The organism is Enterobacter sp. UCD-UG_FMILLET (assembly GCF_000762975.1).
GTDB classification, from domain to species: Bacteria; Pseudomonadota; Gammaproteobacteria; order Enterobacterales; family Enterobacteriaceae; genus Enterobacter; species Enterobacter dykesii.
Genome location: NZ_JRJC01000050.1, coordinates 1 through 49,235, shown reverse-complemented (window position 1 = coordinate 49,235; position 49,235 = coordinate 1). Strand labels below are relative to the sequence as shown.

General features: G+C 52.7%; 43 protein-coding genes, 3 tRNA genes, 1 rRNA gene and 1 pseudogene. 14 read left to right on the top strand and 34 right to left on the bottom strand.

The window, feature by feature from the left end; translation table 11 throughout:
- The coding region (locus LA04_RS22585; protein ID WP_047653283.1) for an IS3 family transposase at positions 1-213 on the top strand (213 nt) is incomplete at its 5' end.
- Positions 214-365: 152 nt separating this feature from the next.
- Here the strand turns inward: LA04_RS22585 and LA04_RS22580 are convergent.
- Positions 366-923 (bottom strand): recombinase family protein, encoded by a 558-nt coding sequence (locus tag LA04_RS22580; protein ID WP_047653282.1) that lies wholly within the window; start codon positions 921-923, stop codon positions 366-368.
- Between the two features lie 236 nt (positions 924-1,159).
- Between LA04_RS22580 and LA04_RS22575 the strand changes: the two genes are divergently transcribed.
- The 4 genes from LA04_RS22575 to LA04_RS22560 all read left to right on the top strand — a co-directional run bounded on the left by LA04_RS22575 (position 1,160) and on the right by LA04_RS22560 (position 7,866).
- On the top strand, positions 1,160-3,424 hold the full coding sequence (locus LA04_RS22575) for an AAA family ATPase (RefSeq protein WP_047653281.1): 2,265 nt from the start codon (positions 1,160-1,162) through the stop codon (positions 3,422-3,424).
- Positions 3,421-5,259: a UvrD-helicase domain-containing protein gene (locus LA04_RS22570; RefSeq protein ID WP_047653280.1), complete on the top strand. Its 1,839-nt coding sequence runs from the start codon at positions 3,421-3,423 to the stop codon at positions 5,257-5,259. Before LA04_RS22575 ends, LA04_RS22570 begins: the two co-directional genes overlap by 4 nt.
- Before the next feature lie 163 nt (positions 5,260-5,422).
- Positions 5,423-5,755, top strand: coding sequence for an NIPSNAP family protein (locus LA04_RS22565; protein WP_001261100.1), 333 nt, complete (start codon positions 5,423-5,425; stop codon positions 5,753-5,755).
- A gap of 269 nt (positions 5,756-6,024) precedes the next feature.
- Positions 6,025-7,866: a TIGR04141 family sporadically distributed protein gene (locus tag LA04_RS22560; RefSeq protein ID WP_047653279.1), complete on the top strand. Its 1,842-nt coding sequence runs from the start codon at positions 6,025-6,027 to the stop codon at positions 7,864-7,866.
- A 94-nt stretch (positions 7,867-7,960) separates the two neighbouring features.
- Here LA04_RS22560 and LA04_RS22555 read toward each other — a convergent pair whose 3' ends face one another.
- From LA04_RS22555 to proB, 4 genes are all read right to left on the bottom strand, one after another.
- Entirely contained in the window at positions 7,961-9,892 is a 1,932-nt protein-coding gene (locus tag LA04_RS22555) for a site-specific integrase (protein WP_047653278.1), read from the bottom strand.
- Positions 9,893-9,979: 87 nt separating this feature from the next.
- A tRNA-Thr gene (locus tag LA04_RS22550) sits at positions 9,980-10,055 on the bottom strand.
- Between the two features lie 111 nt (positions 10,056-10,166).
- On the bottom strand, positions 10,167-11,420 hold the full coding sequence (gene proA / locus LA04_RS22545; protein WP_047653277.1) for a glutamate-5-semialdehyde dehydrogenase: 1,254 nt from the start codon (positions 11,418-11,420) through the stop codon (positions 10,167-10,169).
- An 11-nt stretch (positions 11,421-11,431) separates the two neighbouring features.
- Entirely contained in the window at positions 11,432-12,535 is a 1,104-nt protein-coding gene (proB, locus tag LA04_RS22540) for a glutamate 5-kinase (RefSeq protein WP_047653276.1), read from the bottom strand.
- A 305-nt stretch (positions 12,536-12,840) separates the two neighbouring features.
- Here proB and phoE point away from each other — a divergent pair, with 305 nt between their 5' ends.
- Positions 12,841-13,893, top strand: coding sequence for a phosphoporin PhoE (gene phoE / locus LA04_RS22535; RefSeq protein ID WP_047653275.1), 1,053 nt, complete (start codon positions 12,841-12,843; stop codon positions 13,891-13,893).
- 98 nt (positions 13,894-13,991) lie between these two features.
- Here phoE and crl read toward each other — a convergent pair whose 3' ends face one another.
- The 3 genes from crl to gpt all read right to left on the bottom strand — a co-directional run bounded on the left by crl (position 13,992) and on the right by gpt (position 16,258).
- A complete protein-coding gene (crl, locus tag LA04_RS22530) occupies positions 13,992-14,393 on the bottom strand; it encodes a sigma factor-binding protein Crl (RefSeq protein ID WP_023310506.1) in 402 nt (133 codons plus the stop codon).
- A 57-nt stretch (positions 14,394-14,450) separates the two neighbouring features.
- Positions 14,451-15,695, bottom strand: a complete 1,245-nt coding sequence (frsA, locus tag LA04_RS22525; protein WP_047653274.1) for an esterase FrsA — start codon at positions 15,693-15,695, stop codon at positions 14,451-14,453.
- A gap of 104 nt (positions 15,696-15,799) precedes the next feature.
- Positions 15,800-16,258, bottom strand: coding sequence for a xanthine phosphoribosyltransferase (gpt, locus tag LA04_RS22520; RefSeq protein ID WP_010427903.1), 459 nt, complete (start codon positions 16,256-16,258; stop codon positions 15,800-15,802).
- 260 nt (positions 16,259-16,518) lie between these two features.
- On the opposite strand from gpt, the gene pepD reads away from it, so the two are divergent.
- Positions 16,519-17,976, top strand: coding sequence for a cytosol nonspecific dipeptidase (pepD, locus tag LA04_RS22515; RefSeq protein ID WP_047653273.1), 1,458 nt, complete (start codon positions 16,519-16,521; stop codon positions 17,974-17,976).
- 74 nt (positions 17,977-18,050) lie between these two features.
- Here the strand turns inward: pepD and dinB are convergent, their stop codons facing one another.
- The 8 genes from dinB to LA04_RS22475 form a co-directional block, all read right to left on the bottom strand.
- On the bottom strand, positions 18,051-19,109 hold the full coding sequence (dinB, locus tag LA04_RS22510; RefSeq protein WP_047653272.1) for a DNA polymerase IV: 1,059 nt from the start codon (positions 19,107-19,109) through the stop codon (positions 18,051-18,053).
- A gap of 108 nt (positions 19,110-19,217) precedes the next feature.
- Positions 19,218-19,421 carry a (Na+)-NQR maturation NqrM gene (nqrM, locus tag LA04_RS22505; RefSeq protein ID WP_023615899.1) on the bottom strand — a complete coding sequence of 68 codons (204 nt, stop codon included), beginning with the start codon at positions 19,419-19,421 and terminating at the stop codon, positions 19,218-19,220.
- Positions 19,421-20,644, bottom strand: coding sequence for an NADH:ubiquinone reductase (Na(+)-transporting) subunit F (gene nqrF, locus LA04_RS22500; protein ID WP_047653271.1), 1,224 nt, complete (start codon positions 20,642-20,644; stop codon positions 19,421-19,423). The genes nqrM and nqrF overlap by 1 nt, the downstream gene beginning before the upstream one ends.
- A 10-nt stretch (positions 20,645-20,654) precedes the next feature.
- On the bottom strand, positions 20,655-21,251 hold the full coding sequence (nqrE, locus tag LA04_RS22495) for an NADH:ubiquinone reductase (Na(+)-transporting) subunit E (RefSeq protein ID WP_008500255.1): 597 nt from the start codon (positions 21,249-21,251) through the stop codon (positions 20,655-20,657).
- Between the two features lie 6 nt (positions 21,252-21,257).
- Complete coding sequence (locus LA04_RS22490) at positions 21,258-21,896, bottom strand: NADH:ubiquinone reductase (Na(+)-transporting) subunit D (RefSeq protein ID WP_014882676.1); 639 nt, start codon at positions 21,894-21,896, stop codon at positions 21,258-21,260.
- Positions 21,889-22,683, bottom strand: coding sequence for a Na(+)-translocating NADH-quinone reductase subunit C (locus LA04_RS22485; RefSeq protein WP_047653270.1), 795 nt, complete (start codon positions 22,681-22,683; stop codon positions 21,889-21,891). The genes LA04_RS22490 and LA04_RS22485 overlap by 8 nt, the downstream gene beginning before the upstream one ends.
- A complete protein-coding gene (locus tag LA04_RS22480) occupies positions 22,676-23,911 on the bottom strand; it encodes an NADH:ubiquinone reductase (Na(+)-transporting) subunit B (RefSeq protein WP_047653269.1) in 1,236 nt (411 codons plus the stop codon). The genes LA04_RS22485 and LA04_RS22480 overlap by 8 nt, the downstream gene beginning before the upstream one ends.
- A gap of 3 nt (positions 23,912-23,914) precedes the next feature.
- Positions 23,915-25,258: a Na(+)-translocating NADH-quinone reductase subunit A gene (locus tag LA04_RS22475; protein WP_047653268.1), complete on the bottom strand. Its 1,344-nt coding sequence runs from the start codon at positions 25,256-25,258 to the stop codon at positions 23,915-23,917.
- Between the two features lie 298 nt (positions 25,259-25,556).
- Here LA04_RS22475 and dpaA point away from each other — a divergent pair, with 298 nt between their 5' ends.
- Entirely contained in the window at positions 25,557-26,297 is a 741-nt protein-coding gene (gene dpaA / locus LA04_RS22470) for a peptidoglycan meso-diaminopimelic acid protein amidase (protein ID WP_047653267.1), read from the top strand.
- On the opposite strand, the gene LA04_RS22465 is transcribed toward dpaA, so the two are convergent.
- Together LA04_RS22465 and lpcA are read right to left on the bottom strand one after the other, a co-directional pair.
- The gene (locus tag LA04_RS22465) at positions 26,268-27,035 is read right to left on the bottom strand and encodes a class II glutamine amidotransferase (protein ID WP_023310496.1); all 768 of its coding nucleotides are present in this window, start codon (positions 27,033-27,035) and stop codon (positions 26,268-26,270) included. The genes dpaA and LA04_RS22465 overlap by 30 nt on opposite strands.
- A gap of 48 nt (positions 27,036-27,083) precedes the next feature.
- The gene (gene lpcA, locus LA04_RS22460; RefSeq protein ID WP_010427884.1) at positions 27,084-27,662 is read right to left on the bottom strand and encodes a D-sedoheptulose 7-phosphate isomerase; all 579 of its coding nucleotides are present in this window, start codon (positions 27,660-27,662) and stop codon (positions 27,084-27,086) included.
- 239 nt (positions 27,663-27,901) lie between these two features.
- Between lpcA and fadE the strand changes: the two genes are divergently transcribed.
- Positions 27,902-30,346, top strand: a complete 2,445-nt coding sequence (gene fadE / locus LA04_RS22455; RefSeq protein ID WP_047653266.1) for an acyl-CoA dehydrogenase FadE — start codon at positions 27,902-27,904, stop codon at positions 30,344-30,346.
- Between the two features lie 108 nt (positions 30,347-30,454).
- On the top strand, positions 30,455-31,225 hold the full coding sequence (locus tag LA04_RS22450; protein ID WP_047653265.1) for an amidohydrolase: 771 nt from the start codon (positions 30,455-30,457) through the stop codon (positions 31,223-31,225).
- A gap of 51 nt (positions 31,226-31,276) precedes the next feature.
- Here LA04_RS22450 and LA04_RS22445 read toward each other — a convergent pair whose 3' ends face one another.
- From LA04_RS22445 to dnaQ, 9 genes are all read right to left on the bottom strand, one after another.
- Positions 31,277-32,878 (bottom strand): gamma-glutamyltransferase family protein, encoded by a 1,602-nt coding sequence (locus tag LA04_RS22445; RefSeq protein ID WP_047653264.1) that lies wholly within the window; start codon positions 32,876-32,878, stop codon positions 31,277-31,279.
- Between the two features lie 9 nt (positions 32,879-32,887).
- A complete protein-coding gene (locus LA04_RS22440; protein WP_047653263.1) occupies positions 32,888-33,763 on the bottom strand; it encodes an ABC transporter permease in 876 nt (291 codons plus the stop codon).
- Positions 33,764-33,765: 2 nt separating this feature from the next.
- Positions 33,766-34,707: an ABC transporter permease gene (locus LA04_RS22435; protein WP_047653262.1), complete on the bottom strand. Its 942-nt coding sequence runs from the start codon at positions 34,705-34,707 to the stop codon at positions 33,766-33,768.
- Positions 34,708-34,725: 18 nt separating this feature from the next.
- Entirely contained in the window at positions 34,726-36,240 is a 1,515-nt protein-coding gene (locus LA04_RS22430) for an ABC transporter substrate-binding protein (RefSeq protein WP_200882541.1), read from the bottom strand.
- Between the two features lie 2 nt (positions 36,241-36,242).
- Positions 36,243-37,325 (bottom strand): ABC transporter ATP-binding protein, encoded by a 1,083-nt coding sequence (locus LA04_RS22425; protein ID WP_047653260.1) that lies wholly within the window; start codon positions 37,323-37,325, stop codon positions 36,243-36,245.
- Positions 37,322-38,335: an ABC transporter ATP-binding protein gene (locus LA04_RS22420; protein ID WP_047653259.1), complete on the bottom strand. Its 1,014-nt coding sequence runs from the start codon at positions 38,333-38,335 to the stop codon at positions 37,322-37,324. The genes LA04_RS22425 and LA04_RS22420 overlap by 4 nt, the downstream gene beginning before the upstream one ends.
- Positions 38,332-39,051 carry a FadR/GntR family transcriptional regulator gene (locus tag LA04_RS22415; protein ID WP_047653258.1) on the bottom strand — a complete coding sequence of 240 codons (720 nt, stop codon included), beginning with the start codon at positions 39,049-39,051 and terminating at the stop codon, positions 38,332-38,334. The genes LA04_RS22420 and LA04_RS22415 overlap by 4 nt, the downstream gene beginning before the upstream one ends.
- Before the next feature lie 379 nt (positions 39,052-39,430).
- Positions 39,431-39,507 (bottom strand) — tRNA-Asp (locus LA04_RS22405).
- Positions 39,508-39,638: 131 nt separating this feature from the next.
- Complete coding sequence (gene dnaQ / locus LA04_RS22400) at positions 39,639-40,370, bottom strand: DNA polymerase III subunit epsilon (RefSeq protein ID WP_200882540.1); 732 nt, start codon at positions 40,368-40,370, stop codon at positions 39,639-39,641.
- 64 nt (positions 40,371-40,434) lie between these two features.
- Here dnaQ and rnhA point away from each other — a divergent pair, with 64 nt between their 5' ends.
- Positions 40,435-40,902, top strand: a complete 468-nt coding sequence (rnhA, locus tag LA04_RS22395; RefSeq protein ID WP_023334599.1) for a ribonuclease HI — start codon at positions 40,435-40,437, stop codon at positions 40,900-40,902.
- Here the strand turns inward: rnhA and LA04_RS22390 are convergent.
- Positions 40,899-41,618, bottom strand: coding sequence for a class I SAM-dependent methyltransferase (locus LA04_RS22390; RefSeq protein ID WP_023310484.1), 720 nt, complete (start codon positions 41,616-41,618; stop codon positions 40,899-40,901). The two genes, rnhA and LA04_RS22390, sit on opposite strands and share 4 nt — an antisense overlap.
- A gap of 32 nt (positions 41,619-41,650) precedes the next feature.
- Between LA04_RS22390 and gloB the strand changes: the two genes are divergently transcribed.
- Together gloB and mltD are read left to right on the top strand one after the other, a co-directional pair.
- Positions 41,651-42,409 carry a hydroxyacylglutathione hydrolase gene (gene gloB / locus LA04_RS22385; RefSeq protein ID WP_047653255.1) on the top strand — a complete coding sequence of 253 codons (759 nt, stop codon included), beginning with the start codon at positions 41,651-41,653 and terminating at the stop codon, positions 42,407-42,409.
- Between the two features lie 68 nt (positions 42,410-42,477).
- The gene (mltD, locus tag LA04_RS22380) at positions 42,478-43,842 is read left to right on the top strand and encodes a murein transglycosylase D (RefSeq protein WP_032661729.1); all 1,365 of its coding nucleotides are present in this window, start codon (positions 42,478-42,480) and stop codon (positions 43,840-43,842) included.
- A 52-nt stretch (positions 43,843-43,894) separates the two neighbouring features.
- On the opposite strand, the gene LA04_RS22375 is transcribed toward mltD, so the two are convergent.
- The 3 genes from LA04_RS22375 to LA04_RS22365 all read right to left on the bottom strand — a co-directional run bounded on the left by LA04_RS22375 (position 43,895) and on the right by LA04_RS22365 (position 46,856).
- A complete protein-coding gene (locus tag LA04_RS22375; RefSeq protein WP_047653254.1) occupies positions 43,895-44,668 on the bottom strand; it encodes a class I SAM-dependent methyltransferase in 774 nt (257 codons plus the stop codon).
- 75 nt (positions 44,669-44,743) lie between these two features.
- The gene (locus tag LA04_RS22370; protein WP_047653284.1) at positions 44,744-45,544 is read right to left on the bottom strand and encodes an endonuclease/exonuclease/phosphatase family protein; all 801 of its coding nucleotides are present in this window, start codon (positions 45,542-45,544) and stop codon (positions 44,744-44,746) included.
- Between the two features lie 136 nt (positions 45,545-45,680).
- Positions 45,681-46,856, bottom strand: coding sequence for an MFS transporter (locus LA04_RS22365; protein ID WP_047653253.1), 1,176 nt, complete (start codon positions 46,854-46,856; stop codon positions 45,681-45,683).
- A 104-nt stretch (positions 46,857-46,960) separates the two neighbouring features.
- On the opposite strand from LA04_RS22365, the gene yafC reads away from it, so the two are divergent.
- On the top strand, positions 46,961-47,866 hold the full coding sequence (gene yafC / locus LA04_RS22360) for a DNA-binding transcriptional regulator YafC (RefSeq protein WP_033144685.1): 906 nt from the start codon (positions 46,961-46,963) through the stop codon (positions 47,864-47,866).
- 29 nt (positions 47,867-47,895) lie between these two features.
- On the opposite strand, the pseudogene dkgB reads toward yafC, so the two are convergent.
- The 3 genes and pseudogenes from dkgB to rrf all read right to left on the bottom strand — a co-directional run bounded on the left by dkgB (position 47,896) and on the right by rrf (position 49,108).
- Positions 47,896-48,700, bottom strand: a pseudogene (gene dkgB, locus LA04_RS22355) (2,5-didehydrogluconate reductase DkgB).
- 160 nt (positions 48,701-48,860) lie between these two features.
- Positions 48,861-48,937, bottom strand: a tRNA-Asp gene (locus LA04_RS22350).
- A 55-nt stretch (positions 48,938-48,992) separates the two neighbouring features.
- Positions 48,993-49,108 (bottom strand): 5S ribosomal RNA (gene rrf, locus LA04_RS22345).
- Between the last annotated feature and the right edge of the window lie 127 nt (positions 49,109-49,235).

The window sequence follows — 49,235 nt, the reverse complement described above, 5'->3', positions numbered from 1 at the left end:
ATGAGCAGGCGTGGCAACTGCTGGGATAATGCGGTGGCCGAATCGTTCTTCAGTTCGCTGAAAAAAGAGCGGATCAGAAAACGCATCTATAAAACCCGGGATCTGGCCCGGGCCGATATCTTCGATTACATTGAAGTGTTCTACAACCGGGCCCGGCGCCACAGTCACCTCGGCGGCCTCAGTCCGGAGGCCTTCGAACAGGCCTCATCGTGAGGACAGAATTTGTCTACGGGCGTGGGGTCAGTCCACCTCGTCGATCTTCTTTGCTGCTCTAACCGGAAACGGTGTCACAATCTTTCTTTCGTTTTGAATCTCTCACGCTAACCAACCCAAAACTCGGGGTTGGAATGAAAGTTTAGAAGCATTTAAAGCAGCGCGGCTATAGTCGCTCTGGAAACACCGTATTCACGCGCTAACGCACTGATACTGGTCCCGCTATTTTTTTTCTCTATAATCGCCCTACGGGCTTCTGGTGCGATTTTCGATGGTCTGCCCAGCTTCTTTCCTTCAGCTTTTGCTCGTGACAGCCCCGCCTGAGTGCGTTCAATAAGTAGGTCACGCTCCATTTCCGCAACGGCTGCCAGCATAGACAACAGAAGCTTACCGGCAGCAGAAGTGAGGTCAGTAGTTCCAAGCTGGTGGACGATCACCTTGATATTACGCTCTGCCAGTGCCCTGACCGTCTGGAGAACATCAATCGCATCACGTCCCAGACGGTCTAGTTTTGCAACTACCAACGTTTCACCATCGCGAATTTTGCTAAGCATTTCAGAAAACGCTTTACGTTGCATAGCCGGAACCTTCCCACTGACAATATCGGCAAACCAATAGTCAATTTGCCACTCAGCTTGCTCAAGCTCCAGTCGCTGGTTCTCAGTATCCTGCTGCGTTGTTGAAACACGCCCGTAGCCAAAAGTAGCCATTGTTATCTCCCCATCTGACCCCTGCCAGAAAACGAGGCCAACATTAGGATGGCCTGTCAGAAAAGCCAAGGCTATTTTTCCAACAGTGTGAAGGCGTGCGATTGGGAGGTGCCAGAAAACGGTCGATTTCTTACATCATGGTTTCTATTGACTACACAATCAAAGTGGTTATGTTCTAATCGAAACGTAAAAATTTCTTTAGCACAGCAAAATAATTTCATAAGGATATTATTAATATGAAAATAAATTTCATTGAAATTAAGAATTTCAGAAAGTTGAAGTCTGTCCGCATAGATATTGCAGAAAAAACCACTCTCTTTGTTGGTGCTAACAATAGCGGTAAAACGGCTGCAATGGAGGCCTTAGGACATTTCCTCGTTGATGCCTCGCGGTTTAGCGTAAATGATTTGACACTTTGCAATTGGGCAAAAATAAAAGATATCACTGAACAATGGTTAACTGAGGAAAATATAGACCTTGCTAAATCACAGGAAGCTTTCTCAGATCTTTTTCCTTGCATGGATATTTGGATCGAAGCGAAAGAAAATGAGCTCCAATATGTCAATCATATACTACCAACGTTAGAGTGGAATGGAGGTTTAATTGGAGTAAGACTGAGATATGAACCCAAGAAATTTGATGTTTTCTTTGAGGACTTCATATCTTCCCGCCAAAATTCATTAGATATACACGACCGAATTTCTGAGCGGATTGATAAAGAAAATTACACAATAGCATTGTGGCCTAAAGATATTTATGAATATCTTTCAAGAAAGTTGAACTCAATGTTTACAATCAAGTGTTATAGCTTAGATCCTTCGAAATTAGAATCATCTGATAATGGTATAGCCAACCCCCAAAGAATAGACAGTCAGCAAACATTACTTGATGGCATACCTCTCAAAGATCTAATAAGAATTGATGAGATCAATGCACAACGTGGCTTTGGAAGCCCCTCTGCTGCCGACAAAGAGAATAGCAAATTAAACACACAGTTGAGAGATTATTATTCGAAACATCTTAATCCAATAGAAAGCCCTGAACTATCAGATATCGAAGCTCTACAAGCCATTCGTGATGCTCAGGATACATTTGATGAAAGATTAAAAAACTGTTTCTCTCAAGCCATAAAAGAAGTTGAAGGCCTCAACTATCCAGGAGTAACTGATCCTAAACTAAAAATCTCTACAAAAATAGAACCAATTGATGGCTTAAATCACGACTCAGCAGTTCAATATGAGTTAACTAATGCTCTAAGCAATGTATCTTTAGACTATTTAAGATTGCCAGAGAGTTACAATGGACTAGGTTATCAAAACTTAATCTCAATTGCATTTAGACTAATGGGGTTCAGAGATAGTTGGATGAAAGTTGGCAAAGCTACAAATAAAAAATTAGCAGACGACAATCAAGAGGATTTTCCAGCCCCCCTGCATTTGGTTTTGATTGAAGAACCTGAAGCTCACTTGCATGCACAAGTGCAACAAATCTTCATTAGGAAAGCATATGATATATTGAGGAATCATAATAATTTAGGCGATAAAGAAGAGCTTCATACACAACTCATTATAAGCACACATTCGAGCCATATTGCCCACGAGTGTAAATTTTCTTCTTTACGATACTTTAGAAGAATTCCTGCTTGTAAAGAACATGAGATCCCTGTATCAACAGTAATCAATCTTTCCAATGTTTTTGGTGTAAATGATGATACGGAAAAATTTGTAATAAGATACCTAAAGGCAACACATTGTGATTTATTCTTTGCAGATGCAGTAATTCTTGTTGAAGGCCCAGTCGAGAGGATTTTAGTTCCTCACTTAATTAGAAGACACTACCCTTTCTTAAATCAAAGCTACATTACCTTATTAGAGATTGGTGGTAGCCATGCCCATCGACTAAAGAATCTGATTGTTAGTTTGAATCTTTTAACTCTAATTATTACGGATTTAGACCCTAAGGATTCACAAGATGGCAAGGTTAAGCCCTCTAAAAAAGGCAGCGGTTTCGTTACAAGTAATACAACGCTTGCAAGTTGGGTTCCAGAAGTTACCGGTGTCGATGAATTGTATAAACTCACGGAAGATAAGAAAGAAAAGAAATATAATGATTTCTTTTATGTTTACTCAGCTTTTCAGATTCCTGTTTTGGCTGCATTCAAAGGTGTTAACCAAGAATTTTTACCAAACACGTTCGAAGACTCATTAGTCTACAATAATCTAGATTTTTTCAGTAATCTTACTGGTAATGGTTTAGTGAAGAAATTCAAAGCATCAATTACTAATTGCAAAAATGCAGAGGAATTTGGAGAGGAATCATTTTTACACTTATCTAAAGGTAATAAAGCTGAATTTGCATTAGATATACTTTACCATGACGAAAGCGATAAATTAAACACACCTAATTATATAAGTAATGGTCTAAAGTGGCTCGAAGAAAAGATAAAAATAAAACAATTAGAGCTTGTTTCTGATTTAGCCAGTGATGGAGAAAACAAATGACTATCAAACAAACTGAGGAAATATTAGATTCTAATATACATAATTACTTAACGGGCACTCAAAAGCATAGTTTCCTTCTTTATGCTGGAGCTGGCTCTGGTAAAACCAGGACTTTAGTTAATGTTCTGGAAATGATTTTGAAGAGTCACTCAGAAGAGTTCAGGCTAAGAGGGAAAAGAATAGCCGTGATAACATACACCAATGCGGCTTGTGATGAAATAAAAAGAAGAGTTAAATTCAACAAATTAATAGATGTGTCTACAATTCATAGTTTCCTATGGGAGCTAATTAGGCATCACTCCAGTGATATAAAATCTTGGTTAATGGAAAACATTGCTGCGGAGATAGCTGATTTAAGGGACAAACAAAGCAGAACAACTAGAGTTTCACAAGCTTCTTTAGAAAGAGAAAGAAAGATAGTTTCCAAAGAAAAACGTCTGCAAAACTTATCAGATGTATATAAATTCACATACAACCCTACCGGGGATAATAGGACTAAAGACTCTCTAAATCATTCAGAAGTCATTAAACTCGGTTCTTATTTTCTAGATAGAAAATATACTATGCAGAAAATATTGGTTTATCGCCATCCAATTCTTTTAATTGATGAAAGCCAAGATACTAACAAACTGCTAATGAATGCATTACTCGAAGTTGAGAAAAATAACAGAGATACATTCTCGGTGGGTCTGTTAGGGGACATGATGCAAAGGATATACTCTGATGGTAAAAGTGATTTAGAGGCATGCCTTGACGAACACTGGAAAAAACCTGAAAAAAGCATTAACTATCGTTCTCCAAAAAGAGTGGTTGCTTTAATTAATTTAATTAGAAGTCAAGTGGATAATCATAAACAAAAGGCCAGAGAAGATGCCGAGGAAGGATATGTAAGAATTTTTATAAAAGAATGTCATTCTGATAATAAAGATAGAGATGAATCGTTTGTAAAAAAAAGAATGAGAGAAATTACTTTAGATGATGATTGGGAAAACCATGATTCATTAGTAAACACCCTAATATTAGAACATCATATGGCCGCAACACGTATGGGCTTTATAGACATGTTCACTCCTCTCTATCAAATTGAGCGATTAAAAACTGGGCTTTTAGAGGGCTCTCTGGGTAATATAAATTTCATTTGTGGAATTGTTTCACCATTAATATCCGCCTGTATTAAAAATGATACTTTTACTATCACTAACATTTTACGAACAAATGCACCCTTATTAAAAAGAGAACATCTTTTAAAAAACACAAATAATACCTCGCCACTTACACAGATCAGAAACTCTCTTGATATGTTAAAGAGTTTTATTTCTACAAACCCCGAGCTTATCACAATTAATTTACTACATAAGATAAATGAAATAAAATTACTTGACGTCCCAGATTCTATACAAGAAATCCTAGAAAGTAACGATAACTCACAAGATGATATCATTGAAGCTTGGCAGAAAGCGTTTAGCTCTCCATTATGTCAATTTGATAAATATTATAATTATGTCAAGGGGAAGACAAACATCGATACTCATCAGGGAGTTAAAGGTCTAGAATTTCCTCGTGTTCTAGTTTTAATTGATGATTCTGAGGCTAAAGGTTTTATGTTTAGTTATGACAAACTTTTCGGTGTTAAAGAAAAAACCAAAACTGATTTAGATAATGAGAAAGAAGGTAAAGATACCAGTGAAGACAGAACTAGAAGACTATTTTACGTCACATGTAGTCGAGCACAAAAAAGCCTCGCCATTCTTGCTTATACAGATAATACAGAAATGCTAAGAAAAAACCTATTACATAAAGGATGGTTTGATTCGAGTGAAATAGAAATAATTTAATTAAAAGCAGTAATAGGATATTTTAAAGTGAACTGACATCATAAAAATGTTGGTTCACTTAATACGAACCATCGGTAAGAAACAAAAGTTGGTGTTGAATAATATGTCCACTTATACATCTTGTTATTTTATGCACATAGCCGAGCATTAATGGAGAATAAAATTGAGAACCGTCGAAATACTGCAATACACCTTACGCAAAGGCAGCGGTGCCGCTTTGCATGCCATCATGCAGGAAATCAGCGTTCCCCTACACCGACGCCACGGGATCGACGTTGTTTCGTTTGGCAACTCGCTTCATGACCCGGATTGCTACTACCTGATTCGCGCCTTTGACAGTGCTGAAAGCATGACTACGATTCTTGAAACTTTTTACGCAAGCGATGACTGGCGCAGCGGCCCACGCGAAGAGATTATTCGCAGCATCGAAACCAGCATTAAAACAGTGATGAATCTACCATCAGAAAGCGTGGAAGGTCTGCGGTTGCAATCATAGGTTACATAGCTTCACCAGACGCGTTTTGAGCGTCTCCAAATTTGGCACTATTAAATACACTACTTTTAAAGAAAAAACGCGCAGAGAGCATCCTGGTGCTCTTGAAACAATACTTCAGCTAGTGACCGCCTCTATGACTCGGTGGGTTAGCATAGTCACCAGTAGGCGGTATGTTTGACCTATATCACGATTAGTATGAGTAAAAATGTAAACTTTTCTCAAATACAAGTAACTTCATAACTGCTTACCTCTCAAAGGGCTGAAATGATATGAAAACAAGGTCTTTTTCTATTTTTTTGCTTAAAGCAGGCTACAACGCACAGAACTCCCTCAAGCCAGATCATCAACTTCTCGATGACTTTCAGGCTCAAAACCTCCCACAGGGTGCAAGTTTATTTATTTCTGACAGATTTAAAACAACTCCTTGGTGGGTGAATTACTTCTCAATTGGCGGGAATTTAGAACAAGAAAGTAAGGGAGCGTTAATTTTTCTTCCAGTAAGAGATCGATGTTTCGCACTAACTTTTGGGCACATTTATCACAATCTACGCGATGTTTCCTATGAGTATGACTTTGGTCTTAAAGTAACATTAAACAGCCTTGAACCTAAAGAGTTAAAAAGTGCTGACATAGTGGATCCTGGTGCATCAAGAAGAAAAAGAATGCAAGTTCCTGTCATGTCTGACTTAACCTATTTGGATTTTGACAGTAATAGCGAGATTTTAAAAAGCTTAACAGGAAAAGTTAAGCCACAGTATATAGAACTATTTAAAAATGCCACTGGCTCTACAAATTTAAAAGTAGGTCTAAAATTAGAACCGGATGAGCTTATAGTTTTATGTGAACAGCTACTGGATTTATATGCAAGCAATGAATATTTAGAGTCTTTCCCTAACATACAAAAAATAGTCCCGGAAAAAGACCCTCTAAAAATAGAAAAGTTAGACACTTCACTTTTAGAGGCATTTATAAATAAAAGTGATGAATTATCCTTATCAATTCCTGACATTGTTGATTATAGTGACAATATATATTGTGTATTCAAAGGAAGAAAAGGAATCTCCCCAATATATACTGATATTAGTCTTGATGAATTTTATGACTATCTTGGAGAGATTGATTTAAATACATTTGATATAGAAAAAATAAAAAGCTTTTCATTAAACCTCTGTAATGAAGAAGGGATTACAACTAAAGCATATAATATTTACAGAAGCTTTATTTATGACATTCCCTTTGACGATGAGGGAGTTGTTTATCATCTTTGCGAAGGAGAATGGTATAAAGTTGATCAAGATTATTTAGCAACTTTGAAAGATTATATCGATCAAAGATGCGAGAACACCTCTCTTCCACCATACAATCACGATAACATAGCAGCAAACAAAAGAAGTTATAGTGAAGAAAACTACAATGAAGATGTTGCCCGTAACTCACTGACACATATCTGTCTTGATCAAACAGATATAAGCCCTGATGGATATACGCAAATAGAGCCTTGTGACATAATTAGTTATAATGGAAATACGTGCATTTTCCACCATATAAAAATATCCTCACGCTCATCTCAGCTTAGTCATCTTTTTAATCAGGGTGTCAACTCTATGGAGTTGTTAATTCTGGAAGGACACAGTAGAGATAAATTAAAAAATCTCATTGAACAAAAAATACAACATCGTGACTTAGATAGTTTCAAGCGAGTAATCGATGGAAATGACTATAAAGTTGAGTTCGGCATAATTACAAAAAAACCTGCAATTTCTAAATCTGATAACCTTCCACTTTTTTCAAAAATAAGCTTAATGAGAAGTTTAAGAGCACTTTCTCTTTGCCGCACGGAAGGTGTGGTAAGTTTTATACAAGATATAAGTCCTCCTAAAGAAAGCTATAGTAAATATCCTCGTATTACAGTAGTCGTATCTCTTGATGCAAATGGTAAGAATGAGGTTGTTGTAGATAACAACCAAATTTTCCCACAAGGGAAAAAAGTAATGAGATGCTCTCAAGAAATAACTAATAGCGCTATCGGTTCAAAATATATGATTTATGTCAAAGCAAGCGAAAATGGGGATCTTAGCACCAGTCACGCTTGGGAAAGTGAACCGATTTAGATAACTCTATTTATCTAAAAAGAAACACACACCATAGCCCCATAAGTTCGACGGAGCTATGGTGTATTTTAAAATGAATAACTAAATGTTACCTTTATCTACGTTGTTTATTAATTTGTTTGATTCTAAGAGCATCAGCTACCGCATCTACACCATCTTCGCAAACAAATGGAACAACTTCCGGTAGCCCTAACGTAACGCTCTCAAGCACAGCATAGAGGGCTGCTGGTGAATGATCTTTGCTATAACGATTCTCTGTTTCGCCAGAGCCGCGGATATGTCCAACAAACTGAGCACGAGTCTCGCTGTCGATTCCTGCTTGTTTGAGCCTTGTAGAAAACGTGTGACGGAATGAATGGAACGATTTCTTGCTGTCTTTTTCATAGCCTAATCGCTCTTTCAGCAACGAGCGGTTAAACCAGTCTGAAGCCTTATCACCATATCCTTTTACAGAGTGGTAAGGAAGCTCTGGAAATAAACGCTCATGGCCTGCTTTCTTCAATGCTTCGCAATAGTTGATTAATCCAAGTTTGATCAATGTCGGATGCAACGGTATTTTCCGTCGTGAATTAATCGTTTTCAGTGACTGATCAGCACGTTCGCTGTTGATTTCAAAGAAATAAAATCCGGCATCATCCTGCTTAATATCATCCAGATAAAGCTGGCATAACTCATTAATCCTTGCTCCGGTAAAGAATCCGATGAGTGGCAACCAGTAATGAAATGCACGGTAATGATGGAAGCGTCCCTCGCTATTTCTATCCACAGTTCCACGTTTAAACCAAGGACGGTTAAAAATAGCGTGCAAATCCTCATCAGTGAAATCAGCTTTGAATTCCTGATCCATCTTTTCATTTGCTACAGGTGCGAAGAATTGATTCGCTGGGGACTTAATAAAAATACCTTCTCCATCAGCCCACCTGAAAGCTTCGAATATAACCCTCATATACTTACGAACGGTATTATCGCTCATTAGAGGATCGCCATTCTCTTTTGCTTTAACCATCAGCTCATGAATGTCATTGATTTTGTATCGGATTTTAGCCAAATCACGCCGTGCAGGTATCGACCTTAGCAAGCTCTCATACTCACGGAGATAGTCACGATCTACTTTTACAAGCTTTGAATCCCCCATGACTTCAACCAGTAGGCTAAAACCTTCCCGAACTCGAGTTTCTGCCTTTCCCGTGAATTTTCCCCCGCGCTTGTAGCGAATATATTTTTCACATAACTCGCTCATTTTCACCGAGTAGTATTTGAGATTTACATACTCATTCTCCGGCAATGATGGGGATAATATTGCAGTGGATATTGCTTTTGGCTTCTCAGGAGTTGCAGGAGATAGTGAGGGGCTATATGACAGCCAAAACAATCGTAAGCGCTCGGCTTGCACACGATGAATCATTAGTGAACCTGGCGAGATTTCGACACCGGGAAAGTCAACGAACCATGCGGCTTTGGAGGAAGCCTCTGAGGATTTAAATGCGGTTTCTGCGTCTAGCGGCTCGCCAGCGATCATCTGACGTAATATACGTGATGAAACCAAGGGCTGAACATAACCGCTCAGAGAACCTCTGATACCGATGTTAATGGCACTATCGATGATAAATCCAGAAGCCTCAGGATCATCCTTATCAACGAGTGAAAGATCTTCTACATAGTAGGCAGGACGCCCATCAGCAAGCCAAAAAAGTGGGATATTCGTATCAAGTAGTCGCTGCGCCACTTGTTGCAGGGAAGCGCTCGTTAAACCGCAAAATTCAGCGAGGCTGATCATTCCTTCGCCAGCCAAAGCAGGCGCACTGCTTACCAACTTTTCTCTATCCAATTTTTGATACTCACCCAGACATCGCTGCCAGACAACCAATAAACCTGCGGCAATCGCTCGCGCTTTTCTGATGTCGTTTGTTTCTGTTGAAGCGTGAATCTCACGCTGTCCCGTGTAGAGACGGTATCGGGCGGGAACTGCAATACGGACAACATAAATACCGCTGCTACGGCGATACAGATTATCACGTTGAGCCATCGGCTGTATGACCTCTATGTAGTAGAGGCTACGCGATTTCACTCTGAATGAATTTAATTTTAACTAAATCAATAAGATAAGAGTGACTGGTGCCGATAATAGGAGTCGAACCTACGACCTTCGCATTACGAATGCGCTGCTCTACCAACTGAGCTATATCGGCCCTGAGAGGCCGGTTACGAGCGTAACCACGGGGCAAAAGGTTAGATCTATCCGGGTGATGCGTCAATGCCCTTTTGAATCAAACGGCTATTTTTGCATCACCCGTGATTATTTACGCACGAATCGTATCGTCACCGAAGCCGATCCACTTGTACGTGGTCAGCGCCTCCAGCCCCATCGGGCCGCGCGCGTGCAGTTTCTGCGTGCTGACCGCCACCTCTGCGCCGAGGCCGAACTGGCCGCCGTCGGTGAAGCGGGTGGAGGCATTCACATACACCGCAGATGAATCCACTTCGTTCACGAAGCGATCCGCATTGCGCAGGGTGCGCGTCAGAATCGCGTCAGAATGCTGCGTCCCGTGTTCACGAATGTGCGCAATGGCGTCGTCGAGATCGGTAACGATTTTCACGTTCAGATCCAGTGACAGGAACTCGTCGTCGTACTGCTCCGCTTTTACGGGAACAACGTTAGCCGGGCCTTCCTGAAGCAGTGCGAGCGCACTAGCGTCAGCATGCAGCGTCACGCCGCTTTCTGCCATCTGTTTGCTCAGAGCCGGCAGGAAGGTGTTCGCAATACCCTGATGAACCAGCAGCGTTTCCACGGTGTTACAAGTGCTTGGACGCTGGGTTTTCGCATTCACGATAATCTTCAGCGCCGGTTCAATCTCAGCGCTGTCGTCGACAACGATATGGCACACGCCGATACCGCCAGTGATCACCGGAATCGTCGACTGCTCGCGGCACAGCTTGTGCAGGCCCGCGCCACCGCGTGGGATCAGCATGTCGATGTATTTGTCCATGCGCAGCATTTCGTTGACCAGCGCGCGGTCTGGGCTCTCGATCGCCTGTACGGCACCCGCCGGTAATCCACACTCTTCCAGCGCCTGCTGAATGACTTTCACCGTCGCGGCGTTGGTGCGCCATGTCTCTTTCCCACCGCGCAGGATGGCGGCGTTACCGGTTTTCAGGCACAGGGAGGCGACATCCACCGTCACGTTTGGACGGGCTTCATAAATCACACCGATAACGCCGAGCGGCACGCGGCGGCGCTCCAGGCGTAAACCGCTGTCGAGCAGCCCGCCGTCGATCACCTGCCCTACCGGGTCGGCCAGATTGCAGACCTGACGCACATCGTCGGCGATGCCTTTCAGGCGTGCTGGCGTCAGCGCCAGACGGTCGAGCATCGCTTCGCTCAAACCGTTACGACGCGCTTCCAGCAGATCCTGCTCGTTGGCGAGCAAAATCTCCTGTGACTGTGATTCCAGATAATCAGCGATTTTTTCCAGCACGCGGTTTTTCTCGCGGCTGGAAAGGAGCGCCAGTTTGTAAGAGGCAGCCTTCGCGGCAGCGCCCATTTGTTCCAGCATGTTCAGGCTCCTTAACGAATAATCATGTCATCGCGATGCACGGCAACCGGACCATATTCATAGCCCAGAATGGCGTCGATCTGCTGCGAGTGGTGACCCGCGATGCGGCGCAGGGCATCGCTGTTATAACGGCTTACGCCGTGGGCGATGTCGCGGCCTTCGAGGTTACGGATACGGATCACTTCACCACGGGAGAAGTTGCCTGTCACGCTTTTAATTCCTTTAGGAAGTAATGAACTTCCTCGTTCCAGAATCGCGGCGGTTGCCCCTGCATCGACGACGAGTTCGCCAGCAGGAGGCGCGCCAAATATCCAGCGCTTGCGGTTTTCGAGCGGGGATTCCTGGGCGTGGAAGCGGGTGCCGACGGAGATGCCTTCCATCACGTCGCCAATCACGCCGGGGCGGCTGCCCGCTGCAATGATGGTGTCGATACCGGCGCGGCACGCTACGTCAGCGGCCTGCAGCTTGGTCCCCATACCGCCCGTTCCGAGGCCTGAAACGCTGTCACCGGCGATGGCGCGCAGCGCATCGTCGATACCGTGAACGTCGCTAATCAGCTCGGCTTCCGGGTTGGAGCGCGGATCGGCGGTGAAAAGCCCCTGCTGATCGGTCAGAAGCAGTAATTTATCGGCACCCGCCAGAATCGCGGCCAGCGCAGAGAGGTTATCGTTATCACCCACTTTGATTTCAGCGGTAGCAACGGCATCGTTCTCGTTAATGACCGGAACAATATTGTTGTCCAGCAGCGCGCGCAGGGTATCGCGGGCGTTCAAGAAGCGCTCTCTGTCTTCCATATCCGCACGCGTCAGCAGCATTTGCCCGACGTGAATACCATAGATGGAGAATAGCTGTTCCCAGAGTTGAATGAGTCGGCTTTGGCCCACGGCGGCCAGCAGCTGCTTGGAAGCGATCGTCGCGGGGAGTTCGGGGTAACCCAGGTGTTCACGCCCGGCGGCAATCGCCCCGGAGGTCACAATCACAATACGATGCCCTGCGGCATGTAGCTGAGCGCACTGACGTACAAGCTCAACAATGTGGGCGCGATTTAGGCGGCGCGATCCGCCTGTTAAAACACTGGTACCGAGTTTTACCACCAGCGTCTGGCTGTCACTCATGATTCTCTGCCGTTCAACGATAAGGGAAAGTAATGTCGAACGAACGTTTTAACAGGAGTCAGCCCCGTTGCCAACTGCCTTAGCACATCGCGAAACACTTTGTTGCGCGGGATCAGGAAGCGTAGCGGGAAATTTTGACGCTTTTATTACCGAAATAATAAATCACAGTTTTTTAAAATTATTCTTAGTTTGTCATAAAAGTTTCATTCCAGAACGATAAAACCCTTCCTGTTTTTTCACGGGACTTAAGCATGAGCTTATCGTCCAGCGAATTTTTTTAGCGCGTTTATAAGACAGGATCGAAAATGAAAAAGAGCACTCTGGCATTAATGGTTATGGGCGTAGTGGCTTCTGCATCCGTTCACGCAGCTGAAGTTTATAATAAAGATGGTAATAAACTGGACGTGTACGGCAAAGTAAAAGCCATGCACTACATCAGTGATGATGCCACCAAAGATGGCGATCAGACCTACGTTCGTTTCGGTTTTAAAGGCGAAACTCAGATTAACGATCAGCTGACGGGCTATGGCCGTTGGGAATCTGAATTTGCAGGTAACAAAGCCGAGAGCGACTCTACTCAGAAAACGCGTCTGGCGTTTGCGGGTCTGAAGCTGAAAAACTTTGGCTCACTGGATTACGGCCGTAACCTGGGTGCCCTGTATGACGTCGAAGCATGGACCGATATGTTCCCTGAGTTCGGCGGCGACTCTTCCGCGCAGACCGATAACTTCATGACCAAGCGTGCTACCGGCCTGGCCACCTACCGTAATACCGACTTCTTCGGCGCGGTTGACGGTCTGGACATGACGCTGCAGTACCAGGGCAAAAACGAAAACCGTGACGCTAAAAAACAGAACGGTGACGGTTTTGGTACCTCTCTGACCTATGACTTCGGCGGCAGCGATTTCGCCGTCAGCGGCGCCTACACCAACTCTGACCGCACCAATGCTCAGAACCTGCTGGCGCGTGGCCAGGGGCAGAAAGCCGAAGCCTGGGCAACCGGTCTGAAATATGATGCAAACGATATTTATCTGGCTGCAATGTATTCTGAAACCCGCAATATGACGCCAATTTCCGGCGGGTTTGCTAATAAAGCGCAGAACTTTGAAGTGGTCGCACAATATCAGTTCGACTTCGGTCTGCGCCCGTCCCTGGGCTATGTTCAGTCTAAAGGTAAAGATATCGAAGGTATTGGCGACGAAGATCTGGTGAAATATATTGACGTTGGCGCGACCTATTACTTCAACAAAAATATGTCCGCGTTTGTTGATTATAAAATCAACCAGATTGACGACAAAAATAAACTGGGCGTGAGCAGCGATGACATCGTTGCACTGGGTATGACCTACCAGTTCTGATGATGCGAAATAAAAAAACCGGCTTGATGCCGGTTTTTTTATTGTCGGGGATTCATGCTGTCTGGTGCCCTCTCCCACAGGGAGAGGGGGGAAGACTATCAGGCAGTCAGCTTCACCGCTTCGCTGGAAAAGTCATCCGCGGGTTCGAACTTGAGATCCAGGGTAGCCAGCAGTGCGCGTGCCTTATCGTGAAACTCTTTTAGCGTATATTCCAGGCGGTCAATCACTTCCTGATCTTTAATCGTGGTGGCCTGCCAGTTGCCGTCTTTATTAAACAGGCCAAACTGGTAGCTATACGTAAAGCGTTTTTCCTCTGCTTCCATTTCCATCCACCAGCCCCAGAATTCACGTTTTTCGGGTGCAGGCTTCACGTTGACGCATACAGCCAGGCAGTCGAAAAAAAAGCGATTCTCTTCACACTGCTCTTCTCGAATATACGGGCCGAGAGCCATAAACTTCTTAATCAGTCTACTTTTCGGGTGTCCACTCGGTAACGTCATTGCGATCTCCTTTTGTGAAGCCACTGTTTTACCAAACCAGCAAAATTTAGCAATCTATTAACACAATCTCTGAGCGATCCAGCGCGTAATCTCTTTCAGTGCTTTATCGAAATTCTGATAGACCGGGCTGAACGGCACTTCAAGCAGTTTGCCATCCGCAGATGACGACGTGATTAAGCGCGACTCTTCTTCCGGACTGAACGGATCGTTTTTCCAGAACCCCGACAGCATCGGCGTTGGGCATCGACGTCCCAGCAAGCCCTGCGTTTTTAACGAGTAGCGATTGAGCTCAACGCGCAGCGCTTCGTCTGATGCATCATGCATGCCAAGACGGCTGGCCAGCACATCAAGGTACATTTCAGGTACGCTCCCCTGACGTGCAGGATCGCTAAGCAGAGCGTGAACGACCGGGCCGAGGCAGGCGACGGCTTTCAGACGAGAAGATTCAAGATAAGCCAGACGCACCGCGACGTTCGCGCCAAAACGGAAGCCGAAAGCCGCCACGCGGGTGTGGTCAACCCATGGAATGTTTTCCAGCGCTTTGAGCGCATGCTGGTGCAGCAGGCTGGAATCCTGAGTCAGTTTCCATTTAGATGAAAAACCAATTGAAGGCATATCAAGCGTCAGCATCGCGATCCCTTTTGGTGCGAAGTAACGCTCATACAGGCTGTAATAATCAATTTGCAGCGAATCCAGCCCGCCGCACATCAGCACGGTCGGGAACGGACCGTCGCCTTCAGGCATATGCAAGAACCCGGTGACGGGTGCGCCACCAGGAATGCTGAACTCAAGCTCGCGCATTTGGCCCGGCAAACGCTGCGCCGCTTCTTCATAAGCACGGTTCGCCAGAGCCTGAGCCTGCTCCGCCAGTTCATCCCCTTTTAAATGCGGGTAGGCAGCAATCCCGTAAAGGTTAGCGGCGTGCAGCCAGTGCTTGCCGCTGAGCGTAGCATCCTCTTCCTGGCTGGCTTTTTGCTGCCAGACCATCGCCTGTTTCGACCACTCGTAGATCCAGTTGCCACCGCGGTAGCCCACCACCGTGTCGTAGAGTTCGCTGTCGGTACGCTCGGCTTCACTCATCACGATACGCGCCTGCACGTCGAGGATTTCACGAGGGTCAATGCCGCGCCAGATCCACATCAGACGGTTAATCATGCGATACCAGTGAGGCACGTTTTTACCGTCTAACGCGGACTGGACGGCAGGCTGGGTACCCGGATTAAAGCGACGCACCAGCGTCGACGTTTCAGGGTGTTTGAAACGGGGTTTGAAGAGAGTCTCGGTGAGATTCGCCTGCGTCATTGCGTTGCCTCCATGAATACGTCATATGAAGACTATTGTAACGCGTGGCAGGCCAAAAAGAACAACGCCCGACATAGTCGGGCGTGTAAAGTTACGTACTGGTATTAACGGCCTGAAATAGGCGGTACGAAGACCACGCCCATATCCCATGGCTGTTCAATCCAGGTGTCCTGCGGGATATCAATCACGTAATCGTCAACCAGCGGGCGGCCAGCAGGCTTCGCGAAGATAGTGACGAAATGGGCTTTCGGATACATTTCGCGGATAGCGACCGCTGTACCGCCGGTGTCCACCAGATCGTCGATAACGATGAAACCTTCACCGTCGCCTTCAGCACGTTTCAGCACGGTCAGCTCGCGCTGGTTGTCATGGTCATAGCTGGAGATGCAAACGGTATCGACATGACGAATACCCAGCTCACGTGCCAGCAGCGCCCCCGGTACCAGACCGCCACGGCTGACGGCAATAATGCCTTTCCACTGTTCGGAAGGCATCAGACGCGCAGCCAGTTTGCGTGCGTGAATCTGCAACATGTCCCAGGTGACGACGTATTTTTCGCTCATGTGAAGTGTCCCAGCCTGTTTTTATACGGCTTAAAAAGTGTTCGAGGGGGAAATAGGTTGCGCGAGATTATAGAGATCTGACGCACTAAAAACCAGTGTTTAGCGCCCTCTGCCTGAGTTTTTACATGCTTTATGCTACCAGCCAGCAGAGAAAGTGGTATTCTCAGTTTCATCTCGCAAGCCTGACTTGTGGTAACTATTAACCTGCTAACCCTGTGACCTGCAACCCTGTTTGCAGCGCCTCGACAAGGAGACTTATCGTGTCTGAACTGTCTCAATTATCTCCGCAGCCGCTGTGGGATATTTTTGCGAAAATCTGCTCCATTCCACACCCTTCCTACCATGAAGAACAGCTTGCCGAACATATTATGGGCTGGGCGAAGGAAAAAGGTCTGCATGCTGAACGTGACCAGGTTGGCAACATTCTGATCCGCAAACCGGCTACCGCAGGTATGGAAAACCGCAAACCGGTTGTGCTGCAGGCGCACCTGGACATGGTGCCACAGAAGAACAACGACACCGTTCACGACTTCACCAAAGACCCGATTCAACCGTACATCGACGGCGACTGGGTGAAAGCGCGCGGCACCACGCTGGGCGCGGATAACGGCATCGGTATGGCCTCTGCGCTGGCCGTGCTGGCCGACGACAGCGTTGAGCACGGTCCGCTGGAAGTGCTGCTGACCATGACCGAAGAAGCAGGCATGGACGGCGCGTTTGGTCTGCAGGCGAACTGGCTGCAGGCGGACATCCTGATCAACACCGACTCTGAAGAAGAAGGTGAGATCTACATGGGCTGCGCGGGCGGAATTGATTTCATCTCTACCCTGCCGCTGTCGCGCGAAGCGATTCCTGCCGGTTTCCAGACCTTCAAGCTGACGCTGAAAGGGCTGAAAGGCGGCCACTCCGGCGGTGATATTCATCTGGGCCTGGGTAACGCCAACAAGCTGCTGGCGCGCTTCCTGGCAGGCCATGCGGCCGAGCTGGATCTGCGTCTGGTCGACTTCAACGGCGGTACCCTGCGCAATGCGATCCCACGCGAAGCGTTCGCCACCGTAGCGGTTCCCGCGGCAAAAGCGGACGAGCTGAAAAAACTCTCCACCGTATACCTGGATATCCTGAAAAACGAACTGTCGGCGAAAGAGAAAAACCTGACCGTAGTGCTGGAATCCGTGACCACGGATAAAACCGCCCTGACCGCGCAGTCTCGTGACACCTTCGTTCAGCTGCTGAACGCGACGCCAAACGGCGTGATCCGCAACTCTGACGTGGCGAAAGGCGTGGTGGAAACCTCACTGAACGTGGGCGTGGTGAGCATGAGCGACGACAGTGCGGAAATCATCTGCCTGATCCGCTCGCTGATCGACAGCGGTAAAGAGTACGTGGTGAGCATGCTGGAATCTCTGGGCACGCTGGCGGGCGCCAAAACGTCTGCCAAAGGCAGCTACCCGGGATGGCAGCCGGATGCGAGTTCTCCGGTGATGGCGCTGGTGCGTGAAACCTATCAGCGTCTGTTCAACAGCACCCCGAACATTCAGGTGATCCACGCCGGTCTGGAATGTGGTCTGTTCAAGAAGCCGTATCCAGACATGGATATGGTGTCCATCGGGCCAACCATTACCGGCCCGCACTCCCCGGATGAGCAGGTTCATATCGAAAGCGTCGGTCACTACTGGACGCTGCTGACTGAACTGCTGAAAGCGATTCCTGCGAAGTAACGCCCTCATCCAGCCGTCTCCCACAGGGAAAGGGTAAAACGAAGGCCCGGTAAGCGTAGCGCCACCGGGCTTTTTTACAATCCCAGAAGCAGCTGGCGCTCTAGCTGCGGATCCAGCAGCGTGACGTGCAACCCCACCAGCCTCACCCCTCGCCCGCCCCGGCGTTCTTCCCATGCCTTTTTCGCCGTCGCGATAAGATCGTCTTTATTCAGACGCGGCCAGACGTGTTCCTGCGTGGTCTGCTGGAAGTCGTTGAATTTGAGCTTGATGCCCTGACGGGCGATGAGCAGGTCCGGCTTCACCTTGCTTAAGCGTCGCTCCAGTTCCGGGTAGAGCTGTTCCGTGATAATAGATTCGCACTCGGACCAGTCATGAATATCTTCAATAAGTGTGCGCTCAACGCCGACGGATTTCCGCAGCCGCTCGCTGTTCACATCGCGATCGTCAATCCCCTGGCTGCGCTCCCACAGCACGCGGCCAAACTTCCCGAACCGCTTAAGCAGCATCGCGAGATCGCTTCGCTGCACGTCTTCGCAGGTGCGTAACCCCATGCTTTCCAGCTTTGCGGCGGAGACTTTCCCAACCCCAGGGATTTTGCCAAGCGGCAGCGTTTTTAAAAATGTGGGCACCTCTTCCGGCGTAATGACGTACTGACCGTTGGGCTTATTTAAATCGGAGGCGATTTTGGCAAGGAATTTAACGGGCGCCACACCCGCCGATGCCGTCAGATTCAGCTCGTTGAAAATCGTCTGACGGATCTCCTTAGCCATCAGCGTCGCGGAGCCGTGGCAGTGCACGCTGTCGGTCACATCCAGATAGGCTTCGTCCAGCGACAGCGGCTCTATCAGAGAGGTATAGCGGGAGAAGATTTCCCGAATATGGAGGGAAGCCTCTTTATAGGCTTCAAACCTGCCGGGCAGAAGTGTGAGATGAGGGCAAAGCTTTAAGGCCATCGCCGTTGGCATCGCGCTGCGCACGCCAAATTTGCGCGCAGGATAGTTGGCGGTGCTGATGACACCACGCTGAACGCGGCTGCCGCCAATGGCGATGGGAATATCCCGCAGCGCCGGGTTGTCACGCATCTCCACTGCGGCAAAAAAGCAGTCCATATCGACATGGATTATTTTGCGCATAGTAAGCCCTCACTCATCACTGGATAAGTATACAGTAAACAAATGAGGATTGAGAAGCAGATGTAAGAATGCCGGGTGGCGGCTGTGCCTTACCCGGCCAACAAAAACTTAAATAATGCGCTGCTGCTCGCGGGCCATTCTTTTTTTCCGCGCATCGCACGGCTCCGGACAGTCGCAGACCTTTTCCATCCCAATAGAGGAAATACCGCCGCAGCTGCCCTGAATGCTTTTCCGCTTAACGATCCAGCCTAACGACATGCCGAAGATGACAAGCACAAACACCACAAAGGTTGCCAGAAACGTCAGCATCATCAACCTCCAAAGTCATCGAGCAAGATGTTCTCATCTTCGACGCCGAGATCTTTCAGCATCTTAATCACGGCGGCGTTCATCATCGGCGGACCACACATATAGAACTCGCAGTCCTCAGGCGCCGGGTGCTGCTTGAGGTAGTTTTCATAAAGCACGTTGTGGATGAACCCCGTGTAGCCCGTCCAGTTATCTTCCGGCTGCGGATCGGAAAGCGCAACGTGGAAGGTAAAGTTCGGGTTCTCACGCGCCAGCTGTTCAAACTCATCTTCATAGAACATCTCGCGCAGCGAGCGCGCCCCGTACCAGAAGCTGATCTTACGCTGGCTACCCAGCCGCTTGAGCTGGTCAAAGATGTGCGAGCGCATCGGGGCCATACCGGCACCGCCGCCGATAAACACCATTTCCGCGTCGGTATCTTTCGCGAAGAACTCCCCGAACGGGCCGGAGATGGTCACCTTATCCCCAGGCTTCAGGGACCAGATGTATGACGACATGACGCCCGGCGGTGCATCCGGCACATTCGGTGGCGGCGTGGCGATACGCACGTTGAGCATGATGATGCCCTTCTCTTCCGGGTAGTTGGCCATCGAGTAGGCGCGCAGCGTCGGCTCTTTCACCTCAGATACAAAGCGGAAGAGATTGAATTTGTCCCAGTCGGCGCGGTACTCATCCGGCACGTCAAAGTCCGCATAGGCCACAGCGTGCTCCGGGCACTCAATCTGAATGTATCCGCCGGCGCGGAACGGGACATGCTCGCCTTCCGGCACCCGCAGCTTCAGCTCTTTTATAAAGGTGGCTTTGTTATCATTAGAGATAACCTCGCACTCCCATTTTTTGACGCCGAAGATCTCTTCCGGCAGCTCAATCTTCATATTCTGACGCACCGCGACCTGGCAGGCCAGACGACAGCCCTCTTTTGCCTCACGCTTTGTGATATGCGCCAGCTCGGTTGGCAGAATATCGCCACCGCCCTCTTTTACCGTCACGCGGCACTGCCCGCAGGAGCCGCCGCCGCCGCAGGCTGAGGAGACAAAAATGCCGTTACCAGAGAGCGTGTTGAGCAGCTTGTCTCCCGCCGGCGTGCGGATCTGATTCTGCGGCTCGTCGTTAATATCAATGACCACGTCGCCGGAATTCACCAGCTTCGCGCGCGCCGCCAGAATAAGCCCTGACAGCACCAGTACAATCAGCGTGAACATCACCACGCCAAGGATAATTTCCATCTGTTAGCCCTTATAGCTGCACACCGGAGAAGGACATAAAGCCCAGCGCCATCAGCCCGGTGGTGATAAAGGTGATCCCCAAGCCCCGCAGACCCGCAGGCACGTTGGCATATTTCATTTTCTCGCGGATCCCCGCCATGGTGACAATCGCCAGCATCCAGCCGATGCCGGAACCAAAACCGTACACCACGGATTCGCTGAAGTTGTAATCACGCTGAACCATAAACGAGACGCCGCCAAAGATGGCGCAGTTCACCGCGATCAGCGGCAGGAAGATCCCCAGCGCGTTGTACAGCGACGGGAAATACTTATCGAGGATCATCTCGAGGATTTGCACCAGCGCCGCGATCACCCCGATAAAGGTGATGAAGTTCAGGAAGCTGAGATCAACCCCTTCCACCAGCGCGCCGTCCCGCAGCACAAAGTTGTACACCAGATTGTTGATCGGTACAGATAAGCCGAGCACCACGGTAACCGCGATACCGAGACCAAAGGCCGTCGACACTTTTTTGGAAACCGCAAGGAACGTACACATGCCGAGGAAAAACGCGAGCGCCATGTTTTCAACAAACACCGCCCGCACAAACAAACTCAGGTAATGAGCCATCGTCGGTTACTCCTTTTCCTGCTGTTCTGGCTTCAGCGTACGAATCAGCCAGATCAACAAACCGATAATGAAAAATGCGCTAGGGGCCAGCAGGAACAGGCCGTTTGGCAGATACCAGCCGCCGTTCTGCACCGTGTCCAGCACCGTGATGCCAAACAGCTTGCCGCTGCCAATCAGCTCACGCAGGAATCCCACGGTCAGCAGGATCACGCCGTAGCCCAGGCCGTTGCCGATGCCGTCCATAAAGCTCGCCAGCGGCGGCATTTTCATGGCGTAGGCTTCCGCACGCCCCATGACGATACAGTTGGTGATAATCAGCCCGACAAACACCGAGAGCTGTTTGGAGGTTTCATAGGCAAAGGCGCGCAGCAGCTGATCGACCACGATCACCAGCGAGGCGATGATCGCCATCTGTACGATGATCCTCACGCTGTTGGGGATATGGTGGCGGATCATCGAGATAAACATGCTGGAGAACGCCGTGACCAGCGTGACCGCCAGCGTCATCACTACCGCCGTTTCCAGCTTGGTCGTCACCGCCAGAGCAGAACAGACACCCAGCACCTGGAGCGTGATCGGGTTATTGGCTAACAGTGGGCCAATGAGCACCTTTTTAACTTCTTTCAGTTCACCGGTATCAGCCATTGTTCAGCGCTCCTTCACGTACGTTTTTCAGGAAAGGACCAAAGCCCAGCTCGCCCATCCAAAAATCAAAACTGTGCTGCACGCCTTTTGAGGTGAGCGTGGCGCCGGAAAGCCCGTCGACGGCGTAGTCGTCACCGGGACGTGCCGCCCCTTTCATCACCTTCAGCGCAGGCAGGCCGTTATCGTCGAGCACTTTCTTGCCGACAAACTGTGCCCGCCAGTTAGGGTTTTCAACTTCGCCACCCAGCCCCGGCGTTTCGCCCTGGTCGTAATACGTAATGCCTTTGACCGTGCGGCCATCGGTATCAAGGGCCACAAAGGCATACATCATTGACCACAGGCCGTTGCCGTAAACAGGCAGTACCACTTCCTGAATACGTTTTTGGGGGTCGCGAACCAGATAGATTTCGGCAAGGTTGCTGCGACGCTTAATCCCGGCGGGATCTTGCGCTGCCTCCAGCGTCAGGCTCATCTGTGGATCTTTCAGCGCCAGCGCCTGGTTGAATGTTGCCGGGTCTTTATCCAGCAGTTCACCTGTTTTTAAATCCACCAGACGCGCCGAAATACGTTCGGCAAAGACGGCCGAAACGTCGTCTGCGCTCATTCCTTCCTGCATCAGTCCGGCGACGGCCAGGATGTTGCGCTGTTTATCCAGCGCACGTTGCTCCTGCTGCAGGGTTTTTAACCCCACGGCAGAACCGGCCACGACAATGGAACAGACCAGACAGAGTACCAGCACCACCAGCAGCGTTTTGCTGATGCTGTCGTTATTTTTAACCTCAGCCACGCGCCTTCCTCCGCTTAATGTTGGCCCGCACCACCAGGTAATCGAAGAGTGGCGCAAACAGGTTGGCAAACAGAATGGCCAACATCATCCCTTCCGGATACGCCGGGTTGACCACGCGGATCAGGACACACATCGCGCCAATGAGCACGCCATAGCTCCATTTACCTTTGTCTGTAAACGAGGCAGAGACGGGGTCCGTCGCCATGAACATCATGCCGAACGCGAAGCCACCCAGCACCAGATGCCAGTACCACGGCATGGAGAACATCGGATTGGTGGTCGAACCGATAACGTTGAACAGGGTGGCGGTCAGCACCATGCCGATCATCACGCCCGCAACGATCCGCCAGGAGGCCACGCGACCAAAAAGAATGATCGCGCCGCCAAGCAAAATCATCAGCGTAGAGACTTCTCCGATGGAGCCGGGAATGTTGCCAATAAAGGCATCAAACCAGGTGACAGGCTGACCTGTAGCGTTGTTGACCAGCGTTTCGCCGCCGTGTGCCGCCCACTGTGAAAGCGGCGTTGCGCCAGAAAAACCGTCTGCCGCCGTCCAGACCAGGTCGCCTGAGATTTGCGCCGGATAAGCAAAGAACAGGAACGCACGCCCCGCCAGCGCAGGATTAAGGAAGTTACGCCCGGTCCCACCGAAGATCTCTTTGGCAATGACCACGCCGAAGCTGATGCCCAGCGCCGCCTGCCAGAGCGGTAGCGTCGGGGGAACAATCAGGGCAAACAGAATAGAGGTCACGAAGAAGCCTTCGTTGATCTCATGTTTACGGATGATGGCAAACAGCACTTCCCAGAAGCCGCCCACGATAAATACCGTGATGTAAATCGGCAGGAAGAACACTGCGCCCAGCGTCATCATGCTCAGCCAGCCCGCGTCCGCAGCGAAGCTCACCCCTAACGACTGGGCCAGACGGTAGTGCCAGTCGGACTGGATCACCTGTGCCAGCTGCTGTGCATCGTACATGTGGTGCAGCGCCGGAATGGTCTGCAGGCCGACGTTGTACATGCCCCAGAACATCGCGGGGAACACCGCAAACCACACAAGGATCATCATGCGTTTCAGATCGATAGCGTCGCGAACGTGCGCCGCTCCTTTCGTCACCAGACCTGGCGTATAAAAAATGGTCGTCGTTGCTTCATATAACGGGTAGTACTTTTTGAGCTTTCCTTCGGTAAAGTGCGGCTCAATTTTTTCAAAGAGGTGTTTTAAGCCCATCGGTTATCCTTCCTGCTCAATGCGGGTTAACACCTCGCGCAATACCGGTCCATATTCATATTTGCCCGGACAGACATAGGTACAGAGCGCCAGATCTTCTTCGTCCAGCTCCAGACAGCCCAGCGCCTGCGCGCCGTCGGTATCGCCGGCAAGGAGATCGCGCAACAGCACGGTAGGCAGAATATCCAGCGGCATGACGCGCTCGTAGTTGCCAATCGGGACCATGGCACGCTCGCCGCCGTGCGTACTGGTTGAGAAGCTAAACAGCTTGTTACGCAGGAAGTGGCCCAACGTGGTGCGGGTGACGGAGTATTTTTCTGCGCCTGGCAGAACCCAGCCAAACAGCTCTTTCTCACGCCCTTCCTGCACAATGCTGACCTGCAAATGGAAGCGTCCCAGGTACGCGTGCGCATTGACAGCATGGCGGCCGCTGAGGACCGATCCGGAAATCAGGCGGTTTTCGCCCTCTTTCGTTTCCCCCACCAGCAGTTCGTTGATGTCAGCGCCCAGCAGCGTCTTCACCAGGCGCGGGTTTGCGGCCTGAGGTCCGCCGATGGCGATTATCCGTTCAGCGCAGAGTTCGCCCGTAGTAAAGAGCTTACCGATGGCGATGACGTCCTGATAGTTAAGATGCCAAACCTGTTTCGTCAGGCTTACTGGCTCAAGGAAATGGATGTGTGTCCCGACCAGCCCCGCCGGATGCGGGCCAGCAAACTCATTAAACGTGACCTGCCCCTGCGGATGGCCGCCGAGCTTGCCGCCGCCGGCCTGGCAGACGTGCACTTTTCCGGACGTGAGGCGGGTTAAAACGGTCAGACCAGCGTCAAAGGCTTTTCGCTGCGCCAGGATAACCGGTTCCGGGTCCACGCTGAGCGGGTTGGTGTCGATTGCCGTGACGAAAATCGCGGCCGGTTCCGTGCCCGGAACAGGGGATTTGCTGAAGGGGCGTGTACGAAGCGCGGTCCATAAACCGGACGCCAGGAGCTGATCCTGAACGGCATCACGGTTCAGCGACGCGAGTTCTGCGGTGTCGTAATGGGCAAATTCACGCTTTTCATCGCCCTCAATGCGGATAACCACCGACTGCAGAACGCGACGCTCGCCGCGGTTGATGGCCACAACGGTGCCGCTCGCGGGGGCCGTGAACATCACGCCGGGATTTTTTTTGTCCTCAAAGAGCGGCTGTCCTTTGATAACGCGATCGCCCTCCTGTACCAGCATTGAAGGACGCATACCCAGGTAGTCTTCGCCCAAAATGGCGACATGACGGACGCTTGCGCCTGTCGAAACGTGCTGCGCTGGCACGCCTGCAATCGGCAGATCAAGTCCTTTTTTAATTTTAAACATGTGGTTAGCAGGTTTCCATGAACAACAATCCAGTGGGCGCAAAGTGTAACATTTTCCCCTTCCCGCGGGCAGGGAATCCGCCGTCGCGCGCGCCAAATTGCGACCTAATGCGCAAAGTTCCTGGAGCCATCGCAATTTTGATGGTTTATAAAGTAAAACTAATTTGTAAACTCACCGCCCGGCTCTTGCGAAAATCTATAGCGGTGCTAATGTGAGCGCTCCTAACAGAATAATCTGATTTCGGGTCTCTTTTGCCGTCCTGGCAAGTTGGTCATGGTTTTATCAAGGAACTAGTAGTATGCGTAAAATCGCATTGTTCATTGCGATGCTTCTGATGTCGTGCATGTCGTTTGCCGGGCTGCTCAGCAGCAATAGCTCAACGACGCCGATCAGCAAAGAATATAAACAGCAGTTAATGGGATCGCCGGTTTATATTCAGATCTTCAAGGAAGAGCGCACTCTCGATCTGTTTGTCAAAATGGGCGAGACATATCAGCTGCTTGATAGTTACAAAATTTGTAACTATTCCGGCGGACTGGGGCCAAAACAGCGTCAGGGCGATTTCAAAAGTCCGGAAGGGTTCTATAACGTTCAGCGCAGCCAGCTCAAGCCTGACAGCCGCTTCTATAAAGCCATTAACATCGGCTTCCCGAATGCCTATGACCGTGCACACGGTTATGAAGGTAAATATCTGATGATCCACGGTGCCTGCGTGTCTATCGGCTGTTATGCGATGACCGACTCCGGCATTGATGAGATTTTCCAGTTCGTGACGGGCGCGCTGGTCTTTGGGCAGCCTAACGTACAGGTCAGCATCTATCCGTTCCGCATGACGGACGCCAACATGGCGCGTCACAAGTACTCATACTACGCGGATTTCTGGAAACAGCTGAAGCCGGGTTACGACTACTTTGAGCAGACCCACAAGCCACCTGTGGTCTCTATCGTCGATGGCCGTTACGTGGTCAGCAAACCGCTGAGCCACGAAGTCGTCCATCCACAGCTGGCGTCAAATTACACGGTCCCCGAGACAAAATAGCACCCACTCGCCTGGCATAATCTTTTGCCAGGTTTCGTTGCCCGTCAGCGGCTGCGTTGCGATAACAGTGACCACATCGTTCGGTGTGGTCTCCTTCTGAAAGTCTATCTCCACATCCTGATCGAGCAGCGTCGCAACGCCAAACGGCGCACGGCGGGTGATCCAGAACAGATTCGTCGAGCAGAACGCCATCACATAGCGGCCATCAGAGAGCAGCATGTTGAACACGCCTTTTTCACGCAGTTCAGATGCCAGCGTCGCGATATATTTGAACACGGCAGTCATGTTGCCGGGCGTGCGGGGATAGCGCTCCGTCAGCTTGTGCAGCAGCCAGCAGAAGGCTTTTTCGCTGTCCGTTTCGCCTACCGGGCGGAAATTGCCCGTTTCCAGCGACTTATAGCCCGTGAGCTGCCCGTTGTGCGCGTAGGTCCAGTTACGGCCCCACAGCTCGCGGGTAAACGGATGGGTATTTTCCAGCGCCACTTCGCCACGGTTAGCCTGACGGATGTGGGCGATCACCGAGCGGGACTTGATGGGATAGTCCTGCACCAGTTTGGCAATCGGTGAGTTAAAGCTGGGCTGTGGATCTTTGAACGTGCGACACCCTTTGCCTTCGTAGAAGGTGATGCCCCAGCCGTCTTTATGCGGCCCGGTTCCTCCACCGCGCTGAACCAGCCCGGTGAAGCTAAAGCAGATATCGGTTGGCACATTGGCGCTCATCCCGAGCAGTTCGCACATACAACACCTCCACAACAGCGGGGGGCACCGGAGCCCCCCAGCGAAGTCTTACTTAACCATCTCTTTTTCGATCAGTTGAATCAGGATGTGGATCACTTTGATGTGAATTTCCTGAATACGGTCAGCATAACCGAAGTGCGGAACGCGAATTTCGACATCCGCCGTACCGTCCATCTTACCGCCATCTTTACCGGTCAGGGTGATGACTTTCATCCCTTTTTCACGCGCGGCAGCGATCGCTTTGATCACGTTGCCGGAGTTGCCAGAGGTAGAGATCCCCAGCAGCACGTCGCCTTCACGGCCTACCGCTTCAACGTAGCGGGAGAAGATGTGGTCGTAACCGAAGTCGTTGCCTACGCAGGAGATGTGGCTCACGTCTGAAATCGCAATCGCCGGGTAGCCCGGGCGGTTTTCGCGATAGCGTCCGGTCAGCTCTTCTGCGAAGTGCATCGCGTCACAGTGGGAACCGCCGTTACCGCAGGAAAGCACTTTGCCACCGGCTTTGAAGCTGTCGGCCAGCAGGACCGCTGCGCGCTGAATAGCGTGAATATTGGCATCATCTTTCAGAAAGTTCGCCAGCGTTTCCGCCGCTTCGTTCAGTTCGTTACGAATAAGATCCTGGTACATGAGGATAATCCTTCAGTATTGATGAAATAACACAGTGGAGTGTACCGGATAGCGGGAAAAGCGAGAAGCTAAAGCCTTGCGAAACGTCCGGCGTTTTGATTTTTTGTGCCGGCTAAAACGCGAACAATGTGAACCAGGTTGTAATTATTTTGTAAACACATTGCTAAAGGAATTCACATCAACTACAACCATATCATCACAAGTGGTCAGACCTCCTACAAGCAAGGGAGCTTTTCTTTATGATGATTTTGAGCATTCTCGCAACCGTTGTACTGCTCGGTGTGCTGTTCTATCACCGCGTAAGTTTATTCCTGAGCAGCCTGATTCTTCTGGCCTGGACGGCTGCGCTTGGCGTCGCAGGCCTCTGGAATATCTGGCTTTTAGTCCCTCTCGCCATCATTCTTCTGCCGTTTAACCTGGCCCCGATGCGTAAATCCATGATCTCCGCGCCGGTGTTCAAGGGCTTCCGCAAAGTGATGCCGCCAATGTCGCGCACTGAGAAAGAAGCGATTGACGCGGGCACCACCTGGTGGGAAGGCGATCTGTTCCAGGGCAATCCTGACTGGAAAAAGCTGCACAACTACCCGCAGCCGCGTCTGACCGCTGAAGAGCAGGCCTTTATTGACGGCCCGGTGGAAGAAGCGTGCCGCATGGCAAACGACTTTGCTATCACCCATGAAATGGCCGATCTGCCGCCTGAGCTGTGGGCGTATCTGAAAGAACATCGCTTCTTCGCGATGATCATCAAGAAAGAGTACGGTGGTCTGGAGTTCTCCGCTTACGCTCAGGCTCGCGTCCTGCAAAAGCTGGCGGGCGTTTCCGGGATCCTGGCGATTACCGTTGGCGTGCCTAACTCCTTAGGCCCGGGTGAACTGCTGCAGCATTACGGTACCGAAGAGCAGAAAGATCACTACCTGCCGCGTCTGGCACGCGGTCAGGAAATCCCTTGCTTCGCGCTGACCAGCCCGGAAGCGGGCTCCGATGCGGGCGCGATCCCGGATACCGGCGTGGTCTGCATGGGCGAGTGGCAGGGCGAGCAGGTGCTGGGCATGCGCCTGACCTGGAACAAGCGTTATATCACCCTGGCGCCAATCGCCACCGTGCTGGGTCTGGCCTTTAAGCTCTCTGACCCGGAAAAACTGCTGGGCGGTGAAGAAGATCTGGGCATTACCTGTGCGTTGATCCCAACCTCTACCCCAGGCGTTGAAATTGGTCGCCGTCACTTCCCGCTGAACGTGCCGTTCCAGAACGGTCCAACCCGCGGCCAGGATATCTTCGTGCCGATTGACTACATCATCGGCGGTCCGAAAATGGCCGGTCAGGGCTGGCGTATGCTGGTGGAATGTCTGTCCGTGGGTCGCGGCATTACCCTGCCGTCGAATTCAACCGGCGGTCTGAAGTCGGTCGCGATGGGGATTGGCGCATACGCCCACATCCGCCGTCAGTTCAAAATCTCCATCGGCAAGATGGAAGGTATCGAAGAGCCGCTGGCGCGTATAGCGGGCAATGCCTACGTGATGGATGCCGCGGCTTCTCTTATTACCTACGGCATTATGCTGGGCGAAAAACCGGCCGTGCTGTCCGCGATTGTGAAGTACCACTGTACCCACCGCGCCCAGCAGTCGATCATTGACGCGATGGATATCGCAGGCGGTAAAGGCATTATGCTCGGCGAAGGCAACTTCCTGGCGCGCGGCTATCAGGGCGCACCGATTGCCATCACCGTGGAAGGGGCAAACATCCTGACCCGCAGCATGATGATCTTCGGTCAGGGCGCCATTCGCTGCCATCCGTACGTGCTGGAAGAGATGGCCGCTGCGCAGAACAACGACGTGGATGCCTTCGATAAGCTGCTGTTCAAACATATCGGCCACGTGGGCAGCAACAAGGTGCGCAGCTTCTGGCTGGGCCTGACGCGCGGTCTTACTAGCGCCACGCCGACCGGCGATGCGACCAAACGTTATTACCAGCATCTGAACCGACTGAGCGCCAACCTGGCTCTGCTGTCTGACGTCTCCATGGCGGTGCTGGGCGGCAGCCTGAAGCGTCGCGAGCGTATCTCAGCCCGTCTGGGGGATGTGCTGAGCCAGATCTTCCTGGCCTCGGCGGTCCTGAAGCGCTACGACGATGAAGGCCGTCAGGAAGCGGATCTGCCGCTGGTGCACTGGGGCGTTCAGGATGCGATGTATCAGGCTGAACAGGCGATTGACGACCTGCTGGCGAACTTCCCGAACCGCTTTGTGGCGGGCGCCCTGCGCGCGGTGCTCTTCCCGACCGGTCGTCACCATCTGGCGCCGTCCGACAAGCTGGACCACAAGGTGGCGAAGATCCTGCAGGTACCGAGCGCAACCCGCTCCCGTATCGGTCGCGGTCAGTATCTGACGCCGACGCCGCATAACCCGGTGGGTCTGCTGGAAGAGGCGCTGCTGGACGTGATGGCTGCCGATCCGATTCACCAGAAAATCTGTAAACAGCTGGGCAAAAACCTGCCGTTTACCCGTCTGGACGAACTGGCAAAACAGGCGCTGGCCGGTGGCATTATCAATAAAGATGAAGCCGCTCTGCTGGTGAAAGCCGAAGAGAGCCGTCTGCGCAGCATTAACGTGGATGATTTCGAACCGGACGAGCTGGCGACGCAGCCGGTAAAGCTGCCGGAGAAGCATCGCAAACCTGAAGCGGCGTAACGCGTTTCGCTTGTACAAACCCCGCCTCGAGCGGGGTTTTTTATTGCCACATTTTCTCGTAATGACGTGCTACAGTGTCAAAAAGCGGTCTTTTGAGGAGTCTGTATCGTGCCTGGTTTGAAGATTTCGATTTTGCAGCAACCTTTAGTGTGGATGGATGGCCCCGCCAACCTGCGCCACTTTGATCGTCAACTGGAAGAGATTACCGGGCGCGATGTGATTGTCCTGCCGGAGATGTTCACCACCGGCTTCGCCATGGAAGCGGCACAACAGTCAATGCCGCAGGATGAGGTGGTCGCCTGGATGCATGCCAAAGCGCAGCAGACCAACGCGCTGATCGCCGGGAGCGCCGCCCTGCAAACGGATCGCGGGCCGGTGAACCGCTTCCTGCTGGTGGAGCCGGAAGGGAAAGTGCATTTTTACGATAAACGCCACCTGTTCCGCATGGCGGATGAGCATCATCACTATGAAGCGGGTCACGAGCGCGTGGTGTTCGAGTGGCGCGGCTGGCGTATTTTGCCGCTGGTTTGCTACGACCTGCGCTTCCCGGTGTGGTCGCGCAACCGCAACGATTACGACCTGGCGCTGTATGTTGCCAACTGGCCTGCACCGCGCTCCCTGCACTGGCAGTCGCTGCTGGTAGCGCGCGCGATTGAGAACCAGGCGTACGTGGTGGGCTGTAACCGCGTGGGAACCGACGGCAACGGGCATCACTATCGCGGCGACAGCCGGGTGGTGAATCCGCAGGGCGAGATCATCGCCACCGCCGAGCCGCATCAGGCGACGCGCATTGATGCGGAGCTGTCATTGACGGCGCTGAAGGAGTATCGGGAGAAGTTTCCGGCGTGGCAGGATGCAGATCCGTTTAGCATTGGCTGAAATTTTCCCCTCACCCCGCCCCTCTCCCAACGGGAGAGGGAGGATAAAACATTAACTCACCAGCGCCTGCCCGTCTTTGCGGCTTTCCGTCGCGGCCACGTAGTGTCCTTCCGGCAGGCGATAAATCACCTGCGCCCCGCCGAAGTTGTAATCCTGAAGCGGATCTTCCACCACGATCTGATGCCCCCGCTCGCGCAGCGCGGCGATGGTATTGCGATCGAAGGTCGATTCAACGATCACCTCCCTGCCCTGCACCACGCGCCAGCGCGGCGCATCGATTGCCGCCTGCGGGTTTTGCCCGTGCAGCATGATGCGCAGCGCCATCTGCATGTGCCCCTGCGCCTGCATCGGGCCGCCCATCACGCCAAAGGACATCAGCGGCTGGCCGCTGCCGTCCATCGCAAAGCCCGGTATGATGGTGTGGAACGGTCGCTTGCTGCCCGCCAGCGCGTTCGGGTGATTAGGATCCAGCACAAACCCGCAGCCCCGGTTTTGCAGGCTGATGCCGGTATCCGGCACCACAATGCCTGAACCGAAGCCCATATAGTTGGACTGAATAAACGAAACCATCATCCCGCTGGCGTCGGCGGTGCTGATGTAGACCGTGCCGCTCTGCGTAGGGGAACCGTAGACAAAATCAGAGGCCTTGTCGCGATCGATAAGCGCCGCGCGCGACTTCAGATAATGGTCGCTCAGCAGCTCTTTCGCCGCGAACGCCATATGGTCTTCATCCGCCACGTAGCGGTCGAGATCCGCCAGCGCCAGCTTCATCGCCTCAATTGACAGGTGCAGGGACTGCACGGAATCCGGATGATGCTTCTCAATGCCGCACTGCTCCAGAATGCCGAGCGCAATCAGCGTGGCGATCCCCTGGCCGTTAGGCGGCAGCTCCTGCACCGAACCGCCCGCGAAGTCGCGCGACAGCAGCTCAACCCAGTCCACGCGATGGTTTGCCAGATCCTCAGCCGTCAGGTGCGCGCCGTGCTCTTTGGCGAAGGCGGCGATTTTCTGCGCCAGCTCGCCGCGGTAAAAGGCTTCACCGTTGGTGCGGGCAATCAGCTCCAGCGAGTTCGCCTGCGCCGGGTTGCGGAAGATTTCCCCCACGCGCGGGGCGCGGCCTTCCGGCGCGAAGCAGGCGCTGAAGCCCGGCTGATCTTTCAGCTTGTTATAGCCGCGCTGCCAGAGATGGCCAATCAGCGGAGAAACCGGAAAACCGTTGCGCGCATAGTCGATGGCAGGCTGCGCCAGCGTGGTCAGCGGCAGCGTACCGAAGCGTTCCGCCAGGGCGACCCAGCCGGATACCGCACCCGGCACGGTCACCGCGTCCCAGCCGATTTCCGGCACCGCGGTTTTTCCGGCAAACAGATCCGCATGCCAGCTGGCAGGCGAACGACCGGACGCGTTCAGACCGTGCAGCTTTTCACCGTCCCAGACGATGGCAAAGGCGTCGCTGCCGATCCCGTTGCCGGTCGGCTCAACCACCGTCAGCGCCATCGCGGTGGCAATGGCCGCATCCACGGCGTTGCCGCCCAGCTGCAGCATTTTCATTCCCGCCTGCGCCGCCAGCGGCTGCGACGTGGCGACGGCGTTATGGCCCATCATCGGCGGGCGGCGTGAAGCGTAACCGGACGTAAAATCAAGCGCTTTGGTCATCATGACTCCTTAGTCGTGGCGCGGATCGAGCGCATCGCGCAGCCCGTCGCCGAGTAAATTAAAGCCCTGCACGGCAAGGAAAATAGCCACGCCGGGGAAAACGGACATCCACGGCGCCTGCTCAAGAAACCCTTTCGCGGTGTTGAGCATGGAGCCCCATGACGGATTGGGCGGCTGCTGCCCCAGCCCTAAAAACGACAGACTGGCTTCGGCGATAATCGCCGAGGCAATCGCCAGCGTGGCCTGCACCAGGATCGGCGACATCACGTTCGGCAGGACGTATTTGACGATAATCCAGCGATCCGGCAGACCAATCGCCCGCGCGCCGTCGATATACTCTTCGTTGCGAATAGCAATCACCTGACCGCGCGTCAGGCGGGCGAAGATCGGCATCGCCGAAAGACCGATGGCGATCATCGCGTTGGTCAGGCTCGGGCCCAAAAATGCCCCCAGCGCGATCGCCATGATCAGGAACGGACAGGCCAGCAGCGCCTCGATAAACCGCGAGATCACCCCGTCCCACATCTTCTGGAAGTAACCCGCCACCAGCCCCAGCGGCACGCCGATGACCACCGCGATAACGACCGACATACAGCCCGCCATCAGCGAGGTGCGAGCTCCCCAGATTATGCGGGATAAGATGTCGCGCCCCAGCTCGTCGGTGCCGAACCAGTACACCGCCGACGGCGCTTTGCGCACCGCCAGGAAGTTGGCTTTGACCGGGTCGAACGGGGCGATCCACGGCGCCAGAAGCGCCACCAGCACAAAGAACCCCACCACCGCCGCGCCAATCACCGCGCTTTTGTTGGCGAGGAATTTCTTCAGCACTCGGTTCTGCGCGCGCGGCAGCGCGGGCGTAACGGTTTGCGTCGTCAGTTCCGCCATGGTTAACCTCGCATTTTCGGGTTGATAAGGACGTAGAGCACGTCGGCCAGCAGGTTGAGCATCAGGAAGCCGATCACCACGATCAGCACCACGCCCTGCACCACCGCGTAGTCACGGTTAAATACCGAGTCGACGATCATCTTGCCGAAGCCCGGAATGGTGAAGACCTGCTCGGTCAGCACCGCGCCGCCCAGCAGCTCGCCGAACAGCAGCGTGGTGAGGGTGATGACCGGTACCAGCGCGTTGCGAAACGCGTGCTTCAGGATCACCGCCTTTGGCAGCAGCCCCTTAGCGCGCGCGGTGCGGATGTAATCCGCCTTCAGGACCGCAATCATCGAGGCGCGGGTATGGCGCATCAGCGTCGCCGCCAGGCCGGTTCCTAGCACGGACGCGGGGAGCAGCAGCGTGCGCAGGTTCTGGAGCGGATCTTCACTGAACGGCACGTAGCCGGATGCGGGCAGCCACTGCAGGTTCACCGAAAAGACCAGAATAAGCAGGATCCCCAGCCAGAAGTGCGGGATCGAGATCCCCGAGATCGCCACGAAGTTCGCCCCGTGATCGACCCAGCTGTTTTTGTTCACCGCCGCGAGGATCCCCATGCTGATGCCAAACACCAGCGCAATAATCATCGCCAGCAGGGACAGCTCCAGCGTGACCGGCAGCTTGCTGGCGATCAGCTGCGTCACCGGTTCGTGCGTGCGTAAGGAGACGCCCAGATCGCCCTGCAGCGCCCGCGTCAGCCAGTGGAAATACTGCACGGGGATTGGCGCATCGAGGTTCAGCTCCGCACGCAGCTGGGCGATGACCGCCGGGTCGCGCTCCTCCCCGGCCATGGCGATCAGCGGGTCGCCGGGCAGCAGCTTTTGCAGCCCGAACACCATCATGCTCACCAGCAATAGCGTCGGGACGGCCAGCAGCAGACGTTTGCAAATCAGTTCCAGCATGGGTTCTCCTCAGGACCTTTATTTCGCCAGCGTCAAACCCGCCAGACGCACGATGCCGTCCGGGTAGGGCTTAAAGCCCTGTACGCTTTTGTTCAGACCGAAAATGCGCGGCTCGAAGTAGAGGTAGGCAATCGGCATGTCGGTTTGCAGCTGCTTCACCACCTTGTCGTACAGCGGCTGGCGTGCGGCCTGATCGGTGCTCTGGCGCGCCTGGGTCAGCCACTCATCGACCTGCGCGTTGCTGTAGCGGCCGTCGTTAAGCGTGCCTTTGCTGTTGATAAAGCCGTAGATGCTGCCGTCCGGATCCGGGCGGCCCGACCAGCCGGAGAAGCTCAGCTGATAGTCGCCGCTCTGCTGGCGATCGAGCAGCGTGGCGAATTCGGTCATCTGCAGGTTCAGGTTAAATCCGGCCTCGGCGACCATCGCCTGCAGCACCTGGCCCACCTGCTGCGAGGTTGGGTTGTTCGGCACCAGCAGGTTGACGGTCAGCGGCGCGCTGACGCCTGCCGCCTTCAGCAGCGCTTTGGCTTTGTCGACGTCGCGCGGCGGAACCGGCAGATTCACGTGATACGGGCTGACCGGTGAAAACGCCTGGTTGGCTGGCGTATACAGCCCTTCAAAGACCACCTGGTTTAACGCATCGCGGTCGATGGCCTGAGAAAACGCCTCGCGCACGCGGGCATCCTTGAACGGATCGTTCGCCGGCACCTTGCCGTTGTTGATGTTGAAGGTGATGCCCTGATAGCCGAGACCGGTTACCTTCGCCAGCGCCAGCTTGCTGTCGGCTTCGACCGTTTTCACGTCGCTGGCGGCGATCCCTTCGGTGAGGTCAAGATCGCCCGCGCGCAGGTTCGCGAGGCGCACGGAGGCATCCGGGATCGGCAGATAGATGATTTTATCGAAGTGGTAGGCGTCTTTGTTCCAGTAGTTGTCGAAGCGGGTCAGAACGATGCGGTCCTGGGACACGCGGCTGTCGAATTTATACGGGCCGGAGCAGACCGGGTGGGCGGCAAAGTCAGGCTTTTTCGCCGCCTCGGGGGCCATCATCGCGCCCGCGCGGTCGGTGAGCTGCATCAGCAGCGCCGCATCCGGCGTTTTCAGGTGCAGCGCAATCTGCATCGGGCCGGTGACCTCGACCGATTCAACGGAAGAGATTTCGCTTTTACGCAGCGAGCCTTTTAGCGTCAGGGCGCGGTCGAGGTTGTATTTTGCGGCGGCGGCATCGAATTTCTCACCGTCGTGGAAGGTGACGCCTTCGCGCAGATTAAGCGTCAGGGTTTTACCGTCGTCACTCCACGCCCAGTCTTTAGCCAGGCCGGGGACGACCTTCAGATTTTCATCTACGTCCACCAGCCTGTCGCACAGGGAGGCAAACACGAAGCGGCCATAGTAGGTGCGCGCCAGATGCGGGTCGAGCATGTCCGGGTCAGCGCCCAGGCCGATCCGCAGCACGCTTTCAGAATGGGCGGGCAGCGCCGCGCCAAGCAACATAACACTTCCCAGTACGGTCAAAAGAGAATTACGCATTGTCATTATCATGAGTTCCTTGAAGGAAGGGACGAGTGAGTGGCCGCGTGTTCAAACAGCGCGCGGCGGCGCAGAAAGGCGGCGGATGGTGGTGCGATCTGAATAACGCTGCGATCGCGGTTGATCTCCTGCCAGCGATGACAGGCAACCTGACGTCCACCGTCGAGCACCTGATTGATCGGCTCAACCTGGCGGCATTCATCGGTAACGTACGGGCAGCGGGTGTGGAAACGGCAGCCGGACGGCGGGCTGGCCGGGTTAGGCAGATCCCCCTGCAGCAGCGGCGCGTCGCGTTCGACGCCCGGCTGCATCTGCGGTGCCGAGGCGATCAGCGCCTGGGTATAGGGGTGCAGCGGCGCGTCAAAAATCTCGTCGACGGTGGCAAGCTCGACGATTTGCCCAAGGTACATGACCGCCACGCGGTCACTCATATGGCGGATCACCGCCAGGCCGTGGGCGACAATCACCATCGTCAGCCCCAGCTGGTGCTTCAGGCTTTCCAGCAGGTTAACCACCTGCGCCTGGACGGACACATCCAGCGCGGATACCGGCTCGTCCCCCAGCAGCAGCTTCGGTCCCGAGGCCAGCGCGCGCGCAATGCCGATACGCTGGCGCTGCCCGCCGGAAAACTCGTGCGGATAACGCCCGGCCCAGGCGGCAGGCAGGCCTACGGTTTTGAGCAGCTCGGCAACGCGGTACTGACGGTCAGCTTTTTTCATGTTCTGATGCAGCCACAGCGGCTCCCCGACGATCTGCTCCACCGTCATGCACGGGTTGAGCGAGGCGAAGGGATCCTGGAAGATAATCTGCAGCTCGCGCCGGAGCTGGTTCAGGCGGGCACCGGAGGCGTCGGTGATCTCCTCCCCCTGGTAGAACACGCGCCCTTCGCTGGCGGCCAGCAGGCGCAGCAGCAGACGGCCGAGCGTAGATTTCCCGGAGCCGGACTCGCCGACAATCGCCAGCGTTTCGCCCGGCATCACGGCAAGCGAAACGCGATCGACCGCCGTGACAAACCGTGCCGGGGTAAAGAGTTTTTTGGGGCCGGGGAAAAGCTTGCTGAGGTCACGGGCTTCAAGAATGGGCGTGGTCATGCGATTTCTCCCAGGGCAATGTGCTGTTCGAGCGGCACGCGGAAGCAGGCGACCTGATGGCCCGCGCCGAGCGCGGTGAGCGACGGCTTTTCAGCATGGCAGCGCGTCTGCGCAAACGGACAGCGGGTGGCAAAACGGCAGCCTTTCGGCATGGATTCCGGGAGCGGGACCGCGCCGGGAATGGTGGAGAGCTGGCCCTTGCGTGCGCCAAGAGAAGGAATCGAGCCCATCAGGCCGATGGTGTACGGGTGCTGCGGATCGGCAAAGATGGCCTCCACGCTCCCCTGCTCTACCACCTGCCCGGCATACATCACGGCGACCTGCTGGGCGACTTCTGCCACGACGCCTAAATCGTGGGTGATCATCAGCACCGCCGTGCCGGTTTCCTCTTTTAAGGCGTTGAGCAAGGCGAGGATTTGCGCCTGGATGGTGACGTCGAGCGCGGTGGTCGGCTCGTCGGCAATCAGCAGTTTAGGGTGGTTAATCAGCGCCATCGCAATCATCACGCGCTGGCGCATGCCGCCGGAAAGCTGGTGGGGATACGCTTTCAGGCGCATCTCGGCCGCCGGGATCTGCACCTTCTCGAGGATCTGCAGCGCGACCTTCATCGCCTCTGCGCGCGAGACGTTCTGGTGCCGCATAACCGCTTCGCTAAGCTGATCGCCCAGCGTAAACGCCGGATTGAGCGAGGTCATCGGTTCCTGGAAAATCATGGCCAGCTCGCTGCCGCGCAGATCGGCATATTCCCGCGGCGAGAGCTTTCGCAGATCGTGGCGGCGAAACTGCATCTCACCGCTGACAATCTGCGCGCTGGCGGGCAGTAACCCCATCAGCGCTAACGAGGTAATACTTTTCCCGCAGCCGGACTCCCCCACCAGCGCCAGCGTTTCGCCCGCTTTGACCGTCAGAGAAATGCCGTCAAGCACGCTCACCGGCGAGCCGGAAAACCTGACGTTGAGATTATTCAGCCGCAATACGGGCGTGGCGTCCTTAAAGGGTATTGTCGTCATGGCGTGATGTCGTCCTCGAGGTGGATCGCCTGAATCAGGGCGGTTTGCAGGCTGAGCAGGTGTTCGCGCATGGCGGCCGCGGCTTCATTAGGCTGGCGATGGATAATCGCAGACATGATCTTATGGTGGTGGTCGTTATAGCTGTCGACACGTTCGGGGGTGCGTGCCAGCTCGCGCAGATGCTGCCAGCCCGGTTCGCGCCGAACGGCATCAATGGCATCAAACAGGCCGAGCATCAGACGGTTGCCCGCCGCCTCGGCAATTGCCCGGTGAAAGGCGCTGTCCCAGAGTTCGTTGAGATCGCGGTCATCCGGGCTGACCTTGTCGATGCGTTCCAGCATGCGCTGCATGAGCGCGAGGTTTTCCCTGGTGGCACGCAGTGCCGCAAGCCGGGCTAAGCCGGGTTCGAGCTGTAAACGAGCTTCCATTACTTCCAGAAGGTTGGTCTGCTGAACCAATCCCTGAAGGGCCAGCGGTTCAACAGGTGCAGCCGGGCCAATAAAGGTCCCTTTGCCCTGTTTACGCCAGATGCGCCCTTCTTCTTCCAGCACGTCCAGCGCACGACGCACTTCACGTCGTCCTACGCCGAGAGTGTCCGACAGCTCACGTTCCGTGGGCAGCGGTATGCCTGGTGTTGACTCATGCTGGTTGATAAGCCCGCGCAACTGCTCAAGCGCGGTGCTGGAATTGGCCAGAAACCGTGACGGTTTTTCCATATTGGTTCGCTCGCTTTCATCATGACTTTATTTTTATTAACGATAAGTTATTGATATGGAATGAAGCTTATCGTGCTAATGATTAAGCAATAACCAAACCAATAATTAATTGGTTCGGAATGTTTTTGGAAAGCAGGAGATAACCAGATGATTCTGCGTGAATTATTTTTACAGAAAGAAACATTCTGAATGAGGCGAGAAGAGATGAGTGATGGAAAAATGCACAATTACAGTGCAAATAATGCACTATATCCGTGCAATTGTTAATAAATTGCACTATGTACATTAACTTTTTGTTAACGATAAAGGAAAGAATGAGATTACTGAAGGCTGAAACGACGAAAGCCTGAATCATTTCTGATTCAGGCTTTCTGAATAGTGGCGGAACGGACGGGACTCGAACCCGCGACCCCCTGCGTGACAGGCAGGTATTCTAACCGACTGAACTACCGCTCCACTGTTCCCGTTTGGGGAACGAGGCGCATATTACGGTGCGCCTCCGATCTCGTCAACGCTTTTTCTCACGTTTTGAATCGTTTGCTGCAAAAATCGCCCAAACGATGATTTTACAGGCATTCAGGCGTTTTTCAGGCGCGCCACATACAGCTGCCGCCCTTCTTCTGGACCAGATCAAGCCGGGATTCGTGGTTAAGAAGCTCTTCGTCACTGGCTAAAATAACCCGCAACCGACTGGCCTGACGAACAACACGCTGAATGCCCGCTTCGCCTTGCGTCTGCTGGGATTCATTTTCCATACTGAACTTCATTGACGTCTGCCCGCCGGTCATCGTCAGATAGACATCGGCCAGGATCTGGGCATCGAGCAACGCCCCGTGGAGCGTTCGCTTGGTATTGTCTATCTCGTAGCGCGAGCAGAGTGCATCCAGGCTGTTACGCTTGCCGGGGAACATCTTCCTTGCCAGCGCCAGGCTGTCCGTCACCTTACAGAAAGTGTTCGTCTTCGGGATATCACGATTAAGCTTGCTGAATTCATAGTCCATAAAGCCGATATCGAACGATGCGTTATGGATGACAAGCTCGGCGCCCCTGATATATTCCAGGAACTCGTCAGCGACATCCGCAAAAGTCGGCTTATCCAGCAAGAACTCATCGGCAATCCCGTGAACGCCGAACGCTTCCGGATCCACCAGCCGGTCGGGTTTGAGGTAGACGTGGAAGTTGTTCCCCGTAAGACGACGGTTCACCACTTCAACGGCGCCGATCTCGATGATCTTATGCCCTTCGTAGTGCGCGCCGATTTGGTTCATACCGGTGGTTTCGGTATCGAGGACAATCTGGCGAGTAATTGCAGTGCTCATAGCGGTCATTTATGTCAGACTTATCGTTTAACTGAACGTTTCGAATACAGGAAGTCTACCAGAGATGCGTAAACAGGTAGAAATTTTCACCGATGGATCTTGTCTCGGTAACCCAGGGCCCGGCGGCTACGGCGCGATTATGCGCTATCGCCAGCACGAAAAAACCTTTAGCGAAGGCTATTTTCTGACCACCAACAACCGGATGGAGTTGATGGCGGCCATCGTGGCGCTGGAGGCGTTAAAAGAACATTGTGACGTGGTGTTAAGCACCGACAGTCAGTACGTGCGTCAGGGGATCACCCAGTGGATCCATAACTGGAAAAAACGCGGCTGGAAAACTGCCGATAAGAAGCCGGTCAAGAACGTCGATCTCTGGAAACGTCTTGATGCTGCGCTGGGCCAACACCAGATTAAGTGGGAGTGGGTTAAAGGCCACGCTGGCCATCCGGAAAACGAACGCTGCGACGAACTGGCGCGTGCTGCGGCATCCAATCCCGCCCATGAAGATGCGGGCTATCAGCCCGACGTTTAATCGGTTTTTTTGTACTGCCGCGTGGCGCCGACGGTCTGGCGGATGGGCGTTTTCGACTTGCTCTGCTTCATGGGGTTAAGCGTAAGGGGAATAGTTCGCTTACGCGCAACGATAAACTGCAAACAGCCCAATGCGGGGAGATGGGTGCTCAGTACCACGCCCCCCTGCCTCGCCCAGGGCAGCACCTGAAAACCGCCGTAGCAAAGCACTTCAAAGTTCAGCAGTGAAAGCCAGTCGAGCTGACGCATCATGGTGAACATTCGGCTGTTGTAAGGTGGAGTCCGGCGTAGCACCGGTACCAGCTTACGCAGGCCCATCAGGCTTAGCGGATTGAATCCGCTAAGTACCAGCCAGCCGTCATCGATCAGTACGCGATCGGCTTCGCGAAGCAGACGATGCGGATCGCTGCACCAGGGTAACGTGTGTGCGAGCAAACACGCATCGACGGATTTTTCCGCAAACGGCAGATGCAACGGATCTGCTTTCACCTGGACCGGCGATCCGCCGAGAGAAACGTTAACCTGATGCGAGATAGCGCAGCTTTCGGTATTGATTTCCGCGCTGAGATTGCCAATCTTAAGCAGGTGAAAGCCATACATTTTCGCGAGCCAGGGCTTCAGTTGTTGTTCTAACGCTTCGCGATAGTATTCACCCCAGGGCAATTCCGCCCAACGTTCCGGTGCTGCGACAGTCTGAGGTATCCTTGCCGGTTTCATCAAAACACCCGCCACGCTCTAAGAGGTAATGTATGAATCTTATCAGTATTCCAGCGTTTCAGGACAATTACATCTGGGTTTTGGTTGACGAGGATCGCCGCTGCGTCATTGTCGATCCCGGAGAATCCGGCCCTGTACTGCACGCCATAAAAGAGAACGGCTGGCAGCCAGAAGCCATTCTGTTGACGCATCATCATAACGATCACACTGGCGGCGTGCCTGAACTGCGCGCTCATTTTCCGCATCTTGTGGTTTTCGGACCGGCAGAGGCACAAGATAAGGGGATCACGCAAGTAGTCGAAGAAGGCGAAAATATCCTCATACGCGAGTGGGAGTTTTCCGTATTTGCTACACCGGGTCACACTTTGGGACATCTGTGTTTCTACAGTAAGCCTTATCTTTTTTGCGGCGATACGCTGTTCTCCGGAGGCTGCGGAAGACTGTTTGAAGGCACACCAGCTCAAATGTACCAGTCTTTACAGAAGATTAACGCATTGCCCGATGACACCGTTATTTGTTGCGCCCATGAGTATACATTAGGAAATATGAAGTTTGCCGTGAGCCTCTTACCCGAGGATCGAGCGATTCAGGATTATTATCACAAAGTGAAGGAGTTACGTGCAAAAAACCAAAAAACACTCCCCGTAATTCTGAAAAATGAGCGCCAAATTAATTTATTTTTACGCACAGATGATATTGATTTAATTAATAAAATTAACCAAGAAACAAATTTGCAACAACCAGAACAACGATTTGCATGGTTAAGGTCAAAGAAAGATAACTTCAGATAATTGCGGGTTGCCTTTTCAAAATTTCGCCGTTATCATCGCTCGTCTTTTAAGCAACTATTGACACACACATGAAGGCAAAAGCGATATTACTCGCCTCTGTCCTGCTTGTAGGTTGCCAGTCGCAAAACGGCAGCAACGTACAACAGCACGCACAGAGCCTTTCTGCGGCTGGTCAAGGGGAAGCAGGGAAGTTTGCAAGTTCGGCGCGCTGGATGGACGATGGAACATCTTACGCGCAGGATCAAGACTTGTGGACCTCTATTGGCGACGAGCTAAAGATGGGAATTCCGGAAAATCCCCGGATTCGCGAACAGAAACAGAAGTATTTAAGTAATAAGAGCTATCTCCACGATGTAACGTTACGGGCAGAGCCGTATATGTACTGGATAGCCGGGCAAGTTAAGAAACGTAACATGCCTATGGAGCTGGTACTCCTACCCATAGTGGAGAGCGCTTTTGACCCACACGCGACGTCTGGCGCCAATGCCGCAGGCATTTGGCAGATCATTCCGAGCACCGGGCGAAACTATGGTCTGAAACAGACCCGCAACTATGATGCGCGTCGCGATGTTGTCGCTTCAACGACAGCCGCTCTCGACATGATGCAACGTCTGAACAAGATGTTTGACGGCGACTGGCTGTTAACGGTCGCAGCGTATAATAGTGGCGAAGGTCGTGTACTGAAGGCAATGAAAGCGAATAAAGCACGGGGTAAATCCACCGATTTTTGGTCGCTCTCACTGCCACAGGAAACAAAGATTTACGTACCGAAAATGCTGGCATTGAGCGATATTCTCAAGAACAGCAAGCGTTACGGTGTACAACTGCCAACACCAGACGAAAGTCGTGCACTGGCGCGTGTTCGCCTCAGTAATCCGGTTGATATTCAACAGGTTGCTGATATGACGGGTATGTCGGTAAGTAAATTGAAAACCTTTAATGCTGGCGTTAAAGGCTCAACCCTGGGGGCAAGTGGCCCGCAGTATGTAATGGTTCCGCAGAAACATGCTGAGCAGTTACGTGAGTCTTTAGCTTCTGGTGAAATCGCCGCCGTTCAGTCAACGCTGATCGCGGATGCATCATCAGTTAACAGCCGCAGCTATAAGGTTCGTTCAGGTGATACGCTTTCGGGCATTGCGTCACGTCTTGGCGTGAATGCGAAAGATCTGCAGCAGTGGAATAACCTGCGCAGCTCCGGCCTGAAAGTGGGTCAGACTCTGACGGTGGGTGCAGGTAGCAGCGCACAGCGTCTCGCCAGCAACAGCGATAGCATTACCTATCGCGTGCGCAAGGGCGATTCACTGTCCAGTATCGCAAAACGGCACGGCGTAAACATCAAGGATGTGATGCGCTGGAACAATGATACTGACAATCTGAAACCTGGCGACCAGCTGACGCTGTTTGTGAAGAACAGCGCGACGCCAGACTCCTGATAACACGATCGAAAGATAAAAAGGCACCGATTCCCCTCGGTGCTTTTTTTGTTTATTCCGCTTTTTGCGCTTCGGCCATGATGGTATCGCTGGTAAACGATCCATCTTCCTGCAGTTCAAAGTACGCCTTTACCTCCGCGGACGCACTCTCCTGATAGAGCCTGATCGCCTGGCTCAATGCTTCCGGGGTGCGCATACGCGCGATCCAGGAGCTGAACTCCAGCGGTAAGCGATCGGTAATCAACGCACGCGCGATCAGCCCCGCTTCAGTGATAAGCGACAACCACTCTCCGCTGGCGTAGTTTTGCACGTGCGAGGTATCGCGCAGCGCTTCTACCGTTTGCAGCCAGATATTGCGCACCGGGTGTCCAGGAGACATTACATCCATAATGATGAAGGTGCCGCCCGGCTTAAGAACACGTTTAACCTCGCGCAATGCCTGGCCGACATCATGCCAGTGGTGCGCGGAATAACGGCTGATTACCACTTCAAACGACGCATCTTCGAACGGTAAGGATTCGGCATAGCCCTGGCGCGTATCGATGTTGTCCAGCCCCTTCGCTTTCGCCGCCCCGGCAACGACGTCCAGCATCTGGCTGGATAAGTCATACGCGGTAACGTGCGCGACCTGCTGCGCAGCCGTAAAGCTGGCATGCCCTGCCCCGCAGCCTAAATCCAGAACGTGCGCCTGCGGGAACGCCGCCAGACGTTCACCGAGACGCACCAGGTCGCGGCCAGAAGCATGCACGGCGCTGCTCAGATAGGCACTTGCCTGAGAACCAAACTGTTTTTCTACGTTGTCATGATGGGAGCGTGTTGTTGTCATCGTACTGTCCTTTGTGAATGAAAAATAAAGGGCAGCACCCGCGCAGGCCTGCCCCACGGCAGACCTGACACACCATTATTTATCAGGTTTGCCGGGACTGAATTCAACTAGTAGAGGGTTATGATCCGAGGCGCGCGTCACCAGAACCGAGGCATCGTGCACGCTCAAACCACGATAGAAGACAAAATCGAGAGGACGACCAAAGGCTTTTTTGCGCTGGTCATCGCTAAAACGAACTTCACGCAGCGACATTTCGCGCGCAAAGCGATACAGCGCATTCATGCGCGGACGGCTCCAGGCGTTGAAGTCTCCCGCCATAATGATGGGCCCGCTGTGATGGGCAATCTGATCGCCGATCGGAAGTAACTGCTTACTGTAGACATCCACGCCCAGACTGAAATTTACCGCATGGATATTCACGACCATCAGCATTCGGGTATCCGGCAGCGGATAGACCGTTACCAGCGCCGATTTAGCCAGACGCAGGATAGGCTCGCGTTCGCGCAGTGGACAGCAATAGACCGGATGTGCTGCTGAAAGCGTCATCACACCTGAGGGGTGTTGCGGCAGGACAAATGCCGGCACCTGGTCGGCGGCGAGGTAGTTAGTTGTTGCAAACCGAACCAGTTCAGGCGTCGTTTGCGCCTCCTGCAGCAGAACCAGATGGGCATCTTTGCCGAAATTCTTGAGCACGGATAACCACTCCGCGCGCTGCTGTTTAAAGATATTCCACACCAGGACCCGAATTTTATCATCGCTGCTTAACGGCGTACCGGCGGGCAATGCCTGGCTAATACTCGCAAATGACCCCGGAGGCATAATTCTCTCCGCGGGCATTCCGGCAACATAACGCATGGCATAGGTATTTTTTCGCACTTTTGGAAACAGCCTCTGTAACATGAACCAGCCCGGAAAACGGACTGGTTCTAATGTTATAGGGACTTTAGGTCATACTTTCAACGCAATTTCTGAGAAACCGCTTTCCAGTTTTGTAAGCAAGCACTTACTGATGTTACCCCAGCGCCACCCGTGCTGGCTTATCGAGACGTCCACTCAGGCCAATCAGCAGGAAGGCCACCAGGACAATCACCGCGCCAATCCACGGAGTCTGGGCTAATCCAACATGCGCTACGGTTTGCCCGCCAATGATGGAGCCCAGCGCGATGCCAATATTAAATGCGGCAATGTTCAGGCCGGAAGCCACGTCCACCGCATTAGGCGTATAAAGCTCGGCTTTCTGGACAACGTAGACCTGCAGCCCGGGCACATTACCAAAGGCGAAGATCCCCATGACCAGCACGGTGACCAGCGCGGCGTAGTGTACCGAAGCCGTGAACTGGAAAATCATCAGCAGAACCACCAGGGCGGCGAAGATGAATTTCAGCGCTGGTACCGCACCATGCTTATCCGCAAGCTTGCCGCCCCAGATATTACCAATGGCAACGGAAATACCGTATCCCAGCAAAATCCAGCTCACGGCATTGGGTGAGAAGCCTGCGAGGTCCTGCATCATCGGCGCCAGGAAGGTGAAGGCGGTGAATACGCCGCCATAGCCCAGTGCCGTAACCGCATAGATGATCAGCAAACGCGGATGCGTGAGTACCTTCAGCTGATCGCGCAGGCTGGCGCTCGCCCGACCAGGAATATTCGACGGTACCAGCAGCAGGCTGGCCACCAGGGCGATCACACCCAGTAAGGAGACGGCCAGGAACGTTTCACGCCAGCCGAAGTGTTGTCCGATAAATGTTCCTAACGGTACGCCCGTAACGAGTGCGACGGTAAGTCCACCAAACATGATCGCAATGGCTGAAGCCGCTTTCTCTTTGGGCACCAGGCTGGTCGCAATGGTGGAACCTATCGAGAAAAACACGCCGTGTGCAAGGCCTGTCAACAGACGAGCAATTACCAGCGTGGTGTAGTCCGGCGCCTGCCAGGCCAGAATGTTGCCGGCGGTGAACAGCACCATCAGCGCGACTAACAGCTGCTTACGCGGAAAACGCCCGGTCAGGGCCGTCAGCACTGGCGCACCGACGGCGACGCCAAGGGCGTAAATAGATACCAGCAACCCCGCAGAGGGCAACGAGATCGCAAGCTGGTTAGCAATAGTGGGAACGAGCCCCACGATAACAAATTCGGTCGTGCCAATTGCAAAGGCACTGATCGTCAGGGCAAGTAGCGCCAGTGGCATAAAATACTCCGTATCATCAGGATTAAGATGACAGGCAGTATGCGCCAGTGCTTAAATAACAAAAATGGTCAAAATATCAATAGAATTTTGCAGGTGGTGCAACAATGAAAGCAACATCGGAGGAGCTGACAATCTTTGTCGCCGTCGTTGAAAGCGGCAGCTTTAGCCGCGCGGCCGAACAGTTGGGACAGGCTAACTCGGCCATCAGCCGTTCGGTAAAAAAACTGGAGATGAAGCTTGGAGTGAGTCTGCTCAACCGTACGACGCGGCAGCTGAGCCTGACGGAAGAAGGAGAGCGTTACTTCCGCCGCGTGCAGTCGGTACTGCAGGAGATGGCCGCAGCGGAGACGGAGATTATGGAGACCCGCAGCACGCCGCGTGGATTGCTGCGCATTGATGCGGCCACGCCGGTTGTGCTTCACTTTCTGATGCCGCTGATCAAACCTTTCCGCGAACGTTATCCTGAGATGACGCTTTCGCTGGTCTCCTCAGAGACGTTTATCAACCTCATCGAGCGGAAAGTGGATGTGGCTATCCGGGCGGGAACCCTGACAGATTCAAGCTTGCGTGCCCGCCCTCTGTTTGCCAGCTACCGCAAAATTATCGCTTCACCAGAGTATATTGCTGAACATGGTAAACCGGAGACGGTTGAAGAATTGAAGCAGCATCTGTGCCTGGGCTTTACGGAGCCTGTGTCGCTGAACACCTGGCCTGTCGCCTGTCATGATGGTCAACTTCATGAGATTACCTGCGGATTATCCTCAAACAGCGGGGAAACGCTGAAGCAGCTGTGTCTTGAAGGAAATGGTATCGCCTGCTTGTCAGACTATATGATTGACAAGGAGATAGCCCGGGGCGAACTGGTGGAGCTAATGGCCGATAAACGTCTGCCGGTCGAAATGCCTTTTAGCGCGGTGTATTACAGTGACAGAGCAGTGAGCACGCGCATTCGTGCCTTTATTGACTTCCTGAGTGAACATATAAAAACAGCTCCCGGAGGAGCTGTGTGAGGGTTCAGGTTACAGAGGGCGGGTCAAACTTAATCCCAGTCAGGAGCTAAACCTTCCGGGCTTACCAGGCGATCGTTGCATTCAAGTGCGGCGATCGCTTTTTTATCGTCTGCATCCAGATGAAGATCCGCTGCTAACAGGTTGCTGGCCAGGTTTTCACGCTTAGTTGATGATGGGATCACGGCATAACCTTCACCCATTGCCCATGCCAGAATCACCTGCGCGGCAGTCGCGTTATGTTTCTCTGCGATACGCGTAATCACTTCATCTTTCAGCGCTTTACCGTAGGCCAGCGTCATGTATGAGGTGATGTGGATCCCGTGGCTGTTTTGCCCAGTCCACGACTTTGCGGTTTTGCAGGTAGGGAGACAGCTCAATCTGATTGGTCGCAATATTTTCTGCACCTACAGCGGCAATGGCTTTTTCCATCAGCGGAATAGTAAAGTTGGAGATCCCAATTTCGCGGGTTAAGCCCTGAGCTTTCGCTTCCAGAAGTGTCTGCATGAATTCTTCCACAGAAACGGCATCGTTCGGTGAGGGCCAGTGGATCAGCGTCAGATCCACGTAGTCAGTACGCAGCTTTTTCAGGCTTTCTTTCAGGCTAGGGATCAGCTTATCTTTGCTGAGATTCTCAATCCAGATTTTCGTGGTGATAAACAGTTCGTTACGCGGTACACCGCTCTCTTCGAGAGCTTGTCCAACGGCAGCTTCATTTTCATAGATCTGTGCCGTATCAACTGCACGATAGCCCTGTTCGAGTGCGGTTTTAACCGATGCGATAACAACGTCGTCTTTCAGGCGGAAAGTGCCCAGACCAAATGCAGGGAGAGTCATACTATTCCTCAATCATTATGTTCGTAAACTGAGGATGATTATCGCTGGCGTTGTTATAGAGAAAAAGATCGCAAAACGCAGAGGATTTTTGCTAATTTCGCAATAATTAAACGTCAGATAAGAAAAAAGCCCTGAGCATTAGCTCAGGGCTTTTAATAAGTGGCGGAACGGACGGGACTCGAACCCGCGACCCCCTGCGTGACAGGCAGGTATTCTAACCGACTGAACTACCGCTCCACCGAAGACTGCTGTAACCACCGGATTTATGCACCGGCTTACTACTTAATTTGATGCCTGGCAGTTCCCTACTCTCACATGGGGAGACCCCACACTACCATCGGCGCTACGGCGTTTCACTTCTGAGTTCGGCATGGGGTCAGGTGGGACCACCGCGCTAAAGCCGCCAGGCAAATTCTGTTAATCTGTATCAGGCTGAAATTTGATTGTCTGTCTCTTCGCCAAAACACCTTCGGCGTTGTAAGGTTAAGCCTCACGGTTCATTAGTATCGGTTAGCTCAACGCATCGCTGCGCTTA

What these genes read in the sequence shown, in the direction of transcription:
- LA04_RS22580 (WP_047653282.1), bottom strand. Translation starts at nt 923, where the DNA reads ATGGCTACTTTTGGCTACGGGCGTGTTTCAACAACGCAGCAGGATACT.
- LA04_RS22575 (WP_047653281.1), top strand. Translation starts at nt 1,160, where the DNA reads ATGAAAATAAATTTCATTGAAATTAAGAATTTCAGAAAGTTGAAGTCT.
- LA04_RS22570 (WP_047653280.1), top strand. Translation starts at nt 3,421, where the DNA reads ATGACTATCAAACAAACTGAGGAAATATTAGATTCTAATATACATAAT.
- LA04_RS22560 (WP_047653279.1), top strand. Translation starts at nt 6,025, where the DNA reads ATGAAAACAAGGTCTTTTTCTATTTTTTTGCTTAAAGCAGGCTACAAC.
- LA04_RS22555 (WP_047653278.1), bottom strand. Translation starts at nt 9,892, where the DNA reads ATGGCTCAACGTGATAATCTGTATCGCCGTAGCAGCGGTATTTATGTT.
- proA (WP_047653277.1), bottom strand. Translation starts at nt 11,420, where the DNA reads ATGCTGGAACAAATGGGCGCTGCCGCGAAGGCTGCCTCTTACAAACTG.
- proB (WP_047653276.1), bottom strand. Translation starts at nt 12,535, where the DNA reads ATGAGTGACAGCCAGACGCTGGTGGTAAAACTCGGTACCAGTGTTTTA.
- phoE (WP_047653275.1), top strand. Translation starts at nt 12,841, where the DNA reads ATGAAAAAGAGCACTCTGGCATTAATGGTTATGGGCGTAGTGGCTTCT.
- crl (WP_023310506.1), bottom strand. Translation starts at nt 14,393, where the DNA reads ATGACGTTACCGAGTGGACACCCGAAAAGTAGACTGATTAAGAAGTTT.
- frsA (WP_047653274.1), bottom strand. Translation starts at nt 15,695, where the DNA reads ATGACGCAGGCGAATCTCACCGAGACTCTCTTCAAACCCCGTTTCAAA.
- gpt (WP_010427903.1), bottom strand. Translation starts at nt 16,258, where the DNA reads ATGAGCGAAAAATACGTCGTCACCTGGGACATGTTGCAGATTCACGCA.
- dinB (WP_047653272.1), bottom strand. Translation starts at nt 19,109, where the DNA reads ATGCGCAAAATAATCCATGTCGATATGGACTGCTTTTTTGCCGCAGTG.
- nqrM (WP_023615899.1), bottom strand. Translation starts at nt 19,421, where the DNA reads ATGATGCTGACGTTTCTGGCAACCTTTGTGGTGTTTGTGCTTGTCATC.
- nqrF (WP_047653271.1), bottom strand. Translation starts at nt 20,644, where the DNA reads ATGGAAATTATCCTTGGCGTGGTGATGTTCACGCTGATTGTACTGGTG.
- nqrE (WP_008500255.1), bottom strand. Translation starts at nt 21,251, where the DNA reads ATGGCTCATTACCTGAGTTTGTTTGTGCGGGCGGTGTTTGTTGAAAAC.
- LA04_RS22490 (WP_014882676.1), bottom strand. Translation starts at nt 21,896, where the DNA reads ATGGCTGATACCGGTGAACTGAAAGAAGTTAAAAAGGTGCTCATTGGC.
- LA04_RS22480 (WP_047653269.1), bottom strand. Translation starts at nt 23,911, where the DNA reads ATGGGCTTAAAACACCTCTTTGAAAAAATTGAGCCGCACTTTACCGAA.
- LA04_RS22475 (WP_047653268.1), bottom strand. Translation starts at nt 25,258, where the DNA reads ATGTTTAAAATTAAAAAAGGACTTGATCTGCCGATTGCAGGCGTGCCA.
- dpaA (WP_047653267.1), top strand. Translation starts at nt 25,557, where the DNA reads ATGCGTAAAATCGCATTGTTCATTGCGATGCTTCTGATGTCGTGCATG.
- LA04_RS22465 (WP_023310496.1), bottom strand. Translation starts at nt 27,035, where the DNA reads ATGTGCGAACTGCTCGGGATGAGCGCCAATGTGCCAACCGATATCTGC.
- lpcA (WP_010427884.1), bottom strand. Translation starts at nt 27,662, where the DNA reads ATGTACCAGGATCTTATTCGTAACGAACTGAACGAAGCGGCGGAAACG.
- fadE (WP_047653266.1), top strand. Translation starts at nt 27,902, where the DNA reads ATGATGATTTTGAGCATTCTCGCAACCGTTGTACTGCTCGGTGTGCTG.
- LA04_RS22445 (WP_047653264.1), bottom strand. Translation starts at nt 32,878, where the DNA reads ATGACCAAAGCGCTTGATTTTACGTCCGGTTACGCTTCACGCCGCCCG.
- LA04_RS22440 (WP_047653263.1), bottom strand. Translation starts at nt 33,763, where the DNA reads ATGGCGGAACTGACGACGCAAACCGTTACGCCCGCGCTGCCGCGCGCG.
- LA04_RS22435 (WP_047653262.1), bottom strand. Translation starts at nt 34,707, where the DNA reads ATGCTGGAACTGATTTGCAAACGTCTGCTGCTGGCCGTCCCGACGCTA.
- LA04_RS22430 (WP_200882541.1), bottom strand. Translation starts at nt 36,240, where the DNA reads ATGACAATGCGTAATTCTCTTTTGACCGTACTGGGAAGTGTTATGTTG.
- LA04_RS22425 (WP_047653260.1), bottom strand. Translation starts at nt 37,325, where the DNA reads ATGACCACGCCCATTCTTGAAGCCCGTGACCTCAGCAAGCTTTTCCCC.
- LA04_RS22420 (WP_047653259.1), bottom strand. Translation starts at nt 38,335, where the DNA reads ATGACGACAATACCCTTTAAGGACGCCACGCCCGTATTGCGGCTGAAT.
- LA04_RS22415 (WP_047653258.1), bottom strand. Translation starts at nt 39,051, where the DNA reads ATGGAAAAACCGTCACGGTTTCTGGCCAATTCCAGCACCGCGCTTGAG.
- dnaQ (WP_200882540.1), bottom strand. Translation starts at nt 40,370, where the DNA reads ATGAGCACTGCAATTACTCGCCAGATTGTCCTCGATACCGAAACCACC.
- rnhA (WP_023334599.1), top strand. Translation starts at nt 40,435, where the DNA reads ATGCGTAAACAGGTAGAAATTTTCACCGATGGATCTTGTCTCGGTAAC.
- LA04_RS22390 (WP_023310484.1), bottom strand. Translation starts at nt 41,618, where the DNA reads ATGAAACCGGCAAGGATACCTCAGACTGTCGCAGCACCGGAACGTTGG.
- gloB (WP_047653255.1), top strand. Translation starts at nt 41,651, where the DNA reads ATGAATCTTATCAGTATTCCAGCGTTTCAGGACAATTACATCTGGGTT.
- mltD (WP_032661729.1), top strand. Translation starts at nt 42,478, where the DNA reads ATGAAGGCAAAAGCGATATTACTCGCCTCTGTCCTGCTTGTAGGTTGC.
- LA04_RS22375 (WP_047653254.1), bottom strand. Translation starts at nt 44,668, where the DNA reads ATGACAACAACACGCTCCCATCATGACAACGTAGAAAAACAGTTTGGT.
- LA04_RS22365 (WP_047653253.1), bottom strand. Translation starts at nt 46,856, where the DNA reads ATGCCACTGGCGCTACTTGCCCTGACGATCAGTGCCTTTGCAATTGGC.
- yafC (WP_033144685.1), top strand. Translation starts at nt 46,961, where the DNA reads ATGAAAGCAACATCGGAGGAGCTGACAATCTTTGTCGCCGTCGTTGAA.